71 protein-coding genes (1 of these 71 only partly in view) are annotated in these 53,097 nt (G+C 63.5%); 47 read left to right on the forward strand and 24 right to left on the reverse strand.

Going from position 1 to position 53,097, the window contains the following annotated elements; genetic code table 11:
* From OPU71_RS18350 to OPU71_RS18415, 14 genes are all read right to left on the reverse strand, one after another.
* On the reverse strand, window positions 1-250 hold a 250-nt coding region (locus tag OPU71_RS18350; RefSeq protein ID WP_267729516.1), incomplete at its 3' end, for a hypothetical protein.
* Window positions 251-259: 9 nt separating this feature from the next.
* On the reverse strand, window positions 260-1,300 hold the full coding sequence (locus tag OPU71_RS18355; RefSeq protein WP_267729594.1) for a TIGR03749 family integrating conjugative element protein: 1,041 nt from the start codon (window positions 1,298-1,300) through the stop codon (window positions 260-262).
* 5 nt (window positions 1,301-1,305) lie between these two features.
* Window positions 1,306-1,998 (reverse strand): PFL_4703 family integrating conjugative element protein, encoded by a 693-nt coding sequence (locus tag OPU71_RS18360; protein ID WP_267729517.1) that lies wholly within the window; start codon window positions 1,996-1,998, stop codon window positions 1,306-1,308.
* Window positions 1,999-2,015: 17 nt separating this feature from the next.
* Window positions 2,016-2,396, reverse strand: a complete 381-nt coding sequence (locus OPU71_RS18365; RefSeq protein WP_267729518.1) for a TIGR03750 family conjugal transfer protein — start codon at window positions 2,394-2,396, stop codon at window positions 2,016-2,018.
* A 12-nt stretch (window positions 2,397-2,408) separates the two neighbouring features.
* Complete coding sequence (locus OPU71_RS18370; RefSeq protein ID WP_267729519.1) at window positions 2,409-2,795, reverse strand: TIGR03745 family integrating conjugative element membrane protein; 387 nt, start codon at window positions 2,793-2,795, stop codon at window positions 2,409-2,411.
* A gap of 41 nt (window positions 2,796-2,836) precedes the next feature.
* Entirely contained in the window at window positions 2,837-3,067 is a 231-nt protein-coding gene (locus OPU71_RS18375; protein WP_267729520.1) for a TIGR03758 family integrating conjugative element protein, read from the reverse strand.
* Between the two features lie 13 nt (window positions 3,068-3,080).
* On the reverse strand, window positions 3,081-3,380 hold the full coding sequence (locus OPU71_RS18380) for an RAQPRD family integrative conjugative element protein (protein ID WP_267729521.1): 300 nt from the start codon (window positions 3,378-3,380) through the stop codon (window positions 3,081-3,083).
* Window positions 3,381-3,391: 11 nt separating this feature from the next.
* Window positions 3,392-4,126, reverse strand: a complete 735-nt coding sequence (locus OPU71_RS18385; protein WP_267729522.1) for a TIGR03747 family integrating conjugative element membrane protein — start codon at window positions 4,124-4,126, stop codon at window positions 3,392-3,394.
* Complete coding sequence (traD, locus tag OPU71_RS18390) at window positions 4,119-6,434, reverse strand: type IV conjugative transfer system coupling protein TraD (protein WP_267729523.1); 2,316 nt, start codon at window positions 6,432-6,434, stop codon at window positions 4,119-4,121. The genes OPU71_RS18385 and traD overlap by 8 nt, the downstream gene beginning before the upstream one ends.
* Window positions 6,431-6,961 carry a PFL_4695 family integrating conjugative element protein gene (locus tag OPU71_RS18395; RefSeq protein WP_267729524.1) on the reverse strand — a complete coding sequence of 177 codons (531 nt, stop codon included), beginning with the start codon at window positions 6,959-6,961 and terminating at the stop codon, window positions 6,431-6,433. Before OPU71_RS18395 ends, traD begins: the two co-directional genes overlap by 4 nt.
* Window positions 6,954-7,538 carry a transglycosylase SLT domain-containing protein gene (locus OPU71_RS18400; protein ID WP_267729525.1) on the reverse strand — a complete coding sequence of 195 codons (585 nt, stop codon included), beginning with the start codon at window positions 7,536-7,538 and terminating at the stop codon, window positions 6,954-6,956. Before OPU71_RS18400 ends, OPU71_RS18395 begins: the two co-directional genes overlap by 8 nt.
* The gene (locus OPU71_RS18405; protein WP_267729526.1) at window positions 7,538-8,014 is read right to left on the reverse strand and encodes a hypothetical protein; all 477 of its coding nucleotides are present in this window, start codon (window positions 8,012-8,014) and stop codon (window positions 7,538-7,540) included. The genes OPU71_RS18400 and OPU71_RS18405 overlap by 1 nt, the downstream gene beginning before the upstream one ends.
* Window positions 8,011-8,673 carry a hypothetical protein gene (locus OPU71_RS18410; protein WP_267729527.1) on the reverse strand — a complete coding sequence of 221 codons (663 nt, stop codon included), beginning with the start codon at window positions 8,671-8,673 and terminating at the stop codon, window positions 8,011-8,013. Before OPU71_RS18410 ends, OPU71_RS18405 begins: the two co-directional genes overlap by 4 nt.
* Window positions 8,670-9,194, reverse strand: coding sequence for a hypothetical protein (locus OPU71_RS18415; RefSeq protein ID WP_267729528.1), 525 nt, complete (start codon window positions 9,192-9,194; stop codon window positions 8,670-8,672). The genes OPU71_RS18410 and OPU71_RS18415 overlap by 4 nt, the downstream gene beginning before the upstream one ends.
* A gap of 576 nt (window positions 9,195-9,770) precedes the next feature.
* On the opposite strand from OPU71_RS18415, the gene OPU71_RS18420 reads away from it, so the two are divergent.
* The 20 genes from OPU71_RS18420 to OPU71_RS18515 all read left to right on the forward strand — a co-directional run bounded on the left by OPU71_RS18420 (window position 9,771) and on the right by OPU71_RS18515 (window position 26,288).
* Entirely contained in the window at window positions 9,771-10,244 is a 474-nt protein-coding gene (locus tag OPU71_RS18420; protein ID WP_267729529.1) for a hypothetical protein, read from the forward strand.
* 3 nt (window positions 10,245-10,247) lie between these two features.
* On the forward strand, window positions 10,248-12,572 hold the full coding sequence (mobH, locus tag OPU71_RS18425; RefSeq protein WP_267729530.1) for a MobH family relaxase: 2,325 nt from the start codon (window positions 10,248-10,250) through the stop codon (window positions 12,570-12,572).
* 341 nt (window positions 12,573-12,913) lie between these two features.
* Entirely contained in the window at window positions 12,914-13,822 is a 909-nt protein-coding gene (locus tag OPU71_RS18430) for a ParA family protein (protein ID WP_267729531.1), read from the forward strand.
* A complete protein-coding gene (locus OPU71_RS18435) occupies window positions 13,819-15,645 on the forward strand; it encodes a ParB family protein (RefSeq protein ID WP_267729532.1) in 1,827 nt (608 codons plus the stop codon). Before OPU71_RS18430 ends, OPU71_RS18435 begins: the two co-directional genes overlap by 4 nt.
* Complete coding sequence (locus OPU71_RS18440) at window positions 15,645-16,226, forward strand: STY4526/YPO1902 family pathogenicity island replication protein (RefSeq protein WP_267729533.1); 582 nt, start codon at window positions 15,645-15,647, stop codon at window positions 16,224-16,226. The genes OPU71_RS18435 and OPU71_RS18440 overlap by 1 nt, the downstream gene beginning before the upstream one ends.
* Window positions 16,210-16,671, forward strand: coding sequence for a hypothetical protein (locus tag OPU71_RS18445; protein ID WP_267729534.1), 462 nt, complete (start codon window positions 16,210-16,212; stop codon window positions 16,669-16,671). Before OPU71_RS18440 ends, OPU71_RS18445 begins: the two co-directional genes overlap by 17 nt.
* 10 nt (window positions 16,672-16,681) lie before the next feature.
* A complete protein-coding gene (locus OPU71_RS18450; RefSeq protein WP_267729535.1) occupies window positions 16,682-18,274 on the forward strand; it encodes a hypothetical protein in 1,593 nt (530 codons plus the stop codon).
* A complete protein-coding gene (locus OPU71_RS18455) occupies window positions 18,271-19,068 on the forward strand; it encodes a hypothetical protein (protein ID WP_267729536.1) in 798 nt (265 codons plus the stop codon). Before OPU71_RS18450 ends, OPU71_RS18455 begins: the two co-directional genes overlap by 4 nt.
* The gene (locus OPU71_RS18460; RefSeq protein WP_267729537.1) at window positions 19,055-20,224 is read left to right on the forward strand and encodes a PFL_4669 family integrating conjugative element protein; all 1,170 of its coding nucleotides are present in this window, start codon (window positions 19,055-19,057) and stop codon (window positions 20,222-20,224) included. Before OPU71_RS18455 ends, OPU71_RS18460 begins: the two co-directional genes overlap by 14 nt.
* A gap of 10 nt (window positions 20,225-20,234) precedes the next feature.
* Window positions 20,235-20,750: a hypothetical protein gene (locus OPU71_RS18465; RefSeq protein ID WP_267729538.1), complete on the forward strand. Its 516-nt coding sequence runs from the start codon at window positions 20,235-20,237 to the stop codon at window positions 20,748-20,750.
* A complete protein-coding gene (locus OPU71_RS18470) occupies window positions 20,743-21,033 on the forward strand; it encodes a hypothetical protein (RefSeq protein WP_267729539.1) in 291 nt (96 codons plus the stop codon). Before OPU71_RS18465 ends, OPU71_RS18470 begins: the two co-directional genes overlap by 8 nt.
* A gap of 15 nt (window positions 21,034-21,048) precedes the next feature.
* The gene (locus OPU71_RS18475) at window positions 21,049-21,300 is read left to right on the forward strand and encodes a hypothetical protein (protein ID WP_267729540.1); all 252 of its coding nucleotides are present in this window, start codon (window positions 21,049-21,051) and stop codon (window positions 21,298-21,300) included.
* 10 nt (window positions 21,301-21,310) lie between these two features.
* Complete coding sequence (locus OPU71_RS18480; RefSeq protein WP_267729541.1) at window positions 21,311-21,763, forward strand: hypothetical protein; 453 nt, start codon at window positions 21,311-21,313, stop codon at window positions 21,761-21,763.
* A 10-nt stretch (window positions 21,764-21,773) separates the two neighbouring features.
* Window positions 21,774-21,935 carry a hypothetical protein gene (locus OPU71_RS18485; RefSeq protein WP_267729542.1) on the forward strand — a complete coding sequence of 54 codons (162 nt, stop codon included), beginning with the start codon at window positions 21,774-21,776 and terminating at the stop codon, window positions 21,933-21,935.
* A gap of 20 nt (window positions 21,936-21,955) precedes the next feature.
* Window positions 21,956-22,486 (forward strand): hypothetical protein, encoded by a 531-nt coding sequence (locus OPU71_RS18490; protein WP_267729543.1) that lies wholly within the window; start codon window positions 21,956-21,958, stop codon window positions 22,484-22,486.
* Window positions 22,487-22,555: 69 nt separating this feature from the next.
* Window positions 22,556-22,954, forward strand: a complete 399-nt coding sequence (locus tag OPU71_RS18495) for a single-stranded DNA-binding protein (RefSeq protein ID WP_267729544.1) — start codon at window positions 22,556-22,558, stop codon at window positions 22,952-22,954.
* Between the two features lie 98 nt (window positions 22,955-23,052).
* Window positions 23,053-23,493, forward strand: a complete 441-nt coding sequence (locus OPU71_RS18500; RefSeq protein ID WP_267729545.1) for a hypothetical protein — start codon at window positions 23,053-23,055, stop codon at window positions 23,491-23,493.
* A 2-nt stretch (window positions 23,494-23,495) separates the two neighbouring features.
* Window positions 23,496-25,484 (forward strand): DEAD/DEAH box helicase, encoded by a 1,989-nt coding sequence (locus OPU71_RS18505; protein ID WP_267729546.1) that lies wholly within the window; start codon window positions 23,496-23,498, stop codon window positions 25,482-25,484.
* A 100-nt stretch (window positions 25,485-25,584) separates the two neighbouring features.
* Window positions 25,585-26,022, forward strand: a complete 438-nt coding sequence (locus OPU71_RS18510) for a hypothetical protein (protein ID WP_267729547.1) — start codon at window positions 25,585-25,587, stop codon at window positions 26,020-26,022.
* 23 nt (window positions 26,023-26,045) lie between these two features.
* The gene (locus OPU71_RS18515) at window positions 26,046-26,288 is read left to right on the forward strand and encodes a hypothetical protein (RefSeq protein WP_267729548.1); all 243 of its coding nucleotides are present in this window, start codon (window positions 26,046-26,048) and stop codon (window positions 26,286-26,288) included.
* Window positions 26,289-26,363: 75 nt separating this feature from the next.
* Here OPU71_RS18515 and OPU71_RS18520 read toward each other — a convergent pair whose 3' ends face one another.
* Window positions 26,364-26,708, reverse strand: coding sequence for a hypothetical protein (locus OPU71_RS18520; protein WP_267729549.1), 345 nt, complete (start codon window positions 26,706-26,708; stop codon window positions 26,364-26,366).
* Between the two features lie 384 nt (window positions 26,709-27,092).
* Here OPU71_RS18520 and OPU71_RS18525 point away from each other — a divergent pair, with 384 nt between their 5' ends.
* From OPU71_RS18525 to OPU71_RS18540, 4 genes are all read left to right on the forward strand, one after another.
* Window positions 27,093-27,434 (forward strand): hypothetical protein, encoded by a 342-nt coding sequence (locus OPU71_RS18525; protein ID WP_267729550.1) that lies wholly within the window; start codon window positions 27,093-27,095, stop codon window positions 27,432-27,434.
* Window positions 27,435-27,491: 57 nt separating this feature from the next.
* Window positions 27,492-27,626, forward strand: a complete 135-nt coding sequence (locus OPU71_RS18530) for a hypothetical protein (protein WP_267729551.1) — start codon at window positions 27,492-27,494, stop codon at window positions 27,624-27,626.
* A 57-nt stretch (window positions 27,627-27,683) separates the two neighbouring features.
* The gene (locus OPU71_RS18535) at window positions 27,684-27,806 is read left to right on the forward strand and encodes a hypothetical protein (protein WP_267729552.1); all 123 of its coding nucleotides are present in this window, start codon (window positions 27,684-27,686) and stop codon (window positions 27,804-27,806) included.
* Window positions 27,807-28,047: 241 nt separating this feature from the next.
* A complete protein-coding gene (locus tag OPU71_RS18540) occupies window positions 28,048-28,554 on the forward strand; it encodes a DUF3577 domain-containing protein (protein WP_267729553.1) in 507 nt (168 codons plus the stop codon).
* Window positions 28,555-28,612: 58 nt separating this feature from the next.
* On the opposite strand, the gene OPU71_RS18545 is transcribed toward OPU71_RS18540, so the two are convergent.
* A complete protein-coding gene (locus OPU71_RS18545) occupies window positions 28,613-28,930 on the reverse strand; it encodes a hypothetical protein (protein ID WP_267729554.1) in 318 nt (105 codons plus the stop codon).
* Window positions 28,931-29,031: 101 nt separating this feature from the next.
* Between OPU71_RS18545 and OPU71_RS18550 the strand changes: the two genes are divergently transcribed.
* From OPU71_RS18550 to OPU71_RS18655, 22 genes are all read left to right on the forward strand, one after another.
* Entirely contained in the window at window positions 29,032-29,727 is a 696-nt protein-coding gene (locus OPU71_RS18550) for a DUF3275 family protein (RefSeq protein ID WP_267729555.1), read from the forward strand.
* 529 nt (window positions 29,728-30,256) lie between these two features.
* Complete coding sequence (locus OPU71_RS18555; RefSeq protein WP_267729556.1) at window positions 30,257-31,360, forward strand: DUF6094 domain-containing protein; 1,104 nt, start codon at window positions 30,257-30,259, stop codon at window positions 31,358-31,360.
* A 14-nt stretch (window positions 31,361-31,374) separates the two neighbouring features.
* Window positions 31,375-31,566 (forward strand): hypothetical protein, encoded by a 192-nt coding sequence (locus tag OPU71_RS18560; protein WP_267729557.1) that lies wholly within the window; start codon window positions 31,375-31,377, stop codon window positions 31,564-31,566.
* Window positions 31,567-31,673: 107 nt separating this feature from the next.
* Entirely contained in the window at window positions 31,674-32,261 is a 588-nt protein-coding gene (locus tag OPU71_RS18565) for a hypothetical protein (RefSeq protein WP_267729558.1), read from the forward strand.
* Between the two features lie 358 nt (window positions 32,262-32,619).
* The gene (locus OPU71_RS18570) at window positions 32,620-32,997 is read left to right on the forward strand and encodes a hypothetical protein (RefSeq protein WP_267729559.1); all 378 of its coding nucleotides are present in this window, start codon (window positions 32,620-32,622) and stop codon (window positions 32,995-32,997) included.
* An 81-nt stretch (window positions 32,998-33,078) separates the two neighbouring features.
* Entirely contained in the window at window positions 33,079-33,531 is a 453-nt protein-coding gene (locus OPU71_RS18575) for a hypothetical protein (RefSeq protein WP_267729560.1), read from the forward strand.
* A gap of 111 nt (window positions 33,532-33,642) precedes the next feature.
* Window positions 33,643-34,662: a hypothetical protein gene (locus OPU71_RS18580; protein ID WP_267729561.1), complete on the forward strand. Its 1,020-nt coding sequence runs from the start codon at window positions 33,643-33,645 to the stop codon at window positions 34,660-34,662.
* 86 nt (window positions 34,663-34,748) lie between these two features.
* Complete coding sequence (locus OPU71_RS18585; protein WP_420712402.1) at window positions 34,749-37,046, forward strand: SNF2-related protein; 2,298 nt, start codon at window positions 34,749-34,751, stop codon at window positions 37,044-37,046.
* 132 nt (window positions 37,047-37,178) lie between these two features.
* Window positions 37,179-37,676, forward strand: coding sequence for a hypothetical protein (locus OPU71_RS18590; protein ID WP_267729563.1), 498 nt, complete (start codon window positions 37,179-37,181; stop codon window positions 37,674-37,676).
* A 76-nt stretch (window positions 37,677-37,752) separates the two neighbouring features.
* On the forward strand, window positions 37,753-37,890 hold the full coding sequence (locus OPU71_RS18595) for a hypothetical protein (RefSeq protein ID WP_267729564.1): 138 nt from the start codon (window positions 37,753-37,755) through the stop codon (window positions 37,888-37,890).
* A gap of 216 nt (window positions 37,891-38,106) precedes the next feature.
* Entirely contained in the window at window positions 38,107-38,394 is a 288-nt protein-coding gene (locus OPU71_RS18600; RefSeq protein WP_267729565.1) for a type II toxin-antitoxin system ParD family antitoxin, read from the forward strand.
* On the forward strand, window positions 38,381-38,689 hold the full coding sequence (locus OPU71_RS18605) for a type II toxin-antitoxin system RelE/ParE family toxin (protein ID WP_267729566.1): 309 nt from the start codon (window positions 38,381-38,383) through the stop codon (window positions 38,687-38,689). Before OPU71_RS18600 ends, OPU71_RS18605 begins: the two co-directional genes overlap by 14 nt.
* Window positions 38,690-38,756: 67 nt before the next feature.
* Window positions 38,757-40,697 (forward strand): site-specific DNA-methyltransferase, encoded by a 1,941-nt coding sequence (locus OPU71_RS18610; RefSeq protein ID WP_267729567.1) that lies wholly within the window; start codon window positions 38,757-38,759, stop codon window positions 40,695-40,697.
* Window positions 40,698-40,699: 2 nt separating this feature from the next.
* Window positions 40,700-43,072 carry a DEAD/DEAH box helicase family protein gene (locus OPU71_RS18615; protein ID WP_267729568.1) on the forward strand — a complete coding sequence of 791 codons (2,373 nt, stop codon included), beginning with the start codon at window positions 40,700-40,702 and terminating at the stop codon, window positions 43,070-43,072.
* A gap of 231 nt (window positions 43,073-43,303) precedes the next feature.
* Window positions 43,304-43,537: a hypothetical protein gene (locus OPU71_RS18620; RefSeq protein WP_267729569.1), complete on the forward strand. Its 234-nt coding sequence runs from the start codon at window positions 43,304-43,306 to the stop codon at window positions 43,535-43,537.
* Complete coding sequence (locus OPU71_RS18625; RefSeq protein ID WP_267729570.1) at window positions 43,530-44,093, forward strand: hypothetical protein; 564 nt, start codon at window positions 43,530-43,532, stop codon at window positions 44,091-44,093. The genes OPU71_RS18620 and OPU71_RS18625 overlap by 8 nt, the downstream gene beginning before the upstream one ends.
* A 2-nt stretch (window positions 44,094-44,095) precedes the next feature.
* The gene (locus OPU71_RS18630) at window positions 44,096-44,650 is read left to right on the forward strand and encodes a recombinase family protein (protein WP_267729571.1); all 555 of its coding nucleotides are present in this window, start codon (window positions 44,096-44,098) and stop codon (window positions 44,648-44,650) included.
* 2 nt (window positions 44,651-44,652) lie between these two features.
* On the forward strand, window positions 44,653-44,880 hold the full coding sequence (locus OPU71_RS18635) for a hypothetical protein (protein ID WP_267729572.1): 228 nt from the start codon (window positions 44,653-44,655) through the stop codon (window positions 44,878-44,880).
* A gap of 1 nt (window position 44,881) precedes the next feature.
* The gene (locus tag OPU71_RS18640) at window positions 44,882-45,403 is read left to right on the forward strand and encodes a thermonuclease family protein (RefSeq protein WP_267729573.1); all 522 of its coding nucleotides are present in this window, start codon (window positions 44,882-44,884) and stop codon (window positions 45,401-45,403) included.
* A gap of 17 nt (window positions 45,404-45,420) precedes the next feature.
* Window positions 45,421-45,762, forward strand: a complete 342-nt coding sequence (locus tag OPU71_RS18645) for a hypothetical protein (RefSeq protein WP_267729574.1) — start codon at window positions 45,421-45,423, stop codon at window positions 45,760-45,762.
* Between the two features lies 1 nt (window position 45,763).
* The gene (locus OPU71_RS18650; RefSeq protein ID WP_267729575.1) at window positions 45,764-46,387 is read left to right on the forward strand and encodes a hypothetical protein; all 624 of its coding nucleotides are present in this window, start codon (window positions 45,764-45,766) and stop codon (window positions 46,385-46,387) included.
* 140 nt (window positions 46,388-46,527) lie between these two features.
* Entirely contained in the window at window positions 46,528-47,421 is an 894-nt protein-coding gene (locus OPU71_RS18655) for a hypothetical protein (protein ID WP_267729576.1), read from the forward strand.
* A gap of 58 nt (window positions 47,422-47,479) precedes the next feature.
* Here the strand turns inward: OPU71_RS18655 and OPU71_RS18660 are convergent, their stop codons facing one another.
* From OPU71_RS18660 to OPU71_RS18690, 7 genes are all read right to left on the reverse strand, one after another.
* Window positions 47,480-47,770: a type II toxin-antitoxin system RelE/ParE family toxin gene (locus tag OPU71_RS18660; protein ID WP_267729577.1), complete on the reverse strand. Its 291-nt coding sequence runs from the start codon at window positions 47,768-47,770 to the stop codon at window positions 47,480-47,482.
* Window positions 47,767-48,243, reverse strand: a complete 477-nt coding sequence (locus tag OPU71_RS18665; RefSeq protein ID WP_267729578.1) for a hypothetical protein — start codon at window positions 48,241-48,243, stop codon at window positions 47,767-47,769. Before OPU71_RS18665 ends, OPU71_RS18660 begins: the two co-directional genes overlap by 4 nt.
* Before the next feature lie 107 nt (window positions 48,244-48,350).
* A complete protein-coding gene (locus OPU71_RS18670; protein WP_267729579.1) occupies window positions 48,351-49,151 on the reverse strand; it encodes a SprT-like domain-containing protein in 801 nt (266 codons plus the stop codon).
* Window positions 49,152-49,470: 319 nt separating this feature from the next.
* Complete coding sequence (locus OPU71_RS18675; protein WP_267729580.1) at window positions 49,471-50,058, reverse strand: hypothetical protein; 588 nt, start codon at window positions 50,056-50,058, stop codon at window positions 49,471-49,473.
* A 29-nt stretch (window positions 50,059-50,087) separates the two neighbouring features.
* Window positions 50,088-50,987, reverse strand: coding sequence for a DUF3262 family protein (locus OPU71_RS18680; RefSeq protein WP_267729581.1), 900 nt, complete (start codon window positions 50,985-50,987; stop codon window positions 50,088-50,090).
* A 10-nt stretch (window positions 50,988-50,997) separates the two neighbouring features.
* The gene (locus OPU71_RS18685; protein ID WP_267729582.1) at window positions 50,998-51,510 is read right to left on the reverse strand and encodes a hypothetical protein; all 513 of its coding nucleotides are present in this window, start codon (window positions 51,508-51,510) and stop codon (window positions 50,998-51,000) included.
* A gap of 14 nt (window positions 51,511-51,524) precedes the next feature.
* Window positions 51,525-52,223 carry a DsbC family protein gene (locus OPU71_RS18690; protein WP_267729583.1) on the reverse strand — a complete coding sequence of 233 codons (699 nt, stop codon included), beginning with the start codon at window positions 52,221-52,223 and terminating at the stop codon, window positions 51,525-51,527.
* A gap of 338 nt (window positions 52,224-52,561) precedes the next feature.
* Here OPU71_RS18690 and OPU71_RS18695 point away from each other — a divergent pair, with 338 nt between their 5' ends.
* Entirely contained in the window at window positions 52,562-52,789 is a 228-nt protein-coding gene (locus OPU71_RS18695) for a hypothetical protein (RefSeq protein ID WP_267729584.1), read from the forward strand.
* A 35-nt stretch (window positions 52,790-52,824) separates the two neighbouring features.
* Here OPU71_RS18695 and OPU71_RS18700 read toward each other — a convergent pair whose 3' ends face one another.
* On the reverse strand, window positions 52,825-53,097 hold the end of the coding sequence (locus OPU71_RS18700) for a conjugal transfer protein TraG N-terminal domain-containing protein (RefSeq protein ID WP_267729585.1). 1,296 nt of this gene lie beyond the right edge of the window; 273 of the gene's 1,569 nt are visible here — the last part of the coding sequence; its start codon lies beyond the right edge, outside the window; the stop codon is at window positions 52,825-52,827.

Here is a 53,097-nt window from a genome sequence, read left to right on the forward strand (position 1 = left end):
TCTCTTTGGAGACCTGCGCGAGCGAGATGTGCACTTGCTTGAGCTCGGAGGTGAGCGTGCGCAACGTGTCCTGCGGCGTGTCGCCATCGGCCGCCGGCGCCGAGGCCTCGACGCTGGGCGTGGGCACTGCCGTCATCGCCTGCGGCGCAGGCGCTTCCTTGCCCGAGCGAAAGATCGTCACGATCGCAAAGAGCACCAACGCGCCAAGCAGGATGTAGGGAATCTTGTTGCCTTTGAGGGACAGGGCCATGACGCGCTCCTAGAGGGATTCTGCAAACGGACGGTCGCTGACCAGATACACCGCCGTCGTGTCATAGCCGGATCCGGCAGCGCCCATACGCACGTTCTGGAAGGTCACCGCATGCCAGCGGCCATCGACCTCGCGCGGATCGAGCTCGTGGGGTTGCGTGCCCCGGTTGATCAAGCGCACGGCGGTCACGTAGTAGTCCCCGCCGCGCCAGCTTGCGAGCGGCTCGGCCGCCACGCGGGCGCCGCGGTAGAGGTGAGGCAGGGGCAAACGATCAACCGCGACCTGGTGGATGCCCTCGACCGCCGCTGTCAGGCGGCGCGGCGCATAGATCTGCTTGGCGGCAAAGCGGGTGAGCATCACCGGGTCGATCACCGGCTCACCCCCCAGTACGGGGTTCTCGACCGGCTCGGCCGCGCTGGGAAAGTGCACCTCAATCGGCCGCGCTGCACTGGCATCGGCTTTGGCGCTGGCGCCAATATCGAGCAGGATCGCCTGGCCGGTCTCCACGCTCTCGGCGAGCACGCGCACCGGCTCGAAGGGCGCCAGTGCAGTGAGGTAAGTCGTGCGGCCGAGCACCTGCGTGCGCAGACTGTTTCCAAGCATGGCCGGAATCCCCAGGCGCATGGGCATCGGCAAGAGCAGGATGCGCTCCTGGTTCACCGCGAGCTGGACGCGAATCGGGGTGCGGTCCCAGGTGCGGTGATCGGTGTTGCCGACACTCGCGGAGCGGATCGGCGCCACCTTGGGTGCTGCGGCACGCGCGCTTTGCGGGGCCACGCTTGCCCGCAGCGCGGGGGCGCGCTCGCTCGCTGCACTCGTCCCCTGACTGGGCGCAGTGGCCGGGGCGTTGGCGGGCGCCGCAGTAGCCGTCGCGCCCAAGGGCGTCGCAGCGCTGGCCGGCGCAGCGGCTTCGCCAGCGGGCGACTGCGGATCGGCCGCGAGCACCACCGGGTCCGCGCTGGGCGTTGTAGCAGGGTCCGCAGCGAGCACCGGCGCAGCAGAGAGCGAGAGTGCGAGCAGGGTGCTGATCAGGGTCGGGTTCGAGGTCATGGCGCTCACTTGATGATCGAAAAGGACTTCTCGGCAGGGGCATCGGCCGCACCGGCAGCCGCTGCCTTCTCGGCGGCAAGATCGATGACGCTGGGCGGGTTTTCCTTCGGGCTGCAGTCGATCGCCAGCCCATAGGCGTTGGTCTGCGGATCAAAGCGGTAACGGATCACGCGCAGGGGCCAGCGCACATAGACCTGCTTGACGGGCTGGCCATGCACCGTCTCCTGGATCTCGGTATCGAGCGTCACGAGCCAGACGCCACGGGCGAGGCGCTGCACGCGATCGGGCGTGAAGCTGCGGTCGACCATCTCGGAGAGCACGCGGGTGCGCTGCGAGAGCTCGCCGCGCCCGGCGCGCAGGTTCATGTGGTCGGTCAAATGGTCCTGACAGGAGGGCGTCAGGTAGGGCGACATGGCGAAGATCTGTGTGCCAAAGTCAGTCTGGCCGTTCTTGGCCCAGCGATTGACCTGCTGCCAGATGGCCAACGTGAAGGCGTACACGTTCGGTGGGGGCACCTCGCCCGGATGCACCACCGCCCCGTTGGTCAGATCCGGCGGAATATGCAGATCCATTGAACTGGGGGCGCGGCGCAGGCCGTCGATCGCGAAGGCGGTGACCACGAGCAGGCCGGCGATGATCGCCCACTGCACCTTGATCAGCATGCCCGCGTTGTCGAGCGCATTGAGGAATCGAGACATGGGGTGGCCTTGTGCAATCAGAGGCGCTCGCGGGTGGAATGGATATCCCACGCACCGCTGCGGTGAATCAGACGCAGGCGCCAGATGCCCCGGCGGCTGAGCCAGAGGCGGGCGCGATGGATATAGAAGTGGTCGGGTCGGCCGCGCTTTTGGCGCTGAAACCAACCCGCCCCAAACCAGATCCCGAACAAGTCACCCAGCATCACCATGCCCAGGAAGTACAGCGGCTTGCCGATGCTCACAGCGATCACGATCGACAGCGGCAGGTTCACCACCGTCAGCACGGCCGCAAGCTGCACCAGCTCACTGTCCGAACAGCCCCGGAAGATGGGAGGCTCGATGTTGACGCGATCTGCAAGCAGCATCGCGTCGTCATCAAAGTCTTGCTGGGTGCTCATCAACGGCGTCGCTTACAGGATGGTGGCAGCGGTGTTGAGCAGGTACACATCGAGCACGGCGACACCGCCCGCGCCCACTGCGTACAAGCCCACCGTGCCCCACTCGGCTTTGCCGGTGCGCGCTTCGTTGAACTTGGCGATCAGACCCCAGGCGAGCCAGAGGAAGGCGCCAGCACCGAGCGCGAGCCCCAGGACGATGAAGCCATCCTTGAGGTAGCCCTGGATCAGCCCGAGCCAGTCGCCCGCACCGGGGTTGGTACTCGGTGCCTTTTGCGTGGGCAATGCAGCGACGGCGTTCTGGGTGCTCAGCGCGAACCCGGTCAGGGTGGCGGTCAGAGCGATGAAGTGGGCGCGCGCACGCGCCAGTTTGTTACGTACTGCGGCAAGCAAGGTTTTCATGGTGGGTATCTCCGGGTGGTGGTGGGTACAGCGGAACAACTTCAGTGGATGAAATAGAGCAGGACGGAAGCGAGCACGGCGCCGCGAACTAGGTAGGTCATGAACTCCCCCTGGTCGAGCGTCCGCTCCTGCCACTCGCGAAAAAGGGCGAAGGCGAGCCATGCAAGCCACAGCAAGAGCGGCGTGGCCAAAGCCATCGCCACCACGAGCAGCACCGCACCGGGTTGTTCGCCGGAGGCGGCTTGGAAGGCTGCGGCTTGGGTCGGGCTCACGCGTGCGCTCCGCTTAGCGCCGGTAGTCGCCGGAGAGCGGCGCGACCGGGCGCGGCTGCCGTGGGGCGTCCAGGTGCTCGTCCACGCCGCGCTTGATCAGCTCGATGTCGCGCGAGAGCAGCGCGTACTCAAAGCGCACACGCGCGGCCGGATCGGCTTGGCGCGCAGCGGCGCGCACGAGCTCCTGCACGCGATCGAGTTCATGCGTGATGCGCGCAAGCGCTTCACGCTCGGCGTCGGCATCGGCGCCCGCGTGGGCCGGGGCGATGAGCGCGCCGGCAATCAGGCACAGGGCTAAGAGGCGTCGGGTCATGGGTGTTCTCCTCACAGGTACTTCTTGAACTTGGCGGCCATCAGGCCGATCACGCACGCCATCAGGACGTAGCCGATCAGCACTGCGGTAACAGGGGCGAGGCCAGGCAGTGGCCAGGCGAGATAAACGGTGAAAGCAAGCGTGGAGAGCGGCCACAGGTAGCGCTTGCTGTTGTGATAAATGAAGCTCGACTCACGGCCGCCGCACCAGCGGCGCACGTCGCGCCGCGCGAGCCCATCGGTGAAGGTCACGCACAGCGCGACACCGAGCACCGGCAGGGCGAGGAAGGCAATCACCAGGCGCACCGCAATGTCTTGCAGCAGGTAGTAGGTCGCCGCCAGCGCCGGCCCCATCCCGGCCAGCAGCCCCTTGAAGGAGACCGAGAGCGGGCCTTTGCCCTGCGCTTGTTCGGCTGCCTGCGGTGCAGCAGCCACCGCGCCGAGCACCCGCGTCATGCCGCTGTATTCGCTCACCAGAAGCGCCGAGGACTGCGCCAGCAGGAGCGGATCGCGCACGCCCGGCAGCGCCGAGCGCGTGAAGGGTTTGAGTGCGGCCAGGTCCGCTTCGAGCAGGCTGCGCGCACGCCCCGCGCCCTCCTGCGGCCAGAACCACGCCAGGCCCGCCCAGTGGATCGCGCAGCCGAGCACGATCGCCATGAAGGTGGCGACGATCAGCCCCGAGAGGATGCTGATGAGCGGCGTGAAGGGGCCGGGCTTGGCCGGGCGTGCGGCAGCGGTTTCAGCCATGGCTGGGCTCCGAGGCACGCGCTTGCGGCGCCTTGACCGCACTGGCCACACTGACCGCAGGAGCGGGCGCTGCGGGCGGCGTGCCCTCGCTGACGGGAGCCCCCACCGGAAGGGCAACGGTCAGCATCCGCTCCCAGTCCGCGCTAGTTTCCCGGCCGGCATTGGCCGGCTCGTCCGGGTCTTGTTCGGGCGTAGCCGCGCCGCTGGCCTCGCCCTGCGCCTCGTGGTCGTAGCGCTCGCCTTCGACCGTCAGGCGATCGGCGCCCGCCGTCCAGTTCTCAGCCGTGCGATAGCGCGCCTGCATGTCGATCGCGATCGCGCGCAGCGACTCGGGCATCATCGGATCCGCGTCCTTGGACGGCAGCGGCATGCGGATCTTCCACAACTGACCGCCATTGAGGATCGCGAAGGCCTGGCCCTTGGGCAGACTCATCACATCGGCCGGCGTGAGCATCGGTACCCGAGTGGCCCCCACGCGGTCCTCGTTCTTGGACGTGAAGTGCGTGCCGTCGCCAGCGCCGGCCGCATCGGTCACGCCCGAGACGGTGGTCAGGGCGCTGACCGAGACTTCCGGCAGGCCATCGGTGAGCAAGCGCGCGGTCTCGACGTTCTTGACGCGCAGCATCGCGAGGCTGTTGAAGTTGCCTACCACCTGCTGCGCTTTGGCCGCGTTTCCGATCTTCGCTTCGATGTCCTGCAGGGTCTGGGTGTAGGCGGTCACTTGGAAGCCGGCACCGCCGGCCTTGTTGACCATCGGGATGAACTCTTCACCCATGAGCTCATTGAACTCGTCCAGGTGAAGGTTGATCTTTGGCCCCGGCCCCGCCGAACCATCACTGCGCCCGCCGTCAATGCCGACCTTGTAGATCTGGCCAGCGACTGACACCAGGTCCGCAAACATCGAGTTGCCAACGGCCGAGCCCACTTGCGCATCCGAGAGCGCATCGAGCCCGACATACACGATGCCGCGCTGTCTGATCACCTGCATCCACTCGAAGATCGGGCGGCTGTCCGTCAGATCCAGATAGTCCGGTGAGAGCAGCGCTGCGGTCTTGCCGGTGGTGAGCTTGTCGAGCAGCGGGCCGACGCTGGCGATGATCTTGTCGAAGAAGGCGCGCTCATACTTGAAGGCGGCCGCGAGCCCTTCGAGCACGGGGTCGTCGACCGGGTAGGTGCGCATGTATTCGAGGATCGCGACGAGCTCAACGGCGCGGTCCTGCAAGCTGCGCGCGACCGGGATCTTCTTGCCCTCGATACCGGCGATGATTTGCTTGAGCCGCGTTTCGCCATTGACACGGCGTAGCGCGAGCTCGCCGTACTGGCGAAAGAGCGGCTCAATGTCGGTGAAGTGCTTCTGCATCTCCACGTAGCTGGGCTTGCGGCCCAGCGCGACCACCGCCTTGGCGATTACGTTGGAGAAACGCCAGGCGAACTCCTTGAAGGCTGCGCTATTGCCCGAGTTCGGCAGGGGCGACGTGAGGCGGGTCGCGACCTCGGTGATGCGCGAGAAGGAGCCGATGCCGTTGTAGCGGGCGGAAATCTCCGGGTAGCCCAGATGGAACATGAAGAACTGGTCTTCACGGCCGGCGCGCTTGGCTTCGGCCCACATGCGCATCATCAGCTCGGCGTCGCCCTTGGGATCGATCACGATCACCACGTCGCCGCGGTGGATGTCCTGAGTCACCAGGATCTCCAAGAGGCGCGTCTTGCCCACCCGTGTGGTGCCCACCACCAGCATGTGCCCGACGCGCTCGCCCAGCTCGGCGAACACGTCGCGCTCTTCGTCCATGCCGACGCCGTGCAGATGCGGCGAGCCGCCGACCTTGGCAGGCGGGGGCGCCGGGTTCCACCAGGCATCCTGCGTGGTCAAGCGCGCGAGCAGGCGCGCGACCGTGTCGCGATCCTGGCGGTCCTCGATCTGGCGGAAGAGCTTATCGAGCGAGCCCGGCTGCAGGTATTCCTGCGCGCTTTGTTCGAGCGCGTCAGTGAGCCGTTGCGTGTGCTTCTGGGTCCAGTTAAAGCCCCGTCCCAGGTACATACGCTGGGGCGAGACCGGCATATTCGAGGGGCGTATCTCAAAGCGGGGCAGGCGGCGCATGTTGCGCTGATAGCGCAGCACGCGCACACCGGCCTTGCCCCGGTAGAGCGCGTAGCCGTAGAGCGCTACGGCACAGCCCGCCCCGACAGTCGGTTCGAGCATCAACGCCCAGGGCGCGGCGGCGCAGAGCGTGCCGGCGACCGCCCCCATCGCGGCGACGTTGAGCTCGACCGGCGGGCGCAAGAGCCCTTCAAGGACGGCATCACTCATTGCGCGAGCCCTCCATTGGGGAGGATCACGATCGGATAGGTGGTCAGGCCGTATTGCCCGGCCAGGGCATCGGCTGAGGCAGGCAGGACCGGCAGAGCGCCCGCGATGCGGCGGATCTGGGTGTAGGTGGCCAAGTCGGGCACTTCCACCAGTTGGATCGCAGCCGATTGGGCATTGAGCCAAGTCACCCGGCGTTTGAGCCAGGCGATTGAGTACGGATCAGAGCCCATCAAAGCCAGGGGCTGAGCCAGTCGGCCCGGCATCTTGAGCGGCGCGCGCGCCTCAGCCTGTCCAGCACGCATCGACGCGGTGCGCACAGGAAAGACGGTGAGCTCTGCCGGCGCGTCGGGGCCGCCCTGGGCGGCTTCCTCGACCAGCGCACCAGCCATCGGTGCAAGGTAGCCGGCAACCGGAACGGTCTGGCCGGAGTCCTGCAACACAATCAAGCCGTTTGCCGGGGTTGCAGCAGAAACGGGGCCGCACAGCACACTGGCCACGATCAGCGAGAAGCGCGCGAGCCTAGACATTGGCGACCTCGCTCACGAAGCGAAAGACGCTGGCGGCATAGGCGGCGCCCACCTGAGGGTCGGCATTGTGGTAGCGCGCCACCGCCAAGGCCCACTTGCCGGTGGCGCGATAGTGCTCGGCGAGGATGCGCGCGCCGGCATCCAGGTTGATGAAGGGATTGACCGCGTGCGCGGGCGAGCTGAAACGATGGGCGTGGTAGCGCCAGTGCACCTGCATCAGCCCGATGTCGATCCGGGTCTGACCGCGTCCGAGCTCGTAGAGGACGCGTGAGAGGCACGCACTTTCGGTCTGCGCACGGTAAGGCTCGCCGGCGATGTTCAGCGTCCAGGGCCAGGGCAGCAGCGTGCGCTGCTCGCTCGTTTTCCACAGGCGGCTTGACTCCTGCAGCGCAACCCCAAAGAGGATCGCGGGCGGGATGCCATGGCCGTTGGCGGCAACGATGTAGTTCAAGGGCACCACGCGCGGAGCACGCGCCCGCGCGCCCTTGGCTTGCGCCGAGCTGGGCATGCCCAGCGAGCTGGCCGCGAGCGTGCCGGCGAAGCCCGCGAGCAGACGACGGCGCTCAAGATCGGCCATCACCGCTCACCCTTGGGCGCTTGGCCAAAGCCCGGCTGCGGCTGCAGGCGCCCATCGCCCTTGCCGAAGTCCATCACCTTGATATTCGGGTAGAGGCGGAAGATCGCCGCTTCCCGCTCGCGCTCGAAGGCAAGCACCCTTTCGGCGTCCGCGACCATGATCTTGGCGAGCATCTCGGCGTACTTGCGCCGCTCCGCGTCGTCGCGGGCGTGGATGCCCAGCACCTCAATGGGGCTGATCTGCGGGTTGGAGACTGAGCCACGATAGCCGCGCATCAGGAGCTGAAAGCGACGGATCTCATCGACCGTGAGTCCCCAGATCTGGGACATATCACGCGTGGTCTGATCCACCACACCGCTGTTTTGCTGGGTGCTGCTGCGCGTGCTGCTGGCCACTTCAACCGCATGGGCCGGCGCGAGCAGCATGAGCGCGAGCGCGCCCGCGCCCAGCGTCCCACGAACGCGAGCGGCGATCACTGCGCGCTCTCCTGAGGCAGCGCGGAGAGCTGCGCGCCCGTCGCGCTGGCAGCGCCCGTGCTGCCCTTGGCTTCACGCCGACGAAACACGGCAGTCTGGCCGTGGGCGTCGGCGCGTTCGAGCATCGCATCGCCCACCTTGTCGCCAGGGCGTGCAAATTCGATCTGGCCGCCCACCTTGACCGCAACGACCGGCTCGCCATTCCAGGTGTCGACACCCAGCACGCGCGAGGCCTCCGGCGGGGCCGCCGCGATCGGACGGGCAGGGCGGGGAGCGGGGCGGCGCACCGGCTTGGCTGCTGCCACAGCGGGCGCCTTGTCGGCCTGCGCGCGCAGCGCGCTGGTGTCGGTCCCAATGGCCGCCAATGCACTGATCACCTGGTCCAGCTTGCGCTGCACCTCGCTAAGACCTTGCTGCAAGGCGGCATCCTGTGCGGCGCTCTTGTCCATGCGCGCTTCCAGCGCATTGAGCCGAGCGGAGAGCGGGTCATTCTCTGCGGCCTGCGCGGACGCCAGGGCGCCGCGCTCTTGAACAAAGCGCAGCGCCGTGACGCCCACGGCCGCGAGGATGCCGAGCAGGGCAACCCACATGAAGAAGCGCAGGGCGCCAGAGCGGCGAGGCGAACGGCCAGCGGCCGCATCAATCGGGGCGGTGGTCATTGGGCAGCTTTCTCTGAGGCAGGCAGCGGTGTTTCGCTGATAAGGGCGGGGGAAGGGGCGGTGAGGCTTGAAGCCAGCGGCAGTGCTTGGGCCGGCGCGGCGCCCTCCGGCTGCACCTCGCTGACGTGGATGCGACGTGAGGCCGCTTCGGCGCTCAGCACATAGCCCTCGCCGGCAAGGGTCTGCAACACCGCCAACACGGTGTAGGGACCGAGGGTGCGATGGGACTCAGGCAGCGGCTGACGCAGCAGCTCGGCAAACTGAGGGTTGCCCACGGCGTTGGGCGCGAAGCGGTAGCCGGTGCGCGGCAGGATGTAGGCGATGGCATCAGCCACGGTGCGCACCTCCGGTCGCGGGAAGGAGACCTTGATCACTGCGCGCAGTGGGTCGCGCTCCGAGGCGCTCGGGGTCGCGGCGACACTGGTGTAGCGGGAGACGCGCAGCGCGTCTTGCTCGGGCTGCCCGCCCGCAAAGGCTGGGGCGTGAAGCACTAGAAGCGCGATCGGCAGGAAACGGCGCATGCATTTCTCCTTGGTGGAAAAAGCCCCCGACGCTTGCGGGGGGGAAGGCTGACAGCAGTCAGGCCAGTCACGTGCCGAACTGTAAAAATCTGTCACAGGCGCCGCCACCGAAAAGTCCGGAAACGTTTACCGGCTTTTCGCTGGACGCATTTGTCATAGCGCGCTAAAGTGGAAGGCTTTGCCAAAAATGCCGGCCGGGTAGTGCTGCAAGCGCACGCGGTGGGGCCAAAGGCAAGCCAGCTCGGGGGAGCTGGCCGCTTGAAGGGGTTACTGGCCCTATCGAAAGGCCGCGCCAGCCCCTTGAGGCTGGGGCTGGCGCAAAGGCATTACGGGGAAGGGCTACCGACTACGGCAAGGGCTTACAGGGCGTGATGGCCTGCGGCTATCACGAAAGGCGTGCGCTCGCAACCGAGAAGTCGGTTTTTCGGTATCGTATTTATCGGTGTGAGCAAAAGGCGAAAAGCGCCAGAATCGCCACTCGCGAAACCGGCCTTTGTGGCCTGCCGGTCTCACATTGCTGCAGTACGCCGCAGTCCGGTATTGAAGCAGGCCACCTCTCAAACGTCAGAATCCGCCGTGACCGCCACCATGTCCCGATTGCCTCCCCTGTCTGACGAACGTGAGCAGGAGCGACGGCAAGCGACGATGACCATCGCCTTGTTCCTGGACGCCCTGGGCGAACCAGGCTGGCGCACGGTCGTGCTGCAGTGGCTCGCACAATACGAGGGCTTGGAGCGCTACCTGTGGCCTGAGGACGATGCGGCCGTGCAGGTGCAGAACCTCTTGGCCCGCTACACGGAAGAGGGCCATCTGCCGGATGCGGAAGCCTTCGTAACGGCCCTGACCGAGCTGCCACACTGCTTTTACAAAGCCAGTCGCAACGGCAAGCGCTGGGATCCGCTGAACCAGACCTTCGCCGACTTCGCCCAAGGCGAGCTCGTGGATGTGTGGTCCTGGCCTCACCCCGAGCCGAGCGCTGCAACAGTGCAGTCCTGGTTGTTGCTCAAGTATTGCCAGACCCAGACGCAAAGCCAGTCGGGGGGCAGTTGAAGCATGTTCGCCAAGGTCTTGGGAGAGCTCACTGCTGCAGCCAGATCCAGCTTTGCGCGCCTCACAGCCACAGCACCGGCGGCGAGCGCCCCGGATCCAGCCCCGAGCCCCCCACCGACGCTGGCCCAACAGCGCGCCGGCTCTGAGCCTGGCTGGATCCGCGTGCTCGCAAGCGAGGCCTTGCTGAGCAACGATGCACAGACCATCAGCCAGATCTACATCCAGTCGCAACAGTCCGATGCGATGTTCCAGCGCGACTTGCTGCCTGCGATCCACCGATACGCGAGCTTTGTGCAGTTGCTGCCCGCCTCCGAGTCGCATCACCACGCGCACGTCGGGGGCTTGCTCGCGCACACCCTTGAGGTGATTGTCGCTGCGCTCAAGCTGCGCAATGGCCAACTGCTGCCGCGTAACGCCACGGCTGAGGACATCGCCAAAGAACGCGCGGCCTGGAGCTACGCGGTGTTCTTTGGCGCCTTGCTGCACGACATTGGCAAAGTGCTCACCGACTTGCGCATTGAGGGGCGGGACGCGCAGCGCACCACGCATCGCTGGATGCCGATGGCAGGCGGCATGGCCAGCGCTGGCTTTACGGAGTACCGCGTCGGCTTCACGCCACGCGCTCAACGCGATTACGCCGCACACAAGAAGCTGCCGGTCGCGCTCTTGCTCGCGATGGTGCCACCCACGGCACTGGCCTTTCTCGGGCGTGAGCCCAAGGTGTACGAGGAGCTCGTGGCCTTTCTCTCCGCCGAAGAAGCGGCCGAGAAGGGCGCCATTGCGCAGATCGTGCGCCGCGCTGACCAGTTCTCGACCGCGCAGAACTTGGCCAATGGCTCGCGCGAGCGCTTTGCCTCCGCTCACGCCGTACCGCTGGTCGAGCGGATGATGGAAGCGATGCGGCGGCTGCTCGCGCAAGGCACACGCCTGCCGCTCAACCGCGATGGCGCAGCGGGTTGGGTGTTCGATGGCGCGATCTGGTTTGTCGCCAAACGCGTTGCGGACGAAGTGCGCGCCGAGCTGCTGCGCGCTGATCCAGAGGATCCGGGCGTGCCGGGCGTGACGAAGAACGACCGGCTCTTTGACACCTGGCAGGACTACCGCGTCATCGAGCTCAACCCCGAGACCAAACAGGCCATCTGGTACGTGCGCCTTGAGGGCGAGGGCTACTGTCACACCTTCTCGATGCTCAAGTTCCCGCTCGCGCGGATCTGGTCTGATCCAGCCGGCTACCCAGCCTCAATGGACGGGCGGATTGTTCCAGTCAGTCGGGATCAGGCGAAGGCTGAAACAGTTGCCGACGAAGGCGATCCCAAAGAGACCTTCGAGGCGGACGCGCCCGCCGGTGTGGCCGCGTCGATAGCCGTGCCTGAGGCTGCGCCCTTGCCACCGGCACCTGGCGCACCCCCTGGCGCATTGGCTGCCGAGGCTCATGAGGCATTGCTCGACGCGGCCGAGGCGGCGCCAGCCATGCCGATGGCGCCGCCGGCCGCGCCAAGCGCGCCGCCACCGAGTTCGCGGCGCCCAAGCGCAGTGCCGCCGCCACGCGCGCCGGGCGCGGCGCGCAACAAGGCGTCCAGTCCCAACAACACGGCGCCGAAGACGGAAAGTGTGCCAGCGCCAACGCCTGCGCCAGCCGGACCCCGCACTGCGCCAGTCAAGGGCAAGCCAATCGGTGGGATCTTGCGCCAGAGCTCGCCAGAGCCCGAATACGGTGCTGCGCGCACCCCGGCCAGCGCGCCCGCGCCGGCCGCCAGCGTGCCGCAGGCTGCGCCAATGCAGTCCAAAGCGCCAGCGAGCGAGAGCGAACTGCTCGATGAATCAGATGCGGCGGTCGCTGCGCCAGTCTCGGCGCGCAAGACGCGCCGCCCCAATGGGATGGCTTCTGGGCCAGTTCAGGCTTTTTCCACGCCACCGAAGATGGCGAGCGATGCGGAGCCGGATCCTGCTGCAATTGCTTTCATGAGCTGGCTGCAACAAGGCATTGCCGATGGTGCGATCAAGTACAACGAGGCCGGCGCGCCGGTGCACTTCGTGCAAGAAGGCATGGCCCTGGTGACGCCGCGCATCTTCAGGGACTTCGCCACGCAGTGCTGCGAGGAAGCGGCCGAGGCCATGACGGTGCAGCGCCTGGTGATTAGGGCGCGCTGGAATGTCATCGGCCCGGAGAACTCGAACATCCTCAACTATGCCGTGGTCGGCCGTGGCGGTCAGCGCGTGGGCAAGCTCGCGGCGGTGGTGATCCAGCACCCCGAGCGCTGGGTCAACCCGGTGCCGCCGGCCAACATCGCGATCGTTCCGTACATCCAAACCACTGCATCGGCGTGATTTGCGACTTGTTGTGTTGACAACGGCGTAGGAACGAGAGGATTATCGTCGCCAGCGGAGCGAACAGTTTGGTCGCGGTCAGCAAAAACGAGGTCTTGCACCCCGTTTTTTTAGGCTCTCGAACCCCGCATAATCTGTATAATGACAAGCGCATATTTCACGGTTTGTCAAGAGGCAGATTTCGGGTGAAATTAGGTGTTTATCGTTCGTTAGTCAATTGACTGGATCTCACGTGTAGTTGCTCCGATTTCCTATCCTGGGAGATTGGGCATGACAAAAACACGCAGTCACACAAGTCAGCAGGGCAACCGTAATCTCGCCAGCGCGGCGGGGTGCCGGTCATGATCGTCTTTACGGTTGTCTCAACCAAGGGCGGCGTCGGCAAGACCACGATCGCGGCGAATATCTCGGCGCTTCTCGCCGATCTTGGCTTCCGAGTGCTCATGATCGACGCGGATGTTCAGCCGTCGCTCACGCGCTATTTCCCCATCGCTCACCGTGCCGAACACGGCATCACCGAGGTGGTCAAGCGGGGGGTCATCTCTCAGGATTGCATCAGCAACATCGGCTTTCCTGAGTCAGAGAGCGGGCGCCTCAATCCCAATGGCTGCCTGGATCTAGTCGTCTCCGACGCCCCTGAGGGCGCCTTGCAGGACTGGCTCTCGCAACGCATGGATCGCGCCGTGCGAATGAAGAAGGCTCTGCGCAGCCCATTCGTCGCGGAGAACTACGATGTGGTGCTGATCGACACGCAGGGGGCGGTGGGCCATCTGCAAGACACGGCGGTCCTTGCGGCCGATCTGCTCATCTCGCCCGTGAGCCCCGACATCATTTCCGCCCGCGAGTTCACCAGCGGGACGCTCGATCTGCTCAAAAAGCTCGAAACCGCCGAAGAGATCGGCATGAGCGTACCGCCAATGCAGGTGGTGATCTACAAGCTGGAGAAGACGCGCGACTCGCGTTCGATCGCCGACACTATCCGCAAAGAGCACGTCACTTTCCGCGGTCGGGTCAATGTGCTGCGAACCGTCATTCCGCATGCCGTCGCCTACAAGAACGCGGCAACGGCCCAACTGCCGGTGCATTGGATCAATCCCGATCGCGCAGGCCTCACGATGCACGATCTGGTGTGGGAGTTGATCCCCAGCCTGCAAAACGTTGTCGCAGAAGCCTGCCAGCCCTTCGCTGAAGCAATGCTTGAGCAAGCAGAGAGCGAAAGCGAGCCCACCGACAGCGAGGTGGCGTCATGAACGCGCGCTCGAAGAGTCCAGGTTTGCCGGAAACGGTGACCGTAAGCGAGGTCGTGCGTCGGCGGCCCCCGCGTATCAGCCTGACACCGGCGGATCTGTCCGCCAAGATGAACGCTCCCGGCCCGGCCAACGCCGCAGCGGGCATGAAGCCCGGTGACGACTTCGATGGCTCGGTCATGCGCTTGCGCTGCACGGACATCAAGCCTTACGACCACAACCCGCGCTCGTCCACCAACGCCAAGTACAGCGAGATCAAGGCCGGAATCCTTGAGCGCGGGGGGCTGCCCACGGGATCGCTAAGTGTCACCAAGCGCCCCGGCAGCAGCCAGTACATGCTCTACATGGGTGGCAACACCCGCCTGGCCATCATCAAAGAGCTCTGGGAAGAGACGGGCGATGCGCGTTTCGAGTACCTGGACGTGTCATACAAGGCTTGGAAGTCCGAGAGTGACACGCTCGCGGCCCACTTGATCGAGAACGAGGCGCGCGCGGACACCCTCTTTTGGGAGAAGGCGACCGGCATCATCAACCTGCGAGAGCAACTGCAGGAAGAGTCGGGGAAGGTCATTACCTCGCGCAACCTTGAGGATCACACCAAGTCGCTGGGCCTGCAGGTTAGGCAATCTCTAGTCATCACCTACGATTTCGCGGTGGAGAACCTCGCGCCCTTGGCGCTGTGGCTCACCCACGACAACGTGCGCGTGATCAAGGCCCGGTACGCCCAGCTCGAAAAACTCGCCACGACACTGCACGATCTTGGGCGCTTTCGCGCCGAGTACCCCGCTCGGTTCTCTGCGCTCCAAGTGCAAGCAGCCGCCGCACTGGAAGCCGAGCAGGCAAGCCGCAAAGGCAATGACGACGAACGCGGGCAGGTGGCCTTGCGCGGCGAAGCGCTGGAGTCGCTGCTGCATGCGATGGACGCCGCGCTCGGTCAGGCACTGGGCCTGACCGCTGACGCCCGCCGCATCGGCGAGGTCGCGGCCTATCTGAGTGCCAATCCTTCGACTGAACTGGCTCAGTTGCGCGCCATGCTCGACGCGCCGGCCATGCCGGCGCCCGAGCTGAGCACCGCTGCGCCCCCCTCTTCGACGACGAGCGCAGCGCAAACCGGAGCCCTGCTGCGCGGTAAGGCCAAGGCGAGCAAGCCTCCTCGCGGCGCAAGCGTTCCGCCGCTTTCGGCCGCAAGCGAAGCGCCTGCGCCAGTAGGCGGCACACCGGGCGCAGCAGCGCAAACGCAGGCACCCTCCGCACCCTCCGTTGCGCCCAGCACGCAACAAAGCGCGCCGGCGCCGCTCTCGGACGATGATCCGGCGCTCGCCTTCGATCAGGCGCTGTTTGATTTCGCCCAGACCACGCACATCGCTCATTGGCTGCGGCCGGTGGACGGCCCGCCACTGGGCTTCTACCTGGAGCTACCGGCCACCTTGCCGATCGAGGCGGCCGAGGATCCCCAGTACGCCTCCTTTGATCAGATCCCCGAGGACATTGCGATCCTGCGGGCCGCTGCATTCCGCCTCCTGGCATCGCTCTCGGGGCAGTTCGGCAGTTCGCTGCCCGGCCATCCCTCCAATGCCCGCGAGTTTGCCGAGCGCCTGCCGGCCGACTCGCGTTGGCGGGCCGCTGTGGAAGCCGATTCCTTGGGGCCAGAGGCCTTCAGCATCACTTGGGAGCACCAGATGCTGGGCACGATGGAAATGGACGGCACGCCCACGATCAACGGCAAGGATCTGCACAAGATTCTGCAACACCCGCTCGCCGGCAATCAGTGGTGCCTGCTGCAGTTCGCCCTGATCGAGTTACTCGCTGCGCGAGGAGGCCAATGATGAGCATCCCAGTCGATGACGACGGACTCAAACGGGCATTGCTGGACTACCTGATCCGCATGATCGCGGACGGTCACATTGATCCACTGCTCGAAGCGGGGCTCTCGCCCGAGCTGCTGGACGATCTGCGCAACCGTCCGGTGCGCGACATCCAGAAGGTCGCCCAAATGTCGCTGGGCGTGATGCTCAAGCTCGAACCGACGAGCTTGAGCACCGCGCTCATGCGTCTGGATGCGATGACACGCAATCAGGTGCTACTGGAGTACTACATCAAGAACGGAGCTGCGCCGGATCTGCTGACGCGGCTGTTCAAGGTTTCGGACGCCGATCAACGCGCACTGCGCGAGATGCTCTGTGGCGACAGCGGGCGCCGTGGGCGCCCTGCCATGCCCGAGCCGAGCGAGCGGGAGGCGATTCACGCCACCTGGTCGCGCCTTGAGGGCACCAGCGAGGATGCACGCGAGCAGTACTTCTTGCTGCATCAAGCGCACCCGGATCACTCGATCGCCACGCTCTGGGCGGTCGTGCATGAGTTTGCCGATGAGCAATCCGGGCGAGGCACCCATGCACTCGCCAAATAGCGCCTACAGCGCGTTGCAAGACGATGCACAAGGCCTCTCGCCGGGTTTGCTATTGGAGTTGTTCGGGCAAACGCCGATTGCCTTCCACCCGATCTACGTCGATATCACCGGCTCCCTGACCGCCGCGCTCTGGCTCGCTTATGCCGCCTACCACGTGGCCGAATGCGGCACCGATGCAGACGGCTACTTCATCAAGAGCCAAGAGGACTGGGCGCGTGAGACGCGCCTGACGCGACGTGAGCAGGAGAGTGCTCGCGCGCGGCTACGCGAGCTCGGGCTCTTGGAAGAGCGCCGGGGACTTAACCAACCCTTGGCTTATCGCCTGGTCACAGCGCGCCTGGTCGCGCTGCTCGAAGCGCACTGCAATGCCCAGCAAAGCCTCACGGCCGACGCTGGCGAGCTGACTGCGGCCGATTCATCGAGCCATGGTTCCCCACGTCGCTGAGCCTTCTCTGTTGCCAACATCCAGCCCCGAGGCGGGCAGCATCGACGTGTTGATGACCGTGCTCGGCCAGCGCTACGTCCAGTACTACCCGGTGCTGGCCGAGCTCACCGGCTCGGCCAAGGCCGCGCTGATGCTCGGTCACATGCTCTATTGGTCGCGCAAGTATCTTGCGGGGCGAAGCGAGCGCGAGGGTTGGTTCTGGCACACACGGCGTGATTGGCACGCCGCGACGGGCCTCTCGCGCGACGAGCAGGAGCGCGCGCGCCGCTGCTTGCGCGAGGCAGGGTTGATCAGCGAGCGCCTGATGGGCGTGCCTGCGCGCCTGCACTATCGCATCGAGCTTGAAGTGCTGGGCAGCAAGATTGCGCGCCACCTGCGCAAGCAGTTTGCTGGCTGGCGCTGGGACGATGCGTTCGTGCGCGGCTTGCTTGGGCGCAACATCGCCTTCTTGCGTGGTCTGGCTGACGTGTCAGGCAGCATCCACGCCGCGCTCTACCTCTCCGAGTTGTGTGCCGCCCATCGACGCACCCAGAACGACCGCAAGAAGAATCGGGGCGGCTGGATGGACTTGCCGATCGGGGAAGCTGCCAGCCGGCTGTCACTGAGCGAGAAGAGCCTGCGCCGGGCGCGTGCTTTCCTGCGCGAGCGGCGCCTGATCCGGGAGCGTTCAAGCGGTGGGGTTCAACCTCGCACCCTGACCTTCATCGAACTGCCGACGATCGCTGAACGGGTTATCCAGAACCGTCAGCGCGTGCTTGTGCCGGTCGAGCGCATGCCTGTTGCGCCCGGCAAGGCCGCTGAAAGCGCACAAAAAGCACAGCAAGCCCTTGATTTAGAAGGAATGGCGGAAAGCGCCATTCCAGACCTTCCCAAACCCGCCAACTGGAATGGCGGAAACGTACATTCCAGAGGTGCCCAAACCCGCCAACTGGAATGGCGGAAAGCGCCATTCCAGACCTTCCCAAACCCGCCAACTGGATCTGCCCAAACCCGCCAACTAGAACTGCCCATACCCGCCAACAAGCTGGGGGAAAACGTCAGTTCTATTAAAGAGGTTTTAAGTACACAGAAGTTAAAACCACTACTAACCCCTACAGAGCTTGCAGGGGACGCCACTGCGGCACACGCAGCGAGCGCTCAGTGTGGTGGTGGTTGGGAAGAGGATTCACTGGCAAACACGGCTTCCTGCAACGCAGCGCCCGTGCCGCTGCAGCTCGACCGGCCCTTGCCGGCCGGGGTAAGCGAGGAGGAAGCAGCGCAGGCGCTTGACCTGATCCAGCGCTTGCCTGCGGCGCAGCAGCAGCCCGTTCTGGATGAGTGGATCGGCCAGCTTCGCATTCCGGGCAAGATCGCCAACCGACTGGGCTACCTGTTCGCCTTGGTTCGCTCGGCACGGCAGAACGAGTTCGTTGCCCTGATCGGTCTGCAGGTGGCCAAGGAACGGGCTCACCGGCAGCACGTGAAGGAAGCCGTTGCGCGCTCGCGGACCACGGTGGCCGCAGAGGTGGTTGCAACGGTCGGGCATGAGCGGCGCGGCGCACCCAGCGCTTCGGTTGCGGACGCCCGGCAGGCAATCCAGGACATTCGGAGGAAGCTCAGATGAACCTTCGGGACGTTCCCTTCGCAAGCGCTTCGCATCTACGCAGCGCGGGATTCTTTGATGCACTGATGCACCAATTCAGCGGCGACTATGCGGCCGTGGCGACCCTGTGGGTGCTGCTATATCGCCAGGCCGACTTAGCCCTGATTCCGACGAGCAATCGTGATATTGAGGGCTTTACCAAAGGGTGCATTACGAAGAACACGGCGGGTCGCTCGCTCGACCGTTTGGCGGACGCTGGCACCATTGTTCTGAAGAAGCACCCAAGGACGACAACTGAGGTTGGTGTTCGTCCAAGTGCGCTGACCGAGCGCATGGGCCGTTATGGGGCAATGATCAAACATTATTCATTGCCCCAAAACGACCAGCAGCATAATTGCACCGAACTTGGCGTTGGCGTCGCCGCGCGATCTGCTGAGCTTGCGGCGCGAATGGCCGGTGACTTCGCCGCCGCCCGTGTGCTCGTTGCTCTGATCGCGCTCGGCGCTGCGGACGGCTTTATCGCGATCAGTCGCCGCTCGCTCGCAGAGCAGGTGCAGGCGACTGTTACGGAGCGGGCCACGCGGCTGGCGCTTGACCGCTTGGTCGCACTTGGTTTGGTTGAACGGTGCGCTCGATCGAGTGTTGCCACAGAGTTCCGAGTCCATTGCGAGGCGGTTGACGCCTTGCTCGCGCAGCCGTTGCCCTCGTCGGCGGTGCTGCCCGGTATCACCCCGTTAGACGACGCGCTGGCCCGCATCTTCGGGCAGCCCACCCCAAACACCCAAGCAGGAGACCGATCAAATGGCGAAAATTGAGTCAGTCGAGGGGGTCGCTGCCCCCAAGCGGATGGTGAGCCCGACGCCGCGTGCGTCCTCACTCATGGCCGAAACCCCCGGTGTGCTGCCCCCACGCCACTGGGTTGAGTTGCCGATCGTGTTCGAGCGTGAGGAAGGCTCTCCCTTCCCGGATGGTTACAGCCTGACCAAAGAGCGCGTCGTATTGCGCGAGTTGCTCGAAGCGGACGATCCCGACTCCAACAGCCCACTGTGGCCGCGCTACGAGCTCTACGAGGAACGCCTGGCCCAGTACGAGCGCATGAAGACCGACTACCGGCTCAAGGTCGGTGCTGGGCCTGAGGTGCCGTATTCGGAGGCACGCAAGCTCAAGGAACTGGGCGGCTTGGTGGACGAGGGCGTCGATACGATGTCGATCCACACCAAGGAAGGGTTTCGGATGTTCCTGGGGCGTGGGCGCGACCCAGAGGGGCAGGTCAAGGCGATTCCGGGTGGCAAGCGCATGGCCTCATCGCTCAAGGCGCTGTGGTTGCTTTCGTCGCAGGACAACCCGTATGCCGACTGGGCGCTGCTGCGCGCAGCGACCTGTATCGAGGAGATTCAGGCTGAGCTGGAGCAGAAGATCAGCACCTACACCGAGCAGCTCGATGTCCTCAAGAAGCGCGGCCTGAGCGTGCATGTGCTCAAGTCCAGCGAGCCCAAGGAAGTTGAGCTCACTTTCAAGTCGCCCTATGGCTACCTGATCGCCGAGCTCGTGATCCAGTTCGACTACTACGTTCGCGTGGTCAAGACGATGATTCGCAAAGGGCGATTCACTGATGCAGCCGGCCGCGATGTGATCCGCACGACCACGCGCCGGATCCGCGCCTTCTTCGAGGAGATTGCGCGCTTTGATCGGTATCTGCTGCGACCCGAACTCAAAGGGCTGTGTCGTGCCGACTTCCTGCCGGGCGCTGATGCAGAGTCGGCCAAGCGGGTGAAGGCTGCGACAGGCATCTTCGGGCCGGTCCCTGAAGCAATCTTCACCGGCAAGATGGTGCCGCCGTATTCGCAGCGCAGGGCCGCGCCAATGAGCCCGGCTGAGCGTGAGTTGCTCGAACGCGTTGCCCATGACCTGATCGCGCAGGACGCTGCCGCTGAAGCGGGCGGTGAAGCAGCCGGCCAGGCCTTGGTGTGAGCCAACCAACATGGCCCTGAACCAACCCATGAAGCAAAGGCCGGGAACTGCCGCAGTGCGGGCAATGGACCGGCAAGCTGGCGAAGCAATCAGTTGTCAACCGGATGCTGACGCAAAGGCTTTTAAGGCCTTTAAGGGTAGGGGGGTAATGGAGGGGCGGCTGGCCCACCTGCAATCGGAGCTGGACCGGATCCATGCCGAGCAGAAGAACCTGTCGCTGGTGACGCGTCAGGTGGCGGGGCGCCAGTTCTATCTGGCCGTGCACCGCCGCTCGGTCACCGGCCAGCATTCACTGCGTTGGCGGATGGCCAACATGAAGCGGGGCGGCCACCTGGCGTGGTCCGAGATGCCCCAGCTCTTTGCAGCCCAGCCGCATCAGTTGCGTGACTGGTATCGCCGGATCAATGAAACAGCGCTAATGCTCAATGAGTCCGAGGTGCGTATGCGCGGCTCTGTCCGCTGGTTGCTACAGCATCAGGACGCATCGAGTTCGGATGTGGCCGGATCGGAGGCGTCAAATGTTTGATTCAAAGACCGAGCTTCACACGAAGGAAGCGGCGGCAGTGCTGGCCACCGGCAAGTGCTTGCTTGAGGGGCGGGGGCGACTGATCCATTTGCCTGCCGCTGAGCCTAAACATCCGGGGTACGCCGTATGGAGCGGCCTGGTGCTGAGCCTCTCGGGCAACGTCGACTACCAGGGCAAGGAGCACACCTACGTCACGATGCTCGATGGCCGACAGTTCAATACCAGCCTCAGCTTGCAAGCGGCCATGGCGCTTGTGGCGTCAGGCGCGACTGAGCGTACCTGAAGCGAGGAGATGGCGATGAGTGTGAAAGACATGCTGAAAGTGCTGGCGATGTTGCTGTTTGCAGTTGCCGGGGCCGCCCTGATCGTTCACGCCCGTGTGGATCTGGGCATGACGCTGGAGCAGATGACGGATGCGATGAGCGGATGGACCAGCACCCTTCTGCTCGTTACCGCTGTGATCGTCGTGCAGCTTCTCGTTTGGTACGTGCTCTATCCGGCGATGCGCAGTTGGATGGCCAAGATGGATCAGCAGGACACGACGCGATAGGAGGATGAGGGTGGAACAAAACCACAAATCAGCGAATGAAGCGGCACCGTCGGCTGCCGCGATCGAGCGACTGTCTCAGTTGAAGGACGCGATGGGGGTTGCACGTAGCGAAGCCTGGCAGGCCGTGGCGCTTGCTGCACGAAAGCCCTCCGTCTGGGTGGAGCAGGCGCTTGAGCTTGCGATCTGGATCGTCAAGTGGGGTGCGGTGACTTACGCGGTGGTGCTTGCCTTCCTGGGGCTCGCCTGGATGTGGGTGGGTGGCCAAACCTTCAACGCGAACCTGAGCACGGACACGGTTGAAACCCTTCACAGCACGGCGATCGTTCTGGTGATGGTGTGCATTCCCTTCACGCGCTGGCGCTTGCCAGGCCTGCCGCTGGTGAAGGTGTGGCAACGCAACTACTCGGCGGCCTTCTACAAGGCCATGGCCCTCACGGCAGATCCGAGAACCAAACGCACTTGAGGTGACGCGAATGAAACGCACGCTGCTCATTGCCGGGCCACCGTTGGCCATCATCCTTGCCTTTGCTGCCCTGGCACCCGAGGACTTCAATAGTTGGGGCTGGGTCGTCTGCTTGGTTGTGGGCTCGCTCATGACGGTGGCAGCGCGCTTTGCCCTTGGACCGAAGCCTTGAACGAGAAAAGGTGTATCGACATGATCAGCAAATTGCTCGACCCGATCAAAGCCCTGGTAGGACGCCAGTCGGCCGCGCCGGACAGCCTTTCGGACGCAACCGTGGAGCAACTCATCGACGCCTTCCGGGCGGCGCCCGAGCGCTTCTTGAACAGCATGGGCCACCCTGCCTACCCCTGGCCGAATGCCGCGCCATTGGACTTCCCCAACATGTACTTCCAGTATCGCGGCGAGGCCTTTGGCTATGCCCATGGACTGCACATCGAGGAGCGGGACGATGTGCGTACCTTGGTCGTGGGCCACTTTGCCATCGGTGAAGGGCGCGTTGCCCGTCAAGGGCTGGGCCGACGCCTGGCGCACTGGCTGCGGGACGAATTCAAGCGCCGTTACGGCGTCACGCACATTCGATTTGAAGAGGCCGAACGGGAGAAGCGACCGCAGGATGCGGCGTTCTTTACCGCGCTCGGCGCGCAGGCGCTGGGCAAGAGCGGCGGTAACAAGCAGGTCTACCTCTGGCGCGTGTCGACCCAGACGGCGTGCGTGCAGACGTGATTCACGGCGAGGCCGGCTGGCGCCGATCGGCCTCGCTCACTTCAACCGCGGCGCGAAGGAGTGTGCAACATGCCTAATCAATTCTTCGGGAAGGGCAATCTCGCTGATGCCCCGACCTTGAAAATCGTGAAGATCGCCGGAGAAGATCGTCATGTCGCGGAAATGCGCGTCATGTTCGACGAATATCGCTACAACGAAGAGAAGCAGGAGTACGAGCAGAAGGGGGGCTTCTGGATGCAGGTGAGCCAGTGGGACGAGGCCGGACAGAATGCGGCGCGTTTGCTGCGCAAGGGCGCGCGGGTCAAGGTCGAAGGCAGTCTGCGTCAGTTCATGTACACGCCTGATGGTGCCAAAGAGCCGGTACCGGGATTTCAGGTGGTCGCCGACGAGATCGCGCTGTGCCTGGGCTCACGCATCGAGAACGTCACCTACGCACCCAAGCGTGAGCGTGAAACAGAGCCCGCCTGAGCGAGCCCGCCTTGCGCAAATGGCATAATCTGTCCGAACCCCAATGACGCTTCTGAGCAGCAGGCCAGTCACACCCTGCAACGCATCAGGAGTGCACCATGCAAGAACAACTGAGGCCTGATCACGTGAGCCACGAAGCGGAACACCGGCGCCAACAAGCCATCGCTTCGGCCATCCTCACGCAGTATCACCGTCTTGACGCCCTGGGCCACGATGCCGGCGCCGATCCCATTGCGATCGAGCAGGCGCGTCAGATGGTCCAGATGATCCAGCAACGGCTGCTGGAGAGCCAATTCCAGGCGGGCGTGGATCTGTCCGCATTCTGGCGAACCGACACGCGATCCTTGCCGGGTGCCGCCAGCGCCAGGGCACCGATGAGCGGCACACCTTCGCCCGCACCCGCAGTCGATTTCATCTCGCGCATCCAGGGCAAGGCCGGCGGCGCAAGGCTCAACGCCGAGTTCCTCGCGCGGCTTCAAGGCCTGGGCGTGCTGATCGAGCACGCACTCCCCTACGACGAAGACCCCGACCGGCTCTGAGCATGGCTTACGTACCGACGCCCGTTGCGCCCGCCCGGCGCAAGGTGGTGCTGCGCGCCGTCAGCGACGGGCGACGGCTCGGGATGGCCACGGCGCCAATCGACAACGCCGCGCAGGTGTTCAAGCCGCTTGCGGGCTACTGGTTCGCGCCGCGCCGCATGTGGGTGTTTCCGCAACCGCGTGACACGGAGCAGTTCTGCGCATCGATCGCGCAGGCCTGGCAGCACTTGCGTCTGGACTGGGATGATCTGCCGGCGATGGTCAGTGCGGCGGTGGCCAGCCCTCAGGCCGACTACTTCGCGGAGCTCCTGGATCTTCAGGTGTTTCCGCTGGAGCAGGGCGGGTTCGCAGTGAGTGGCCTCTACGATCCTTGGTTTGTTGGCGCCATGCGCGAGTGCGGCGGGCGCTTTCATCGGTTTGCCTCCGCGTGGGAGGTCAAGCGCAACGCGACCGACGTGCTCGACGCCCTGCAGGGAATCGGAATCAATCCGGTGTTCGTGTTCGTCCACGAACAAACCATGCAGCTCGAAGAGCTCGGCAGCAAGCCCAAGTCGGAAGTGCCGATCAACGTGCCGGCGGCCGCGCCGGAGTGGGGAGCGGGCGCGAGCGACGCGGACGATACGCCAACTGGCTCGGGTTTTCTGTCCAGTTGCGCGCAGCCGCTGCAACACATTGCCGTCGATGAAGGCTTGCTTGCGCAAGCGGCCATTGCGCACGGACTGATGGATCATCAGCCTGCCGGTGTTCGCCATCTCTTGGCGCGCAGCTCGGCGCTGCTCGCGGACGACATGGGGCTTGGCAAGACGCGCCAGGCGGTGGTGGCCTCGCGCCTGGCCGCCGGCGAGGGCCGCATCCTGATCGTGTGCCCAGCCTCGCTGCGCATCAACTGGGAGCGCGAGATTCACACGGTCTACCCGGACGATATCGTCGGCATGCTCGGCGAGGATCGCATGGCGACCTTGCGCGGCTGCCGTTGGGTCATCAGTGGGTACGAGCGCCTTTGTGGCCTGGTGCGCGAGGTGGATCTGCAGTTCGCGGTGATGACGATCGATGAGGCGCACTACCTCAAAGAGCACCAGACCGGTCGCACCCGCAATGCCTTCGTGATGGCTGAGCGCATCCCGCGCCGTTTCCTGCTCACCGGCACGCCGATTCTGAGCCGCGAGATCGAGATGCACACGCTTCTGCGCCTCTCCGGGCATCCGCTGGGGCTCATGCCCCTGGCCGACTTTCGCAAGCGCTACGCCGGTGGCGAGGCGCAGCGCGTGGCCTTGGCCGAGGCGGTGTCGGACTGGATGCTGCGCCGCTCGAAGAAGGTACTCAAGGGGCTCGGCAGCAAGACGCACCAGGTGCGCTACATCTCGCCGCGAGAGGGCTTGGAGCCCTATCACGCGATCATGCGCGACATGCACCTGACGGTGATGCCCAAGATCACCAAGCTGCGCCAGACCCTTGAAGCCTTGAAATGCGAGGCGGTGGTCGACACCGTGCTGGGCCTGCAGCCCGAGGACAAGATGATCGTGTTCTGCGAGTACATGGCGAGCGTTGATTTCCTGCGCGAAGCCTTCCAGAATGCAGGCATAGGGTGCGTAAGCCTCGTGGGCAGTGACAACGGTAGCTCACGACAGCGCGCCGTCGATGCGTTCCAGACCGACCCCGCGGTGCGGGTGTTCATCGGCACCACATCGGCGGCGGGAGTCGGCATCACGCTGACGGCTGCCAACTACGTGCTCTTCGCGTCTTTGCCCTGGACCAACGCTCTGAAGCGCCAGGCAGAGGACCGTGCCTACCGCAACGGCCAGAAGCGCGATGTGTTCGTGATCCTGCTGATCGTACCCGGCACCATCGACGAACAGATCATCGCTTTGCTCGATTCCAAAGAGGAGATCGAGTCCGACGTGGTGGATAACGCGGTGCGCGCTCACCTTGCCCGTTGCCCGGCGCCGGCCCTGCCGTCCCACCCCTCGACTCCGAGCGCGCACTTGCACTGAACGCCATGCGTTTGCTTGCACAAGGCCAGCACGCTTTCGCGCAGGCTCGGTGGAGCGATGCGCATGGCACACGCGCAATCAACCGTGAGGAGTCCGAGTCATGACACACAACGTAGTGGCCATTGGCAGCCACCCCAAGCTCGCGCCGGCCGGCACCGAAATGATCCACGAAGAGTTGGGCTGGGTCGCCGTGCTGATGGCACGCGGCAATGAGCGCCTGGTGCGCTCCTTTGCGATCGAGGACGACCCCGAGCCCGAGCTCTTGCCCGGCGAGGAGCCTGAGGCGGTGCTGTGCGCGTACCGCATCACGCCCCATGACGTATGGGTGTGCGTCAGTTCGCTGCGTGCGGTACGCGACCCTGAGCGCAGCCGGCCCGAGCGCTTGCGCCCCACGTATCGGCACGGCAGCATGTTCAGGCTGAGCGCGCTGCAGTTCGAGTACAGCATTGAGACCCCCGAGCAGGCCCAGCGGCGCAAGCGGCTCTCGGCCGCCGATACGCGAGCGCGCAACTTTGTCGTCGGCCGTGATGCACGCTGACACTTCACATGGAGAAGTTTGAAATGGATCTTGATCAGCTTGTCGGTGGCGGCTTTGGTGCAGGGGATGATCTGGGCGGTGCCAAGCCCGACGTGGAAGGGGCCTATCGGCGTGGCTACCACCAGGCAATCGCCGAGGTGGCGCATGCCTTGCGGTCAGGGGACACGCTCACCGCTGAGAGTCTGGACGCCTGGGTGGAAGGGGCGGGGAGCAAGTGGCGTAAAGACATGCCGCTTGATCGGATGATCGTGCCGCCTGAACTCTAAGGGGCTTGGGGCGCTGTCGGCCGCGGGGACACGTCCCCGGCGCTGCCAGCGCATTGCGCGGGAGTGAGGCGGCCCTTAGCGCTTGGGCTCGGCGCGGCGGTAAGCGCTGCGCTTGGACTTGAGCTCGCCCGAGCTCGCGTCAATCGCGAACACCTGCGGCGCGAAAAACGCAATGCGCAACGAACCATCTGCCAGGCGCGTGGCCTTGTACGTCTTTGGCCTGTATTGCGTGGGCTTGTCCGCGTAGATGATCGCCTCGCGGCCGAGCACTTCGTAGTGGCCGTCCGCCTGCTTGATTTCGATCTGGTTGCTCGGGTCCGTGGTGCTCGTCCAGGTGCCGACGTATTGATCAGCAGCGAGCGCGGTGGCGCCGTAGAAGGCACCCGCAGCAAGCAACATGCGAACAAGGTGTGAGGTCATCGCGAGGATCCCGAGAGAAGGAGGCGGGGCACATTATGCCATTTGGGCGAGCGCCTCAAGATGAGGCAGATAACCCAAATTTCGCCAGATCCCTTGATGCGTCGGGCATGCAAAGATGCCCTGGGCGCGCTTTTCCACAGCCTTACGAACAGCAAATGTGGATTGTTCCGCTTCGGGCCGCCTTGACGGCGCGATGTGTCCAGTTGTAGAAGGGCTTTGTGTGTGCAGTACCGCTGATCGACGTGTCGATCGGCGTTTTGGAATCCGTCAGCCCCTTTAACGGAGACAGCCGCAAGGCTCGGGGTCGCGTGTTGTATCCATCACCCGCCGGGAAGATCGCCTTCCCGCCAGGGGTGCGTTCTCCCGGTTTAACCAGGAGAACGTATGAGCAAGTTCAGTATTCGCCGCGCCCGTCTGGGTGCTTTCAAAAGTCGCTTCCGCCTGCCGGGAGCATTGCGTCGTCCGCGTTCGCGTCAGGAAGGCATCATGATCCTGAGGTGGCTGGCCACGCGAAGTGAAGAGGTGGCCAAGTACGGTTCGGTCATCGCAGGTATCGCGTCGCTCCAGTCCTACTGGGGCTTGATCGGCACTTGCGCGGTCTACGTGATGTGTCACGGGCTTGCCTTGCACTTTACGTTGCGCGCAAGACGTCTTGAGGAGCTGCCGGTCATTGTGCTCGGTGCTCATCATGACGAACGTGGCGCTCGCAGCAAGGGCTCCCCTTGATGGGCGTCGGTGTGGAGTTACCCCTCTGAATCGACTAACATCAAATGGAGACTCATCGTGAGCACAACCATGACGCCGCATCTGTGGACTATCTTTGGCTGCATCTCTGTACTGTTCGTGATTGGCTTGATCGCCTTGCGCTATTACGGCAATCCAGACCGCTACCGGGATGACTACACCAACCAGAAGTGAGGCAATTGAGCGCGCCCTGCGTAAGCGGGGCGTGCTTGCCGAGTCCTTTTGACGATCATGACACCTTACCTTTGGACGCTCGTGGGCTGCGGGGCCGTGCTGTATGTGATCGGCAGCATTGCTCTATACCAGCTCGAAAAGGCACGTCCGTACTACGACGATTACGAAGAGCGTCAATAACCACCCCATAACCCCCTGTATAACAGGGCGTTTTACCCACTTGACATCGCAGTGGGGGAAGGTCTAAAAAGACACTGTCTTTGTTGTACCGCTGGTTGTCATGACCGGCGTTTTGGAATCCGTCAGCCCCTTTAACGGATACAGCCGCAAGGCTCGGGGTCTCGTGTTTCATCACCCTCTGGGAAGCGTTCACTTCCCAACAGGGGACGTGCGCTCTCCCGTTTTGTCTCTGGAGATCATCATGCGCAACGTCAATTCCAACGCTTTCTCTTCGTCTAACACCGCCAATGGCGACAAGCAGTTCTTTGATCTGCATGTCAAAGGTTGCGGATATTTGTCTCGCGTTCGGTATGTCGAAACCAAGAAAGGTGGCCGCAAGTCAGCCCCCTTCCTCGCATGCGTGATCAACGCCATGCACGGTGACGCCGACGAACCGAGCTACACCTACTTCGACCTCCGCGTTTCAGGGGAAGAAGCGGCCTTCCTGATCGAGTCCCTCGATCTGGGCGCTGCGGCAGACAAAGACAAAAAAGTCTTTGTGGCTTTCAAAGTTGGCGACATCTATGCCCACCATTACGAGCGTAAAGCGCGTGAGGGAAATGGCACGGAGACCGCTGCTTTGATCAAGGGCCGTTTGCTGCAGCTCACGCACATCAAGGTCGATGGTGAAGTGGTGTATGAACGTCCGGCACCGGAAGCTCAAGACGAGAGTCAAGAGCCCCAGTACCGTACCGGCACCGACAATTGAGAGACGAGCTGCACTTTGCACCGACGCCTCGCGCGCCGGTGCAAAGTTGTCCCAAGCCTCACAAGCGCAGCCCCTGATCTTCAGGGCGCTGTCCAGAACAGTGCATCATGCCGTTTGGGTGTGTTATTGTTGCGGACAGTGCAGTTTTGATGAATTCCAACGTTTTGCGTGTTTCGTTAAAAACACGACGCAGCTTCGGCTGTGAGGCATTTCGAGATCCGTCAGCCTCTGAAACGGAAACGGTCGCAAGACCTGAGGCCACGTAGTCTAGGCCGGGAGCTCCCTGGTGCTGTTCGTCTCCGCTAAATTCGACCAAAGCCATAGCAACCCGCGCCCGCATCAGGACTGGAAATCCTGCTGCAATCTCCAAACCCAAACCGCCAACTCCGTTGGCGGTTTCCCAATTCTCAACCCGTCGGGGACCGATCCCCGCCACGGGTGGCGTTCTCCGATACCTTCCCTTCTGGAGACGCCCTCATGCCAGTTCGCATTCAGGGCACCTTGACCGTCAAACGGATCAACGGTGCCAACGGTCCCTTCTGTGTAGGTTCGCTCGTCAGCGAGATCGGCGAGTTCCGCGTCAAGGATGCGGTGCTTGAGCAGTTCGAGGAGGGCGCCTACCAGGGCACCTTCTGGATTGCCCAAATCTTCCCCTCGTCGTACATCACCAACGGCCGCATGGTCGTTGAAATCCGCGCCAAGCTCGCCGATCTACAGATCGATGAGCACGATGCCAAGGCACAGGCAACGCCTGAGCAAGAACCTGATCCGGTCAATGAAGCGACCCAAGCGACCCCCGTGGGCGCCCAAGCCGCTTCCCGCCGTCCTCTACCCGGCAAACCCAAGCCGGCCACTGCACCCCATCAAAACCCTGCAACACCTGCCGTCGAGTCCCGAGTGGATTCACACCCCGCAGATAGCCGCGCGCCCCAAGCATCGCAAAGCGCGGCGACTGCGAACGCACCTGCCAGCACTGAAGCACCGGTGATCGAGCAGGCGCGTGATCTGGCCCTGTTCGGCGAATCACTCTTTGCCGAGCTGAACGCGGGCTTGCCGATCAAGCTCGATCCCACGATCGATCGCTTGAAGTTCCGCGAGCAGATCATGCGTCTGCGGGCACTGGGGTACGCCCCGAACGCCAAGACACAAACCTGGGAGCGTCAAGCGACCTAAAGCGCACCTGACCGTGCCTTCCTTACCCCGCTGTCCGCAGCGGGTTTTTCACTGCACATCGCACATGCGCAGTGAAAAGCCCGCCACGCTGGCAGGCCTTCCAAGCAGGGCAGCAGCCGTCCGACAGGCTGTGGCATTTGCGCCGCGTGCGCAGACCCAATCGGCATCCCAGGCTCTCAAATTCGGGGTGTCTCGCCGGCGAATCACCGACACGCATCGCGTTCGGCGCCGGCGTCAGAGAGCAACGTCGAAGACCTCTTTCAAGCTGAACCTCGCGTCAGGTTCTCAGGGCACGTTCGATCGAGCGTGCCGCGAGAACTTGCTGCACCCACGCGCAATCAGCGGCGTGGTTTGAGGCCTGTCAGTCCCTGGATACAGGCACGGGCATTACGCCCTGGGACACCGTAAGCACCTTCCCGCAACACCCCTTTCACACGCCGCTGCTGCGGCACACCGAGCTCTCAACCCACCCGCCCACGGGCTTGCCCCGTTGGGCATCCGTGCGGCCATTGCAATGGAGGTCTTTGTCATGGCTTTGATGTTCAACCGGCTCGCTCACAACTTCATCAAGAACGGCTACTACCCCACCGACGAGGCAACGCTCGCCGGCATCGTGAGCGCCATCGAACCTTCTGGCACGCGGATCCGCATCTTTGATCCGTGCTGTGGTGAAGGCACGGCGCTGGCCACGCTCAAGCAGCACCTGGTGCAATTGGCAGCGGTGCAGGCCTTGGGCGTGGAATACGACGCCGAGCGCGCTTGGCACGCCAAGCGGCTGCTCGATACGGCGCTGCACAGTGACATCCATGACGTCACGTTCACGGCCCGCTCGATGGGGCTCTTGTTCCTCAACCCGCCTTACGGCGATGTGGTGGCCGACAAGGCGCAAACGAGTGGCGAGAGTGGCGGCCGCGCGAGACTGGAGAAGCTCTTCTTCCGGCGCACCTGGTCCTCGCTCAAGATCGGCGGGTTGCTGGTGCTGATCGTGCCCTTCTACGTGCTCGATGCCGAGTTCGCGCAGATGATCGCGCGCAACTTCGAGCAGGTGCGCTTCTTCATGGCACCGGAGCGCCAGTTCAAGCAGTGCGTCGTGTTTGGCGTGCGTCGTCGGAGCGATCGACCCAACCCTGCCATTGCCGAGCTCCTGGAGCGCGGTGGTCGGGGCGAGATCGCGGACGTGTTGCCGCAGGCCTGGCCGGATGAACCTTACGCCGTGCCCGACTGTGACCTGGACGATCCGGCCTTTCGCCTCAACGCGGTGCGTCTTGACGCCCCCCAGTTGGAAGCGGAAGTGGATCGTTTGAACGCCTCGACCTTGTGGCCCTCGTTCGCCACCTTCTTCGCTCAGGGCTATCTCGCGCCGCGTGCGCCGCTCTGTCCGATGCGCCCCTGGCACTTGGCCCTGGCGCTTGCGGCAGGGCAGGTGGGCGGTGTGGTGCGCTCGCCCGATGGCCGCGTCTTGTTCGTGAAGGGTGACACCTTCAAGGCCAAGCGCGATCACGTGGATGTGCAAACCAACGAGGACGGGTCGATCACCGAAACGCGCGTGTCGACCGATGTGTTCGTGCCGTTGATCCGTGGCATTGACTTCACGCCGGGCGCCTCTCTGGGCTCGATTGTGACGGTCAGCTAAGCGGGGAGGGCGTCATGGAAGAGCTCACCGAGAAGCGCAGCTACAGCGTCGAGTTCACCCGCTTTGCCTACCACTACGCCGGCCGCTGGCATCCAGCGTGTCGGATGACGTGGAAAGTACAAGCCGTATCACCGCGTGAGGCCTTGCGTCTGGCCAAAGCGCGTTACCGCCGCGCGGACAAGTTCCGCGTCACCGAATCGGGCTGATCGCCCGACTCATTCAAGCCGTGTCAATCCGTGCGACCCGTGGGGAACCGTTCCCCTACGGGGCGCTGCCCTGCATCGCACATCTTCATCTGAGAAGGAGATCTACCATGCAGCAAGCAGTTACCCCGGAGAGTTGCGCACGTGAGCTGTGGATGCTCATCGATCAGCGCGAAGTCAATACCATCAGCGGCCGGCGCGTCGATCGCTCCGAGCGCGCGGTGGTCGAGCGGTACGTGCGCAAGACCGTCCAGGTCTTTGCCGCGTCCGAACTGGTGGTGCGCTCGGTGGGCGTGCCGCTCAGCGTCAAACATGGCGACCACGCGCAGGTGCTCAGCACGGTCGAGCGGATCCGCACGTGCTTCTACAAGCGCCTGGTGGACACGCTCGCGCGGCTCGATCGTCGGCGGATGGCCCCGGAAGTCGAGGCCTCGCCGATGGCCGTGCTGCACTACGCGGGCAGTTTGCTTGCCGAGCTCGAGCGCCGACTGGGCGATGCGCGCGAGGCAGACATTCAGGCCACGGTGCGTCTTGAGCTGAGCACACTGGCGCGCGTGCTCTCAAGTCGTCTGACGCGCGATGCCCTGTTCTTTGATGTGCAAACGGCCAGCACCCGGATCCCCGATCGCGCCGATCTGGAGATTCACCTGGTCAATGCACCGCATGACTTCTGGCTCGTGTCCTTGCTCATTGAGTGAGGGGGCGATCTGGCAGCGGCGGCTCTCTTAACCCAGCAGACCCCCCTCGATGAGAGGGGTCTGATTCGAGCGCATCGACGGTGCGTTGGAATCAGACCAAGGGCACTCGCAAGAGGCCCAAGCGCCTTGTGGCGCAGGGCAAAACCGGCTTGCGCCCCCATGCGCGTTGAGTACAATGGAATCGCTTCTGTAGTACCGCAGACTCTCCCGAGTCGGCGTTTTGTGATCCGTCAGCCCCTGTCACGGATACGACCGAAAGGTCCGGGGTCATCCTTGCATCATCCACCCGAACGGGAAGAACTCACTTCCCGCTTCTGGGGACGTGCGCTCTCCCGTTTTTTCGTTTCTGGAGAACGTCATGTCCAAGCCCGTTGAAGCCCTCAATCCCGTCGATGTCCTTCACGCAACTGCCGTCGAGCAGTGGCAACACCTCTTCGAGCGCATCCGTGACCCGTTGGTTGCGGCTGTGTTGGTCGAGACGCTTGAGAGCGATGCATCGCTCAAAAAGCAGTTCGCCGCCGCTTACACGCTCGCGCGTGAAACCCTGGCACGAGACGCGGCTCGTCGCGCTCGCGCCGACCGTAGCCGTCAGCAACGTGCTGTGCTCGCAAGCGCCCTGCGCGCCTTTGCGGTCAAAGCGGGCTTGATGACGCCGACCCCTCAAAAGGTCAGCATCAGCACTCCTGCGCAGCGCAATGAAGAAACCTTGGTCTGGCCCACGCTTAACCAGGCGTAACTGACCACCGCATCAAACCACCCATGGGGACACGCACCCCATGGGGCGTGTCTCCCCCGTTTATCTCTCGTGGAGCACGCCATGTCCCAAGCCAACGTAGTCCTCTTCAAGCAACCTGTCGCATCGCTCGATGCACTGATCGTCAAAGCCGTCGCACTGCCCCCCGCGCAATTGCACATGATCGATGAGATCAAACGTGTGATGCACGCGGAGCTGCTTTGCGCGCCACTCGAAGGCGCCGATCCTTGGCTCCTGGAGTTGCTCGCAGTGCAAGCGCACCAGGTTGTGATCGGTCGCGTGGCACGTCCATTCGTGGCCTCTGAGTGGGTCACCCGGCGCAACTTCTTCGGCACTCACCATGCTGCAGAACGCGTCCTGTGCTCGGATGGCTGCTTTCACGACATCGCCGATAGCGGTGTGGTGGTGGCGCGCTTTCCGACCATGTTCGCAGCGGAGGCGGCCGGCTATCTGGCCCTCAACCGCCGCGACGATGCAGTGGTTTGCGTGACAACGCGACCCTATCTGCAAAAGTAAGCCCCTTGCCCCGGATGCGCGTCATCCGGGGTCGATTCTCGACCCGACCCGATCCGTTGCCCGACCAGGCGCGCATCGGGTTTTTCTTTGGAGCCCACTATGGGAAACCTGATGAGCGTTCGGGAGAGCGCCGATGTGTTTGTCGACGCGTGCCTGCGCAACGACGCGGGCGAGCTGTTGTTCTTGTCGGTCTATGGGCGCGATACCGCTGTGCTCTCACTCTTTGCGGCGTTCTCATTGCCGCAAAGCGGTGGCGGCTATCGGTCCTTGCACGTGAAAACCGACGAGGGCGAAGTGGAGGTACTGGTCTCGCAACCGGATCGCCTGGAGAAGATGACAGCGCGGCTGCCCAAGGACAATCTGTTCGGAAACCTGACCCACTCTTGGTTGTATGACCCGGATGCAGTCAGACCCGATCGGGTCAATCGGCGCTCGCTGCTGCTGCAATACAACGAATCGGACGAGCAGTTCGCTGCGCGGATCTGGTCCAACGTCAAACAGCTCAGCCCTGTACCACTGATGGATCACTGGCGCACCGCGCTCATGGACGGCTTGGGGGACGAACTTGTCCGCTGGCTCGACCAGAGTGCTGCACCGCCGATCGGATGTGTCGGGGGGTGTCGTGTCGAGCTCGATGAGCGTTTTGAGCGGATGGTCTCGATCGCAGTGGCCAGTTCGACACTCACGCTCGAACCGGCCGACATGCCAAGTGATGCGGCCGCGCGTATCGCACAGGCCTTCGAGTTTGCCCTCAGTGCCACCCCGGAACTGGAGGCGGAACCCGATGCGCAGAGTGTGATCGTCCTGCCCGCCGGCCAGGGTCTGTTTTCCCCAGGTCTTGTGGGCTGCACGCCAGGCATCCAAGCGCTCGCTGAGCGAGGTGTGAATGTGCAGGCGCTGATCATCAAGCTGCTTCGGCGGCACCTTGCCGGCGACTGGGGCATCGTGTCGGCCGCTGATGCGAGGGAGAACCGCGCTGCGCTCGTGCAGGGCTTTCGTTTGATGTCGGTCTATCTGATCGATGAATCACTCTCGGAGGACGCAGAGGGGAGTGATGAGGGCGAGAAGGTCTGGGTGATTACCGAGGCCGATCGCAGTTCCACCACCGTGCTGTTGCCCAGCGAATACTGAGCACAGCATCCAAGTTCGCAGCACCCACCCGCACGGGGATCTGATCCCCTCACGGGCTCGGGTCTCCGTGTTCGTCATTCTGAACCCTGGAGATCCGCATGCAGACCAATCTGGCCCCGGCCACCCCCGTTCGACTGGCGCTGCCGGCACCCGCGACGTTTGCGCTGCCGCAGTTCGTTTCAACCTTCAGCGACAGCCTCATTGCGGCCGTCAGAGAGCAAAACCCGCCCGTCTATGAGGGGCAGTGCCACCCGGCCCGCGATCGCGTGCTGGACGGCCTAAAACGCAAACCGTTCGACGCGCAGCGCAACACGGTGCAGGCGGTCAGCGCCTTGCTGGTCGATGCCAATGAACCGGCCGCGATCATCAACGCGGAGATGGGCACGGGCAAGACCATGATGGCGATTGCGACCGCTGCAGTGATGCACGAGGAGGGCTACCGGCGCACGCTGATCATCTCGCCACCGCACCTGGTCTACAAGTGGCGGCGCGAGATCCTCAGTACTGTGCCGGGCGCTCGGGTGTGGGTGCTCAACGGCCCCGATACCCTGCGCAAACTGCTCGCCATTCGCGCCACGATGCGTCCTGCTGAGGTGCCCGAGTTCTTTGTGCTCGGGCGCGTGCGGATGCGGATGGGCTATCACTGGCGTGCTGCCTTCAGCGCACGGCGCACGGTCTATCGCGACGAGCTGGGCGCGCTGCACCATGCCCGCTACGCCGCGTGCCCGGACTGCGGTGAGTACCTGATCGACCCGGATGGCGAGGGTCAGCCCTTGTCGCCCGAGCTCGCTCGGGTCGCGCTCGAAGAGCGGCGCCTCTCGTGCACGCACTGCGGTTCGCGCTTGTGGACCCTGGTGCGCAAACGTGGCGCGGTGCGGCCCAAACGGGAGATCGTGCTCGATGCGCTGCAGAAGTTGCCGACGATCGGCGAGAAGACGGCGCAGCGGCTCCTTTCCGGTTTCGGTGAGGATCTGCTGGGCTCCATGCTCGAAGACAACGTGTTCGAGTTCATCAATCTGATGGACGAGAACGGCGACCTGGTGTTCTCCGACCGGCAAGCAGTGCGGATGGAGCGGGCGCTCTCAGCGACGGAGTTCTCGTTCGGACAGGGTGACTATCAGGCCACCGAATTCATCAAGCGGTATCTGCCTCAGGGTTACTTCGGTCTGCTCGTGGTCGATGAGGGCCACGAGTACAAGAACGAGGGGAGTGCGCAAGGGCAGGCGATGGGTGTGCTGGCACGCAAGTGCCGCAAAACCTTGCTGCTGACCGGCACCTTGATGGGCGGCTACGCCGATGATCTGTTCTACCTGCTCTGGCGGCTCAACCCCACGGCGATGGTGCAGGACGGCTATCGGGTCAATGCCCGTGGCAGTCTGGGTACGGCCGCGCAAAGTTTCATGCGCGACCACGGCGTGCTCAAGGACATCCACAAGGAGACCACGAGCGTGTCGCACCGGACCTCCAAAGGGGAGTCGAAATCCGATCGAACGAGCAAGGGGGCGGGCTTCGGACCCAAGGGGGTGATGCGTTATGTCCTTCCCTGGACCGTGTTCCTCAAGCTCGCGGAGATCGGCGGCAACGTGTTGCCGGCCTACAAAGAGCACTTCGTTGAAGTGGCCATGTCGGACGATCAGGCGAGCGCTTACGAGCGTCTTTCCGGGTCGCTGCGGGCCGAGCTCAGGCAAGCGCTGGCCAAGGGGGACACCACCTTGCTCGGCGTGGTCTTGCAGGTGCTCTTGGCCTGGCCAGATTGTGCGTTCCGCGAGGAGCGTGTCGTTCATCCGCGCAGTCGCTCACTGTTGGCCTTCCAGCCGCCGGTGTTCGATGAGCAAACGTGGACGCCCAAGGAGCGTGAGCTGCTGGACCTGTGCAAGCGGGAAAAGGCGCGGCACCGCAAGGTGCTCGCCTACACCGTCTACACAGGGACACGCGACACCACGGCGCGCTTGAAGCGGCTGCTTGAGAGCGAAGGCTTTCGGGTAGCGGTGCTGCGTGCCAGTGTCGAAGCGGTCAAGCGTGAGGATTGGGTCGCTGACCAGGTGGAGCGGGGCGTTGATGTCCTGCTCACCAACCCGGAGCTCGTAAAGACCGGGCTGGACCTGCTCGACTTCCCGACGATCGCCTACATGCAGTCGGGCTACAACGTTTATACGCTGCAACAGGCCTCCCGTCGCTCGTGGCGGATTGGCCAGAAGCAGGATGTCGACGTGTACTTCTTTGGCTACGGCGCCACCGCACAGATGGCGTGCCTGGAGCTGATGGCCAAGAAGATCGCGGTCTCTCAATCGACCTCCGGGGACATGCCCGAATCGGGCCTGGACATCCTGAATCAGAACGAGGACAGCATCGAAGTTGCGCTGGCCAAGCAGTTGATGGCCTGAACTCGCGGGCGCGCAGTCGGCGCCCGACGTGATTGTGTCTCGCGTGCTCGTCACGCTCTTTCAAACCAACGCCCAAGGGGTTCGCCCCTTGGGGCGGACTCCGCGGCGGCCTTTTTGACCAAGGAGTTTCAAATGAGTGAGCAACACGTTCCGGCCGCAGCGATTGCGGTGCATGACCTGAGCGGCCTGCAGCCCGAGGAAGCCTGCGACGAAGCGCGAACGAACCCGAACATCAAGGACGGTGACGTGCTTGATCTGGGCGAGGGCGACGTGGCCGTACTGGTGGCCGCCTGGCCGGTGATGGTCGTTGGCCATTGTTGCGGCTTTCACGAGCTCATCCCCAGCGGTTGGGAGCGGCTCGATGGTGGCAAGTACCTTGCGGCCGTATCGCGAGCACATGAGCTGTCCAGGGAAGCTGCGGCCAAACGCGGTCCGACGCGGCGTCAGCGCGAAGCGCTCACGCGGTTTCGTGATGCCTACGGCCGTGACTGGAAGTACAAGCTGAATCTGTGCTGGACGGCCGGGAACTATCGGGCCATCAGCACAGGACAGGCAGCCCTGCTGCAACAGGTGCGCAACGAGCTCGGACCGGAGTGGTTAGACGCGCTCAAAGACGCGGATCTGGACTGATCTGCTTTTCAACCAAGGCCCAAGGGGTTCGCCCCCTGGGGCGGACTTCGCGGGCGCATCCGAGCAAGGAGGCGCAATGCGCTACTACACCCAGCTGATCGCCAGCGCCACCGGCGTGACCGATGCACTTGTTCGCTGGCGCCAGAAGCTGGAAGGACTAGCTGACGATGCGGCGATCACGCCGTGGATCTCACCACCGAAGGTCAGCGCGTAAGCGCTTGCTGCACGCAGAGAAAGGTGGCCCCCGGTTGAACGAGCGGGGGGTCTTCTTTTGTGAGTCGCTTACGCAGCGTGGACAGTTCCGCGGTGCGAAGAGCCTGGATGCGAACGGCACGTTCGCGACGATGGCTAACTCTGCAGATCGCCGCTTTATTGCTCAATGAACATTACGTGGATATTCTGTGTACATGAATCCCAAGGAGGTGCAGCTATGACCATGCACATCAATCTCTCGCCCGAGATGGAGACCTTCATCAAGGGCAAGGTCGCGGGCGGCTTCTATGGCAACGCGACCGAAGTGATCCGCGACGCGCTGCGCCGCATGCAGGCCGAAGAAGTCCGCGTGCAGGCTTGGCGTGCGGCCATCAAGAAGGGCGACGACGAGCTCGACCGTGGGGAGGGCATCGCGTACACGTCCAAGGCCCTGAACGACATCACCGAAGCTGCGTTAGGCGACATGCACAGCGGGAAGCCGATGGACCCTGATGTCCTCCCCTGAACGTAGCCGGAAGCTGGTCCTCTCGCCACGGGCGCGGCAGGACTTCATCGACATCCTGCGCTACACGGGCGAGACGTGGGGCCAAGGCCAGCTTCACACCTACCGGGACAAGATCAATGACGCCTTGCAGCTCATCGGACGCAATCCAACCATGGGACATCGTTCGCCAGAGCTTCCCGACACGCATCGCCTCTACCTGGTGGGCTCGCACGTCATCGTTTACCGTGACCAAGAGACCTCCGTCGCAGTGGTGCGGATACTTCACCAGCGCATGAGCTTGGCCAGGCACGTCTAACCATCCAAAAACACGACATGAGGAGCGACAACAGCGGGGGCCATCCCCGCTGTTGTCATCAGGGCACATGGACTACGAACAACTACCAAGGGCAGCGCTGATCCGGCTCCTGCAAGAACACGATACCTCGCTGAGCGAAGCCGGCAAGAACGGCATCGTCATGTCGTACACCGGGCGCACCGCGCCCTGGCAGATCATTCGTCAGGTCAAGCCGAAGCTGAACAAGATCGTCAAGAAGCTCTCGGTCGGTGATGAGGCGGATCAGTCGCTCAACGAGATCTGGGACGGCGAGAACCTCTCGGCCATGGTCACGTTGTACAAGTACCGCGGCCAGATTGACCTGATCGTCGCGGATCCGCCCTACAACACCGGCACGGACTTCCGCTACAACGACAAGTGGGACAAGGACCCCAACGACCCCGACCTCGGCGAGCTCGTGCCGAAGGAGGATGGGTCACGACACAGCAAGTGGCTCAAGTTCATGACGCCGCGCCTGTGGATGATGCGGGAGATGCTGAAGGCCGGCGGGGTGATGGCGATCTGCATCGATCACCGGGAGCTCTACCGGCTCGGCATGCTGATGGACGAGATATTCGGCGAAGACAACCGCCTGGCCATCATCAACTGGCAGAAGACCACCCCGAAGAACCAAGCGCAGCACATCACGATCACGACCGAATACGTGCTCGTCTACGCGAAGTCATTAGAACGGGCAAAGACAGGAACGGTCGAACGCTCGGCGCTCGCCGATGCCAGGTTCGGCAACATCGATCAGGACACACTGAGCGACTGGAAGCAGGGCGACTTGACCGGCAAGGGTCCAAGTCCGGGTGCCAACTACGCCATCCAGTCACCGTTCACCGGCACCTTCCATGATCCGGGCGAGCGCCATTGGGCGAACAAGCGAGCCCAGATCAAAGCCTGGGCGGAAGAGTGGGGTGTCGAGTATGAAGACCGCGATATCGGCGATGGTCGCGGCAAGGCGCTGGCCCTCAAGGGCTGGGGCAAGGCCAAGACCGAAGCCCAGATGCGAACACTGCTCAACGCATCCCGCAAGAAGGCCGAGGCCCGACTGAAGCAAGGCGCCTGGCCAGTTCTGTACTGGGGCAACGACGGGCAGCAAAAGCCCGTCAAGAAGGTCTACAAGACCTTGGTCAGGCAGGGCGCTGTCCCGCAATCTTTCTGGGTCGCGGATGAAGATGGGCCCGCCGATCTTGAAGCGGTCTCGTGGCTGCGCAACATGAGCGGCCGGTCACGCGATGGCATCGAGGAACTCGACGCCATCGTCGGCAAGGGGCACGGCTTCGAGACCGTGAAGCCCCTGAAGCTCATCAAGAAGATCATCCAGATTTGGTGCAAGCCGGATGGCATCGTGCTGGACCCCTTCGCCGGATCGGGGACCACAGGGCACGCCGTGCTTGAACTGAACGAGGAGACCGAGGCGACACGGCGCTTCATCCTCATCGAGCAAGGCAACACCGACAAGGGCGACCACTACGCCAAGACCTTGACCGCTGAGCGCGTGAAGCGCGTCATCACCGGCCAATGGGCAGAAGGTGAACGGGAGGGTCTGCCGGGAGGCTTCCGCTTCGTGGAGCTGCGTCGCGAGAAGATCGACGCGGACGCGGTGAACACACTCGCTCGTGAGGAGATGATCGACCTGCTGCTGACCAGCTATTGGGACAAGTCGGAACGGGCGAAGAGCTACCTTCGCCGCTTGCCGGCCGGTACGCACCGACACCTGTTCGGCGTCAACACGAAGAACGAAGGTTTCTTCTTGATCTGGGATGCACCCGACCAACCTTCATCACTGACACGGGATGCCTTCCGCCGGGTGGTGGAAGAGGCGGCAGCGGCCGGCCTGGCCCCGCGTTATCACGTCTATGCGTCGCTTGCCCCCTACACGGGCTCCGGCATCGAGTTCTACAAGATCCCCGACTCGGTTCTCGAACACATCGGCTTCAACCCGCGCGCTGATGCCTACAACAACGAAGGCGCCGAGGACTGAGCATGCTTGATCTGAAGTCTTTCCAATCCGAGGCGGCCAAGTCCATCTCGGACCGCTACGCCTTCTTCGCGAACCACCCCGATAGGCCACGCAAGGGCATCAAGCCGCGGCCGTTCTTCCAGGCCCTCTCGGCGCTCACGGGTGCGGGCAAGACCCCGATCCTCGCCGAGGCAGTCGCACGGATGCGGGTGCACTTCAGCGGCGATCCCATCATCTTCTGGATGTCCAAAGCCAAGTCGGTGGTTGGCCAGACCTACACCAACTTTTCGGCGGGCGGCAAGTACAGCGGGATCGTTGACGGCTTCCGGGTCATCAACGCGGCGCAACTGAATCCCGTGCTGATCGAAGATGCCAGCACGCCCCTCCTCGTGCTGGCCACGACGGGACTGTTCAACAACAAGGACCAGGCCGCGGGCGCCCTCAACATCTACAAGCGGGACGAAGACCTCTTCGGCAAGGAATCCCCCTGGGAAAGGCTCATTGTCCGCACGAAAGACGGGAAGCGCCGACCGCTCATCATCGTTTACGACGAAGGCCACAACCTTTCTGAGCAACAGGTCGAAATCCTGTCGGAGCTGGAGCCTGACGCCTACCTTCTGGCATCGGCCACCCTGAAGCTGCCGGACAGCTTCAACCAGACCGTCATCCAGCACATCCGCCTGTGGGTGCAAGACGCAGCCAGCGACAAGGCCAGCTTTGCAGCCCTCGGCGCGGTGGACCCGAATACGGGCAAGCCGGATGTGCAGCGGTTCACCACCACGTCGGTGCCAAGCGACAAGGTGGTAGATGCCGAGCTGGTGAAGCGTGCCGTCCAATTCGACGGCACGACGGCACCGATGGAGCGTTGCCTCGATGATCTGCATGCGCGCCTAGCCCTCTTGCAAGAAGAGATCGACGCGCGGGGCCTAGGGTTCACGCCCAAGGCGATCTACGTCTGTAAGACCAACATCGCCGACGACGGCGAGAAGGACGATGCCTCGAAGCCCTTCAACCAGCGCAAGGCGCCGCCCATCAGGATTTGGCGCTACCTGGTTGAACAGAAGGGCGTGGACCCGAAGGACATCGCGATTTATGCGAACCTGACTTTCGTCGAGGGCAACAAGCCCGAAGAGGTCAACCTGTTCTCGAAGGGCGAGAACGACTTTGACGAGTTCACGGCGGGCAGTTTCCAACACATCATCTTCAACCTGGCTCTGCAAGAGGGGTGGGACGATCCCGCCTGCTACCTGGCCTATGTGGACAAGAGCATGGGCTCTTCGATCCAGGTGGAGCAGGTCATCGGGCGCGTCTTGCGTCAGCACGGGGCCAAGCACTACGACACACCGCTTCTGAACTCGGCCCACTTCTTCCTGCGGGTCGATAGCGAGAACGTCTTCTCGGACGCCATCAACGCGGTCAAGAACAAGCTGCAGGCCGACGGTACCCCCATCGAGATCGTCGGCAACTTCGGCGGCAGCGGCTCGGGGTCGGAAGACCTCAAGCCCAAGGATGACGTGGATGTCGAGCTCCACTGCATCAACGTGGACGCCGAAGCTGCGTGCGAGCACGTGGCAGAGATCATCAGCGCCTTCCCAACCTACGTGACGGGCAGCCCCGACACCATCGGCCAGGCGCACAGCGCGACACAGACGATCGACCTGACGGCGCTCGACCAGCAAGGAGGGCAACCGTCGTGGACGGCTTCAGGCCACACCAACCCGGTTCGCCTGCGGTGGCTGGTGTCAACAGCCCTTCGCGCCCGATCAACACGGGCACTCGCCGTAACGGACCTCAAGGACAGCAAGTTTGATGTCCTGGTCCAGATTCAGAGCAACGCCGACAAGCAGGCCGAGAAGCTGTCCCGCGAGATCGTGGCTTGCTACTTCCAGCATGCTGAGCTCGTCTATGAAACCCTGAAGCCCTTCAGGTTCGGGACCATCCGCGTGCCAGTCGGCGCGCCATCGTTCAAGAATTCGCTGTACTCCCGATACGCCGGGCTCAACAAGCTGGAAAAGCCCTTTGCGGATGAGCTGGACGCGGCGGGGTTCACATGGCATCGCAACCCGAGCAGCGGGGGATTTCATATCCCACTGCTGAGCGAAGGTGACACCAGTGCCTTCTATCCGGACTTCATCGTCTGGAAGGGCAACCTGGTCTATTGCCTAGACACTAAGGGGTCACATCTTTTGACCGACGCGGTGGCCCGCAAGCTCTTCGACATCCAGGACGACGGCAAGACCAAAGTGCTGGTTCGGTTCATCAGCGAAGGCAAGCAGTCCGAGCTTCGGGGCAAGGCGATCAAGGGCGGATACACTGTGTGGAAAATGAAGGTCGGCAACCCGACCCCGGTTCACGTGGATAGCTTGGCAAAAGCCGTCAAGGAATGTTTGAGGTAACTGTGTTGGGCGCCCAAGGGAGAGCCACGTCGCTTACAGCCCCTGGCTGCGCCGTATGGCTTTAGTCGTTCAAACGGTCGATTAAACGACTGAACGCCGGCGCGTGCAGCCGACTCCTGAAAACCGCTCAGATTGGGCGGTTTTTCTTTTGTCGAAGAGTCGGTTTTCTTGTCGTTTGAACTAAGTCGGCCTAACATGTTAGTGTTTTCATTAAACGACTCCGGGGGCCGCATGCTGAGGATCCGAAGCGAGACGGGTGACATCGAGGCGTCGCCCGAAGATGAGGCCCGCGTAAAGGCGTTGAGCAACGTCGCCTTGTGCCGCGCGCTGAACACGACCAGCGGCGAGGATCTGTTCCTCGTGGCAGAAGGTCTATCCCGACTGGACGATGGCCAGGTGAGTTACTCGGAGCGCTTTGGCTGGATGGCGCGACAACCCGAACCCCGAGGAGTACGCAATGACTGAGCAAGTGATCTTTGATGTGTCCTTCGACGGCATCGATACCGACGCCAAGACAGTCACCTTCACCACGGTGGAGGGCGGCCAGATCGTGCGCCGCTACGACGCCGGTCCGTACTGGAGGAAGGTTGGGGATGTGGGCGTGCTGTACCTGGACGAGCAGGGGGCGGACTTCCGCTTTCACGCCTATCCCGACAATCGGCTGCGCCGGGTGCCCGCCCAGGACGAACCGGCCGATGGCCTATGGTGCTGGCGCCTGGAAGGCGAGGACGATGTGACTTACAGCATCAAGGCGGGCGTCATCCCAGGGAAGGACTGCAGCGTCATCGTTGATGACTCCGAGGTGATCTCGTTCAAGGTGCCGCGCGAGTTTCTTGACTTTTGCCAGACGCACGAGCTGAGCCCCGACGCCTTCCTGCAGGGCTTCATTGCTGACCTCTGCGAATTGCAGAACTTCATGGTGCGCCCACGCGAAGACGGGCTGAGCTCACATGGCAGCGACGAGCGCGCGCTCGCCAATGAGTGGTTCGAGCGCGCCTACGGACATTTGCTGACCCGTTGAGCATGCGCATCGGATACGGTCGCGTATCGACCGACGATCAGCACCTGGACCTGCAGCGGGATGCGCTGCAGGCGGCCGGCTGCGAAGTGATCTACGAAGAGGCTGCCAGTGGCAAGACGACCAAGCGCCCGGAGTTGGAGCAGTGCCTCAAGGCGCTGCGGGCAGGCGACAGTCTGGTGGTCTGGCGCCTCGATCGGCTCGGGCGGAACCTGGCCGACCTTGTGCACATCGTCACCGAGCTGAAGAACCGTGGCGTGGGCTTTGAGAGCCTCACTGAGCGCATCGAGACGATTAGTGCGGCCGGCACCCTGGTCTTTCACGTCTTTGGCGCGCTCGCCGAGTTCGAGCGCGCCCTCATTCGGGAACGCACCCGCGCCGGCCTGGCCGCCGCCCGCGCGCGCGGCCGAAAGGGCGGGCGCAAGCCCTTGGCGCCCGAGAAGATCGCAGCGATTCGCGCGATGTGGGCGAGCAAGAGCATGACTGCGGACCAGATCGCCGCGCAGCTCGGCGTGCATCGGGCCACGGTCTTCAAGTACGTCGAAGCAAGGGAGGCGTAGCCATGCTGCTGCGATGGGAGTCCGAAGCGTCCGGGCGCTACTACTTGGTGCACATTCAGGAGGACTTGTTTGGTGAGCTCACGCTGCGACGGGTGTGGGGCGGGGGGCTGCACGGGCGCCGGGGAGGGGAGCGGATCGAATGCCTGAGCGCGGACACGCTCGATCGGCGACTGCGTGCCATCGATCGCGTGCGCCGGCATCGCGGCTATCTGCCACGCGCGGTTGCATAGGATGAACCTGGTCTATCGCGCCGCGTTGCCGGCGCTCCTTTCGATCCTCGTCGCCGGCAGCGCCGGTGCGCAAACCGTCCTTGTCGGCCGCGTCGTGGGCGTTCACGACGGCGACACCATTACGGTCCTCTCGGCTGACCAGGTGCAGCACAAGATCCGCCTGGCGGGGATCGATGCCCCCGAACTGGGTCAGCCGTGGGGACAGAACGCCCGACGAACCCTCTCGGGCCTGGTCTTTGGGCAACAGGTCGAAGTCCTTACGAGCAAGCGCGACCGCTATCAGCGTGAAGTCGGCAAGGTGCTCCGGGCGGGCAAGGACATCAATCTGGCGGTGCTCGATGCCGGCATGGCCTGGTGGTATCGCGAGTACGCGAAGGAGCAAGCCCCCAGCGACCGAGCGGCGTATGCGCGAGCCGAAGCGGATGCTGCCGGCGACCAGCGCGGGTTTTGGGCCGATCGCGACCCGGTGCCACCGTGGGAGTGGCGACGTGCGAAGCGCCGTGAATCGACCGAGCCAAGGTGACTGTATAAAATGCCAGCATGCAAGTTGCAGTCGTTCAGCTCTTCGCACACGGCGTCCAGTGCGATCGGAGCGCCGTCAAAGCCGAGCCCGCGATCGAGGGCGAGCTCACGCTCGAACCGCGTGGGCGCTCGCTTGTGGCCACGCTCAAGCGCAGCAGCGTTGGCGCCGGGAGTTACGGATCCATGGCGCTCGACGCACTGATGCCGCTGCTCGACCCGGTTCTCACCGGCATGAACGCGACGAGCTTCGTGATCGAGGGCATCCAGCGCCGGCATGACGAGGCTGGCAAGCTGCGCGAAGAGCGCCAGGCTTGGTGGTGCCGTCCCCTGGCGCCAGGGACTTGCGGGGATCGGGGGTGACATGAAGATTGCAGGCCGTTACGGTCGCTTCAAGCCCAAGGCTCACCAGTCGGACTTTTATGCCAAGCGTGCAAAGCGCGAGGCCCAAGCGCGCCGCGAGGCGGCCGGCTCGCTCAACGCATGGCTGGAGCGCCACAAGACCTGCGCGAATGGATGTGGGCAGCCCGTTGCGTTCTACGACAACATTCACTACGCGCTGCGGTACAGCGGATGCTGTTCGGCCCAGTGCGAACTAGAGAGGGAAGAGCGCATGCGCGAGCTCTTGACGTACTGGGCGGTGGGTGTGGATGGCGCCCGCATCGTTGGGGGGAGTAACTTCACCGCGGCCACGATGGATGAAGTATTCCTGAGCCCGACCACCAAGCTCGCTGGCTGGAAGAAGCACGCGATGCTTGATTCGAGCGAGCTGGCGCAAGCGTTTGCCGATGCATTGACAGATGTCATCGCGAAACGCCAGGGCGTGCCGGTAAAGCTTCGCGTGGTCGAGATGCAGGTGGGCGGCTCGTCTAAGGCGCATGAGGCGCAGCGCACAGTGATCGCAGCCCATTCGGCCGAGGTCCGCGAACGTCTGAAGCGTGGCGAATTTGCCCCGAACAAGCGCGTGCTTGATCTTCAGGGTCCATAGCGCAGCCTCTCGCACCCAGGCGAGACGAGCAACGGGATCGGCGAGCACGGGATGCCTTAAAGTATCTGGGCCGCACAGCCAGCCACCGGCCTCTCAGCAGCGCATCACAACGTCATCAACCTTCACTTGTAGGTCACTCGATGCCTTCAACCTTCGCGCATTCAAACCACTTCTCAAGCAATGCCATCGAGAGCGTTCTGCGCTTGCAAAAATTCGCTGCACGACAGTTTCCGAAGGCCGCCAAAGAAATGACCGAGACGGTTCGGCTGATGCGCTCTGCGGAGAAGTTCAATCTTCCTGACGATGGCGTGCTTCTGGATCTGAAGTCATACCGGCCAGAGTTTGAGCCAATGTTGAGACTGCCCTATCCGCTTGTAAGCCTGGAATTTGCAGTCAGAACGCCCCCAGAAGAAGGCTCACTTCCATCGACAAAGCGAATAGTCCTCGCTTGGATGCAAGGCGCTGATACCACTTTCAAGATGCAAGACGCTCCCGAGCGGACGATCTATTTCACTCAAGTATGGTTCGATGACGAGCAGGGCGAGTGGGAGCCATCGCCAGTGGTGTGGGGTTTCAACCCTACTGAACTCGACATTACAGACGGAAACTTCGCCGTTACCGGGTTCCATCACTTTCCGTGCCACCCTGAACCCTACGAACGATTTGATGATCGATCGCTGAGCCACGACTTGCAGAGCGCGGCCACGCCGCTTTTTGAGTTTTGTCTGACAGTCAATTGCGACAACATCGAGACAGAACCGCTCGTACCGCCAGAGAAGTTGAGTGCGAAGCGCAAGAAGAACGGCCGCGAGCCCTTCTACACCTACCATGTTCTCCGCATTCCGGCAGCACAGAGTGGCGAGGCTACACAAGAGGGGTCGTCGATTGGCGATCGAAACTCCCCAAGAGCGCATTGGCGCAGAGGCCACCTGCGGCGACTTTCAACGGGCAAGGTGGTCTGGGTGAGACACACCATTGTTGGATCGGCTGAACTCGGCCGAGTCGAGAAGTCGTATCTGCTGGAGAAGCAATAGGGGGTCTGCGGCGTGGCTGCGATCTATCTGGCTTGCAGCAGACTGGCTTACACCGGTTTCATTCAATCGGTGGCCACATCTGCGCGCCATGCAGGATGGCGAGGATTTCCACCCGCCCCTGGGGCTCGTTGATCCGATAGACCGCGATGAGCGGCGTTCGCGCAATGACCAGCTCTCGCGTGCCTTCGATCCGTCCGGGCCGCCCGAGCGCAGGAGTGGCCGCCAGTTGCGCGACCTGCAGGGCAACCTGCTCGCCAATGCGGATGGCCGCCGCAGGGCTTTGCGCAGCGATGTAATCAAGTTGGGAGTCGCGCTGATCAACAGCACGAGCAAGCCAGACAAGCCTCAATGGGCATCTCCGCTGCGCACGGCCTCGTCCAACGCCTCTCGCCTTGAGCGCCAGCGCGCTTGGGCGGCCTCATCCGAGACCCACTGCGCTGCCGGATCGTTAGCCTCCGCGATCGCGGCATTGACCTGGTCGCGGAACCACTGATCATGCGAGGCCGCATCGAAGGCGCCCCGCATGCGCGCAGCGGCATCCGGGCGCGCCCGCGCACTGGTGAGGGAGTGAGGGTCATAGCCTTCGGCGTTCACCTGGTAGCGAACGACGCCAAGCCCCTTGAGGTAGGCCACCACGGTCTCGAAGCGGCGAAACATCCGCACACTGCCACGGCGTGCCGAGAGCGTGCACTCGCTGGTGCCGTACTTCACAACGATCCCCCAGCCCCCAGGGAATCCAACAACTTCGGCGCTGCGCAGCGCGCCCGATTCGATCACGTGCGAGAGCGTGGCGTGATCAATCGTGTTTGTGGTGTTCGCCATGGTGCAGTCCGGTGCGTTGTTGCGAGAATCAATGCACGGTAGCCGATTACTCATTAAGTGGCAATTACCATCCGCACATCACGGGAGGCCGTTGGCCAGGGGCTGTGTCAGCCGTGGGCGAGAAAGGGCTGTCCGCAGTCGTTGCACGTGAGGTTCAAGCCTGGCCGCCCCCACACGGCGTTCGGCCGGCACACCTTTCCATCCGTGTCCTCACGGCATTCGCACACGTACTTGACCCGATTGCTCTTGCCTGCGGCCGAGGCCTGCGCGACGAGCGCTCGCACCCCCGGCACGGCCAGCACCTCACCGCCGTTGAGTGACTGTATCGACGGGGTAGGGCTCACTTGGGAGGGGGCGCCCAGGGCGCCAGGCAGCGACATCGACGCGCTGTAGCAGGACTGCCCGACCCGCACGGCATCGGGCGATGGGAAGCGGTCGTACCAGGAGATCTGGAAGTCGCGCGTGAGCAGCAGCTCGCACGCCTGGAGAAAGCGGCCGCCCGCGATCGGGTAGTCGGCCATCTTGTCGCCCGTGCGCTTGCCGCCCGGCTGGCCCGTGTCCGAAGGCATGAGGCCGATGGCCTCCATCTTCGCAGCCCATTCTTCGTTGTGGTAACGATTGCGCCCCGGCTTGCCGTGGTGCGCTTGCCAGGCGTGACACATCTCATGGACGAGGGTCTGCATCACCTCGACCACCGGCACCACACCGAAGTACGCCGGGTTCAGGGCGATCTCGTCCGACTCGGCGCCTGCGCGGTTGCCAAAGCGCGCCCGCGAGAAGTACCCGCACGTCGCCTTTTCTCTCTGCAGGGTGATCAGGCAGTCGGGCAGCCTGCCGTCAAACAGTTCCGCGTTGAACGTCTCGTAGGCGAGCTGCAGCTCGCTGTAGGTTTCCGAGGTCGGCTTCATCGGCGCATTCCGCTCAAAGTGTACTGTGCAATACAAGCAATCCGTGCCCGCATTGTATTGCGCAAAACAATCAGCAGCCAACAAGCATATTGACTCAGCAGGCGATCGGCATATCGCTTCACAGGCGGCGAGATGCCGCGAGCATTGTTCGTGACGGAATGCGCCGCACCTTGTGCGATGTCATTGACATGGTGCGGCGCGAAAGCAGAATGAGGCCTTGCGGAACGAACAGCACTTCCGCCCTGCAGACGGGCGCGGAAGCGGTGTGCCATCCCTCCGATGCACGCGCCGCAAAGGGAGCTCCGCGCGCCGTTTAACGCTACTTCTTGGCCTTGGCTGTTGAGGTGGTCTTGTTTGTAGCACTCGGCTTCGAGGTTGCAACCGCCCCAACGATGCTTGGGAATTGGCTGTCCATGAACGCAAAGAAGCCAGGTCCTTCTCGTTCTAGCGCGCAGTACCGATATTCGGCCGCAGAGCCAGATCCCTCTTTAGTGAGCCTAATCCCAACTGTCGCACCACGTAGAGTGCCGTCCGTATAGGTCATGTCCGTTGAATCCCAGAGGTCGTACATGACCCCTGGCGTTACAGTGTGGCGATAGTTGTCCGCCAGCCATAAGCCCTTGCGCTGTTTGTCCTCTGGGGTGTCGAAACCGATGGCTCGCATTGCTCGGACATATGCAGTGTCGACATCAGACGGACCAACGACGACGCCCTTCTTGCAAATCTCCTTGAGCTCAGCCTGCCCAGACTGGCTCTGTTGAGCCACTTGCGACGCCTGGGGCGAGGGTTTGAGCGGCGGCAGTACCTTGTTCGCGTAGTCTGCGAACGCCTTGTTCTGCTCTTCCAGGCTCGCGCAACTGCATAGCGCCAGACTGAGGAGCGTGATCGGCAACAAGTTCTTGGTCATGGTCGAGTCTCCCTGCAGTGCGCGTGCAATCAATAAACGATGGCCATCATCACCAGCATTAACGCGCAAGCGCCCAGCGCGTTACGCTTGAGCGTCATTGCGCTGCCGATGCCCCGGTGCATCCAGCCGCGATAGTGGGCCAACAGGCTCCAGGCCATCCAGAGTACGAAAAGTGTCATCAAGGTGCCCGCCACGACATAGCGGACCTCGCCCATACTCCGGCCGGAGCCGAATGCGAAGGCCTGATCCGCGCTCGCGAATACGGGCGCCTGTCCCATGCCATTGTGCAACCAATTCTGCCCGCCACCTTGTGGGGGATTGACCACCCCGCCACCGTTAGCGGGGGGAGGGGCGCCAACGCCCCAGTAGGCAGGCGGCGACCCACTCACCTGAAAGCCGCCGAACTGCTGCACATACGCGGTAATCGCTACCTTGTTGCCGTCCTTCGGCACGAAGGTGCCGCCGCTTTTGATCCAGTCTTTAAGGTTCCCCATGCCGACCAGGTGCGCCCCGGCGATCATTCCCGACTTGGTTAGGGTGACGCCATTGAGCGTCTTGCCTTCGTAGGCATCGAGCCCGTTGCTCTTGATGTACTGCTCGATCTTCTGGTGATAGGCCGTGATGGCGTTCACCTGCGCTTGGGGACTGGCGAGAAAGTCCTTCAGGCTCGTGATGCCGTCCTTGCCGGTCCAGCTCGCAGTCCAGGCGTTATCGGCGCCCTTGTAGTAACCGGCATCGTTGAGGGCGGCACCGCCCATCTGGAACAGCCCGGCATAGCCGTACTTGTTCACGATGTCTGGCCGATTGCCCGACTCGCGTTTGGCCAGCGCTTGCAGGAAGTCGCCGTAGGCCGCACCGGCTGCGATCGCAACCGTGGCGATGAGCGCAAGCAGCCAGGTCGGGGCGCGTCGAAGTCGCAAAGAAGTCATTGGCGCCCCCTCAGTTGCACTGGCCGACTTCGCGCACCAGGTCATACTCTCTGCCCACCATGCCCCAGACTGGCGAGCACCGCCCCCCCAGGGCGAGCGCAATGTCTCGCCAGCCCTGATGCCGCGTCTCCAGCAACTCGTACCCGCCGGCGCCGACGTTCAACACCTGAACCCAGCCATTGCCTTGCTTTGCAAAGACGTAGAGGGTGGCGCCGCTCATTCCGCTTATGCACGCGTTGCCGGCAACAACGATCACTTCGTCTGCGCGGTCGCCATTGAGATCAAGGAGCTGCACGCGCGAGCTCGCGGGCTCACCGCACACATCGTCACGCAGGGCGCCGCTCACGAGCTTGAGCGGGAGCTGGCTTGCGATCGCGATCGCATCGGGCGCCGCAAGGCGCTCTCGTGCGAACAGCGCACGGGCTACCGCCACCGCCTGATCGCCGCTGGGCGCGGCCGAGGCGCTCGCGCACGCCGTAGCGGCCAGTGCGCAAGCAAGAATGCGAATGGTCTTTACGCTCATGTCCTGACTCCCGATTACTTCGACAAGCGCGAAGTGTTGAGCTTGGCCAACAGATCACGCGGATCGGGCGCGCCATCGACACGCGAGCCGTCCGCGAAGAACAAGGTGGGCGTGCCGTTGATGCCGCGCGCGCGCGCCCAATCAATGACCGCATCGATGCTGGTCGCGCAGCCGCCAGCGCCGGTCGCTTCGCCACGCGTCATCAGGCGCGTCCAGGCTGCAGCCCGATCGGGCGCACACCAGGCGGCTTCGGCGGCCGGGCGCGAGGAGGTGGTCGGAATCGGGAAGGCGTAGATCGTCACGTCGGTCTGGGCATCAAGGAACTTGTGAACCTTCTGGCAATAGACACACTCCGGGTCTTCAAACAGGGCTACGACGCGCGAACCCTTGCCACGCACGATCTTGATTGCGTGCTCCAGGGGGAGCGAGGAGAAGCGCACGGCACGAATCTCGTCCATTCGTGCCTGCGTGAAATCCTTGCGCGAAGCCAGATCCACCAGGTGCCCCTCAACCATCGCGTACCGCCCCGTCTCATCGACGTACATCAGCTCAGTGCCAACACGCACCTCAAACAGCGACTCGACGGCGGTTGCACGCACCTCATCAGGTGCAATGACGCCGCCGGTGGCGCGCATCACGCCGGCCTTGATCGCGGCGAAGTCAGCGGCAAAAGCCGGTGGCACCGCGAGCAGGGCGGCGTATGCTATCCGCATTGTGCAAGCGGAGCCGAGGCGCCTGCAAGCCTTTGTCGCACCCTGTGCGATTGATGCAAATTGACTGTTCATTGGGTGGCCTCTGTTGGGTGAGGTGTTGCAATAGGTTGAATTGCAGCCGCATGGGCTGCTATGGTGTGAGTGTGCAAGGCGCGCGATCCAGAGCGCGCCCAGGCCGCAGCAATGCGATGCCGACCTTCTCCGCGACCCCGATGCGGTCGCCACCCTGAATCCGCTTGAGCTTGACCCGAACCGCGTCGCGGATCGCCGAGCCTGAGCGTCGGCTCAATGCACTGCCAGGCGCGCCCGACGGCGCCCCGGTGAGATGGAGGCATCACATGGATACCGCTCTGAGAGTCCTTGTTTTTTCCAGCAAACTGCTTTGGATGATTGTTGTCGCACTTGCGAAGATCGCCGTGGGTTTGATCTCGATAGCCATCCCAGTGGCGCTTGCGGTTGCCGAAGAGGCCGAAGAGGTTGAACGGCTGAATGAAGCCGCTCGCCCAGGGCTGGGCACTCCGGGCATCGCCCTTGATGGACGTCGATGCCGGCTCTTTGAGGACTAGCATCACAGTAACGGAGCAGGCGTGATTGCGTGAGCTCACCGCTTGCCCCCGCCGCCCCGTTTCAAACTGAGAAGCCCAGTCGGAGATCCCGATTGGCGTAAAGATCCGGCACCTTCATTGGTCAACTGCGACAGGGATTGCCCAACTCGGAAACCCGCCCAAGTCATCATCCCTGTCCAGAGGGCTGGGAGAAAGATGTAGAGCGAAAGAATCACCATATCCAGAATCACCCGCTTCGCCAGATCCCCATCCGCGACCGTGGTGAGCTGCTTGAGGGTCAGCACGAAGCGTCCCATGAGGTAGTCCGA

Source organism: Niveibacterium sp. 24ML, assembly GCF_026586805.1.
Classification (GTDB): Bacteria; Pseudomonadota; Gammaproteobacteria; order Burkholderiales; family Rhodocyclaceae; genus Niveibacterium.

Excerpts from the sequence above, each read along its gene's own strand:
- OPU71_RS18355 (WP_267729594.1), bottom strand. The coding sequence starts at position 1,300 with ATGACCTCGAACCCGACCCTGATCAGCACCCTGCTCGCACTCTCGCTC.
- OPU71_RS18360 (WP_267729517.1), bottom strand. The coding sequence starts at position 1,998 with ATGTCTCGATTCCTCAATGCGCTCGACAACGCGGGCATGCTGATCAAG.
- OPU71_RS18365 (WP_267729518.1), bottom strand. The coding sequence starts at position 2,396 with ATGAGCACCCAGCAAGACTTTGATGACGACGCGATGCTGCTTGCAGAT.
- OPU71_RS18370 (WP_267729519.1), bottom strand. The coding sequence starts at position 2,795 with ATGAAAACCTTGCTTGCCGCAGTACGTAACAAACTGGCGCGTGCGCGC.
- OPU71_RS18380 (WP_267729521.1), bottom strand. The coding sequence starts at position 3,380 with ATGACCCGACGCCTCTTAGCCCTGTGCCTGATTGCCGGCGCGCTCATC.
- OPU71_RS18385 (WP_267729522.1), bottom strand. The coding sequence starts at position 4,126 with ATGGCTGAAACCGCTGCCGCACGCCCGGCCAAGCCCGGCCCCTTCACG.
- traD (WP_267729523.1), bottom strand. The coding sequence starts at position 6,434 with ATGAGTGATGCCGTCCTTGAAGGGCTCTTGCGCCCGCCGGTCGAGCTC.
- OPU71_RS18395 (WP_267729524.1), bottom strand. The coding sequence starts at position 6,961 with ATGTCTAGGCTCGCGCGCTTCTCGCTGATCGTGGCCAGTGTGCTGTGC.
- OPU71_RS18400 (WP_267729525.1), bottom strand. The coding sequence starts at position 7,538 with ATGGCCGATCTTGAGCGCCGTCGTCTGCTCGCGGGCTTCGCCGGCACG.
- OPU71_RS18410 (WP_267729527.1), bottom strand. The coding sequence starts at position 8,673 with ATGACCACCGCCCCGATTGATGCGGCCGCTGGCCGTTCGCCTCGCCGC.
- OPU71_RS18415 (WP_267729528.1), bottom strand. The coding sequence starts at position 9,194 with ATGCGCCGTTTCCTGCCGATCGCGCTTCTAGTGCTTCACGCCCCAGCC.
- mobH (WP_267729530.1), top strand. The coding sequence starts at position 10,248 with ATGTTCGCCAAGGTCTTGGGAGAGCTCACTGCTGCAGCCAGATCCAGC.
- OPU71_RS18430 (WP_267729531.1), top strand. The coding sequence starts at position 12,914 with ATGATCGTCTTTACGGTTGTCTCAACCAAGGGCGGCGTCGGCAAGACC.
- OPU71_RS18435 (WP_267729532.1), top strand. The coding sequence starts at position 13,819 with ATGAACGCGCGCTCGAAGAGTCCAGGTTTGCCGGAAACGGTGACCGTA.
- OPU71_RS18440 (WP_267729533.1), top strand. The coding sequence starts at position 15,645 with ATGAGCATCCCAGTCGATGACGACGGACTCAAACGGGCATTGCTGGAC.
- OPU71_RS18445 (WP_267729534.1), top strand. The coding sequence starts at position 16,210 with ATGCACTCGCCAAATAGCGCCTACAGCGCGTTGCAAGACGATGCACAA.
- OPU71_RS18455 (WP_267729536.1), top strand. The coding sequence starts at position 18,271 with ATGAACCTTCGGGACGTTCCCTTCGCAAGCGCTTCGCATCTACGCAGC.
- OPU71_RS18460 (WP_267729537.1), top strand. The coding sequence starts at position 19,055 with ATGGCGAAAATTGAGTCAGTCGAGGGGGTCGCTGCCCCCAAGCGGATG.
- OPU71_RS18465 (WP_267729538.1), top strand. The coding sequence starts at position 20,235 with ATGGCCCTGAACCAACCCATGAAGCAAAGGCCGGGAACTGCCGCAGTG.
- OPU71_RS18470 (WP_267729539.1), top strand. The coding sequence starts at position 20,743 with ATGTTTGATTCAAAGACCGAGCTTCACACGAAGGAAGCGGCGGCAGTG.
- OPU71_RS18475 (WP_267729540.1), top strand. The coding sequence starts at position 21,049 with ATGAGTGTGAAAGACATGCTGAAAGTGCTGGCGATGTTGCTGTTTGCA.
- OPU71_RS18485 (WP_267729542.1), top strand. The coding sequence starts at position 21,774 with ATGAAACGCACGCTGCTCATTGCCGGGCCACCGTTGGCCATCATCCTT.
- OPU71_RS18490 (WP_267729543.1), top strand. The coding sequence starts at position 21,956 with ATGATCAGCAAATTGCTCGACCCGATCAAAGCCCTGGTAGGACGCCAG.
- OPU71_RS18495 (WP_267729544.1), top strand. The coding sequence starts at position 22,556 with ATGCCTAATCAATTCTTCGGGAAGGGCAATCTCGCTGATGCCCCGACC.
- OPU71_RS18500 (WP_267729545.1), top strand. The coding sequence starts at position 23,053 with ATGCAAGAACAACTGAGGCCTGATCACGTGAGCCACGAAGCGGAACAC.
- OPU71_RS18505 (WP_267729546.1), top strand. The coding sequence starts at position 23,496 with ATGGCTTACGTACCGACGCCCGTTGCGCCCGCCCGGCGCAAGGTGGTG.
- OPU71_RS18510 (WP_267729547.1), top strand. The coding sequence starts at position 25,585 with ATGACACACAACGTAGTGGCCATTGGCAGCCACCCCAAGCTCGCGCCG.
- OPU71_RS18515 (WP_267729548.1), top strand. The coding sequence starts at position 26,046 with ATGGATCTTGATCAGCTTGTCGGTGGCGGCTTTGGTGCAGGGGATGAT.
- OPU71_RS18520 (WP_267729549.1), bottom strand. The coding sequence starts at position 26,708 with ATGACCTCACACCTTGTTCGCATGTTGCTTGCTGCGGGTGCCTTCTAC.
- OPU71_RS18525 (WP_267729550.1), top strand. The coding sequence starts at position 27,093 with ATGAGCAAGTTCAGTATTCGCCGCGCCCGTCTGGGTGCTTTCAAAAGT.
- OPU71_RS18535 (WP_267729552.1), top strand. The coding sequence starts at position 27,684 with ATGACACCTTACCTTTGGACGCTCGTGGGCTGCGGGGCCGTGCTGTAT.
- OPU71_RS18540 (WP_267729553.1), top strand. The coding sequence starts at position 28,048 with ATGCGCAACGTCAATTCCAACGCTTTCTCTTCGTCTAACACCGCCAAT.
- OPU71_RS18550 (WP_267729555.1), top strand. The coding sequence starts at position 29,032 with ATGCCAGTTCGCATTCAGGGCACCTTGACCGTCAAACGGATCAACGGT.
- OPU71_RS18555 (WP_267729556.1), top strand. The coding sequence starts at position 30,257 with ATGGCTTTGATGTTCAACCGGCTCGCTCACAACTTCATCAAGAACGGC.
- OPU71_RS18560 (WP_267729557.1), top strand. The coding sequence starts at position 31,375 with ATGGAAGAGCTCACCGAGAAGCGCAGCTACAGCGTCGAGTTCACCCGC.
- OPU71_RS18565 (WP_267729558.1), top strand. The coding sequence starts at position 31,674 with ATGCAGCAAGCAGTTACCCCGGAGAGTTGCGCACGTGAGCTGTGGATG.
- OPU71_RS18570 (WP_267729559.1), top strand. The coding sequence starts at position 32,620 with ATGTCCAAGCCCGTTGAAGCCCTCAATCCCGTCGATGTCCTTCACGCA.
- OPU71_RS18575 (WP_267729560.1), top strand. The coding sequence starts at position 33,079 with ATGTCCCAAGCCAACGTAGTCCTCTTCAAGCAACCTGTCGCATCGCTC.
- OPU71_RS18580 (WP_267729561.1), top strand. The coding sequence starts at position 33,643 with ATGAGCGTTCGGGAGAGCGCCGATGTGTTTGTCGACGCGTGCCTGCGC.
- OPU71_RS18590 (WP_267729563.1), top strand. The coding sequence starts at position 37,179 with ATGAGTGAGCAACACGTTCCGGCCGCAGCGATTGCGGTGCATGACCTG.
- OPU71_RS18595 (WP_267729564.1), top strand. The coding sequence starts at position 37,753 with ATGCGCTACTACACCCAGCTGATCGCCAGCGCCACCGGCGTGACCGAT.
- OPU71_RS18600 (WP_267729565.1), top strand. The coding sequence starts at position 38,107 with ATGACCATGCACATCAATCTCTCGCCCGAGATGGAGACCTTCATCAAG.
- OPU71_RS18605 (WP_267729566.1), top strand. The coding sequence starts at position 38,381 with ATGTCCTCCCCTGAACGTAGCCGGAAGCTGGTCCTCTCGCCACGGGCG.
- OPU71_RS18610 (WP_267729567.1), top strand. The coding sequence starts at position 38,757 with ATGGACTACGAACAACTACCAAGGGCAGCGCTGATCCGGCTCCTGCAA.
- OPU71_RS18615 (WP_267729568.1), top strand. The coding sequence starts at position 40,700 with ATGCTTGATCTGAAGTCTTTCCAATCCGAGGCGGCCAAGTCCATCTCG.
- OPU71_RS18620 (WP_267729569.1), top strand. The coding sequence starts at position 43,304 with ATGCTGAGGATCCGAAGCGAGACGGGTGACATCGAGGCGTCGCCCGAA.
- OPU71_RS18625 (WP_267729570.1), top strand. The coding sequence starts at position 43,530 with ATGACTGAGCAAGTGATCTTTGATGTGTCCTTCGACGGCATCGATACC.
- OPU71_RS18630 (WP_267729571.1), top strand. The coding sequence starts at position 44,096 with ATGCGCATCGGATACGGTCGCGTATCGACCGACGATCAGCACCTGGAC.
- OPU71_RS18635 (WP_267729572.1), top strand. The coding sequence starts at position 44,653 with ATGCTGCTGCGATGGGAGTCCGAAGCGTCCGGGCGCTACTACTTGGTG.
- OPU71_RS18640 (WP_267729573.1), top strand. The coding sequence starts at position 44,882 with ATGAACCTGGTCTATCGCGCCGCGTTGCCGGCGCTCCTTTCGATCCTC.
- OPU71_RS18645 (WP_267729574.1), top strand. The coding sequence starts at position 45,421 with ATGCAAGTTGCAGTCGTTCAGCTCTTCGCACACGGCGTCCAGTGCGAT.
- OPU71_RS18650 (WP_267729575.1), top strand. The coding sequence starts at position 45,764 with ATGAAGATTGCAGGCCGTTACGGTCGCTTCAAGCCCAAGGCTCACCAG.
- OPU71_RS18655 (WP_267729576.1), top strand. The coding sequence starts at position 46,528 with ATGCCTTCAACCTTCGCGCATTCAAACCACTTCTCAAGCAATGCCATC.
- OPU71_RS18665 (WP_267729578.1), bottom strand. The coding sequence starts at position 48,243 with ATGGCGAACACCACAAACACGATTGATCACGCCACGCTCTCGCACGTG.
- OPU71_RS18670 (WP_267729579.1), bottom strand. The coding sequence starts at position 49,151 with ATGAAGCCGACCTCGGAAACCTACAGCGAGCTGCAGCTCGCCTACGAG.
- OPU71_RS18675 (WP_267729580.1), bottom strand. The coding sequence starts at position 50,058 with ATGACCAAGAACTTGTTGCCGATCACGCTCCTCAGTCTGGCGCTATGC.
- OPU71_RS18680 (WP_267729581.1), bottom strand. The coding sequence starts at position 50,987 with ATGACTTCTTTGCGACTTCGACGCGCCCCGACCTGGCTGCTTGCGCTC.
- OPU71_RS18685 (WP_267729582.1), bottom strand. The coding sequence starts at position 51,510 with ATGAGCGTAAAGACCATTCGCATTCTTGCTTGCGCACTGGCCGCTACG.
- OPU71_RS18690 (WP_267729583.1), bottom strand. The coding sequence starts at position 52,223 with ATGCGGATAGCATACGCCGCCCTGCTCGCGGTGCCACCGGCTTTTGCC.
- OPU71_RS18695 (WP_267729584.1), top strand. The coding sequence starts at position 52,562 with ATGGATACCGCTCTGAGAGTCCTTGTTTTTTCCAGCAAACTGCTTTGG.